We start from the raw sequence: 57,671 nt of genomic DNA, 5'->3' as shown, positions 1-57,671 counted from the left end.
GTTAGTTTTTGCAGATCAACGATTTCAGAATCTGTTAAAACGCGCTCGATATGGGCTTTAAATGATCCCGTTGTGCCTTTTAAAACGTCGAGTTCTTCCTGCTCATTGGGGTAATTCAGCTTAATATAGAGCAAAAAACGGTCAAGCTGCGCTTCCGGCAGCGGATATGTTCCTGCCTGTTCAATCGGGTTTTGGGTTGCAATGATCAGGAACGGGCTGGGCAATTCATAGTTTGTGCCGCCATAAGTCACCGATTTCTCCTGCATGGCTTCCAATAATGCTGCCTGCGTCTTGGGCGGCGTCCTGTTAATTTCATCAGCGAGCACAATGTTCGCAAAAATGGGCCCCTGATTGAATTTAAAAAACTTCTTACCCGTTTCGTGATCTTCTTCCAAAATCTCCGTCCCCACAATGTCGCCGGGCATCAGGTCAGGCGTAAACTGGATCCTTTTGAAGCTCATATGCAGCGCTTCCGACATGGTTTTCACCATTAAAGTTTTTGCCAGTCCCGGCACGCCTTCCAGCAGGCAATGTCCCGAAGCGAGCAGGGAGATCAGGATTTCATCAATCGCTTCTCGCTGCCCGACAATCACTTTGGCAATCTCTTTTTTCAGAAGCGGCAGCTTGGCAACGAGTGCTTTATAATGGGTTAGGTTGGTTTTTTCCAAAGCTTTTGGGACCGTCAGCACTCAGCCTCCGGCATTTTTTTAAAATTATAAATTTATAGACCGGCCGCTGAAGCGGACGGCGAAGTGGTGCTGGTGGCAGAATAACTGGCGTAAATATTCGGTCATTCAGCCCAGCGGCGCCGGCTCATTGATTCAATGCATAAACCACAATATTTACACCGAAACGTGTATCGTCCACGGCTAGAAATCGTTTGTTGCGGAAATCATAATCCCATTCGCAGCCGTAATCCTTATTACTATATAGCACACCAATCTTTCCATTGATCGTGATTGCTTTGAGATAATCGTGCACAAGATCGTCACCCCAGCCATTCAATTCGAAGGAAGTCGTTGGCGGGCCATCTTCGAACTTGAAAAAACTGCGATAAATCGGATGGTTATTGGGAATTTTCTGCAAGGCTTTCGGACCAAATGTCCGTTCCATTTCCTGCTCGAATGATTTGGCAAAAAGACCATCGATATCGTGGTTGCAGTCGTCGACAAAAACGAAGCCGCCATTTTGCACATATCGCCGGAAATGGTCCCGTTCCTGCGTAGAAAACTCGACGAGCTTGTGCCCGCTCAAATAGCAAAAAGGACTTTTGAAAATTTCATTACTATTCAATTGCACCACTTTTTCCTTCTCATCAATGGGAATGGTGGTGTATTCAACCAGCGAATGCAGCAAATTGGAGGGCATTCGCTGGTCGGTGTCCCAGTTTCCGGACGTGTATTGAATTCGTGTAAAGAAAAAAGGCTTCAAACCGCGTCGGAAAGTGAGGAAAATGTAAACTCTCTGATTTTCATAGGCGGAACCATATAATTCCTGTCCGATTCCGTGCTCACAACCCTTTCTGATTTACCTAATGTTTCCAGATTGTTCAGCATAATGACCGGACTTTCGTTAAAACGGAAGTTCTTAACCGGATGCTTGATGACGCCGTTTTCAATGTAAAAAGTGCCGTCGCGCGTGAGGCCGGTCAGCAGCAATGTTTGCGGATCTACTTCGCGGATATACCAAAGTTTGGTTACCAGAATGCCTTGTTTTGTAGATTTGATTAACTCCTCCATTGTCGCAGTCCCGCCTTCCATAATGACATTGCTAGGAAAAGGAACCGGTTTCACATTGTTTTTTTGCGCCCAATAACGGGAGTAAGCCATGTTTTTGACAACGCCTTTTTCAATCCAGCTCATTTTCTGCAATGGCTGCCCATCGCCTGCCCAGGGCGACGCCGGCAAGTCAGGGTGCGCCGGATCTGAGTAAATGTTAACACGTTCGTCAACGATTTTTTCACCCAGCTTCGTTTTTCCGCCCGGCTTGCTCAGGAATGAGCGACCTTCATCTGCGCTTCTTGCGTCAAAATTGAAATAAATATTTTCCAGCAAAACCGCTGCTGCCGTCGGTTCGAGAATCACTGTATATTTTCCTGGCTCCAATGCTTTGGCATTCATGGAACCCATTGCTTTCTGAATTGCAATGGTCGTTGCCGCGGCCGTATCCAGCTTATTTACATCACTATAACCTCTTGCAATGTAACCGGAACCTGTGCCATCCGGCGTGCGGACCGTTAGCGAAAAGTTGACGCTTGTGCTCGGATAATAGGCAAATAACCCTTTGGAATTCATCATTGCCGAATAGCCTTTTTGATTATCCAGGAAACCCGCCGCAGTTAAGTTTTTAGCTCTCGACAATTCCAGACTTTTCGCAACTGCATCGGCGCGTTTGTCTGCATTGATGCCAGCCGTAGATTCAAAGAAACCGGTTGATTTCATGTATGTCTGCGGGCCCAGAATGCTCACATACTCAGGATTTTCCGGTGCAAGCTGCGCAAGTTCTTCCGACCTGCGAACGACTTTCTCCAACGATTCATCGCTGAACTCATCAATGGTCGCAACGCCTACTTTTTTACCAAAAGACGATTGAACAGATAAATTTTGATTCACCAGCGAACCGCTCGTTGAAACTTCATTACGGGCATACCGCAGGTTCCCCGCTCCTCGCCCAGCAAATTGATTTCACATTCATCCGCCTTGGAATAAGCAAGCACCTTTTGCAACAATGCTTTTGCTTCTGATTCAGATAGTATGATTGACATTGGGTTAATGTTGAATGAGTGAATGATTGAATGACTGAATGTTAAATCGATTGAATGTAAAATGCCTATTCAATCATTCGATCATTCAGTCATTCGATCATTAAATTTTACGAGCTGTATTAATCACATTTACTCCATTAAAACGCGTGGTTGAGCTGCCGTGAGAGACGGCGCTGGATTGTGAAGGCTGGCCTTTTCCGTCGAAGAACGAACCGCCGAGGCGATAGTCTTTTTCGTCACAAACCTGCGTGCAGGAATTCCAGAACTCTTGCGTATTGGACTGATAAGCAACGTCTTTCAGCATTCCGGCGATCTTGCCATCTTTGATCTCATAAAATAACTGTCCGCCGAACTGGAAGTTATAACGCTGCTGATCAATTGAGAATGAGCCGTCACCAATGATATAAATGCCTTTTTTGACATCCTTGATCATGTCGTCAACAGACAATGGCGTTTTGCCAGCTGCTAACGAAACATTCGGCATCCTCTGGAACTGAACAGACGACCAGCTGTCGGCATAGCAGCACCCGTGTGATTCTTTTTCACCGATAATGTGTGCCTGATCGCGAATGGCCTGGTAATTAACCAAAACGCCGTCCTTCACCAAATCCCATTTTTTGGTATTAACACCTTCATCGTCCCAGCCAACCGCGCCCAGCGAGCCTTCCTGCAATTTGTCCGCAATCAGGTTGACTTGCTTGCTGCCATATTGGAAATTTTTAGATTGCCATTTGTCCAATGTTGCAAAGGAAGTTCCTGCAAAATTCGCCTCATAACCCAGCACACGGTCCAGTTCCAGCGGGTGCCCAACCGACTCGTGAATGGTCAGCCAAAGGTGTGACGGATCCAGAATAAGGTCATATTTTCCAGCTTCGACAGACTTTGCAGTCAGCTTTTCCTTGGCTTGCTTGGCGGCGGCCGTAGCGTCTTCCAGCATGTCGTAACCTTTGTTATAGCGCGTTGTTACGCCCGTGATTTTGTCGGAAGGATTGGCTTGCAGATAATCGTAGCCCATTCCCATCGGCGCGCTTAAAGAATTCCGGGTTTCAAATTTTCCGCTTTTCGGGTCAATGGCTGTTACATTGAATATCGGCCAGATCCTGTGCACATCCTGATCAATGTATGAACCGTCTGTTGACGCAAAATATTTTTGTTCGTTTACCAAAAAAAGCACTGAATTGACATAGTTAGCGCCGTTTTTCATGGCTGCATCATTCACCGAAAGCAGCAGATCCACTTTTTCCTTAATGGGCACTTCAAATGCATTTTTCTTGATCGGCGCCTTCCAGCTTACTTCGCCAAAACCCTTCTGCGGAGCCAGTTGAACAGGTTCCTTCATCAATTTTGCATTGGCTTTGGCGATCGCAACGGCAATCTTCTGCAGCTTTCGCCATTTGCGCCTCATTATTCACATCCACCACCGCAGCAAATCCCCAGCAACCATTTGCAATCACCCGAACGCCCACACCATATGACTCCGTGTTGACAATGTTCTGCACTTTATCTTCCCGCGTTACGACGAATTGATTGAGATAACGCCCGATCCGGACGTCGGCATAGGAAGCGCCTTTGGATTTTGCGGCATTCAATGCTGCATCAGCCAGTCGTTTTTTCACTGCGACATCGACGCTTTTTTCAAGAAATGCCTCGGGGGAAACATTCCGGCCCATTGCAAAGGCAGGCAACATGAACGCTCCGGTTCCGAGTCCAGCCAGTTGTATAAAGTCTCTGCGTTTCAAAGTATATATGTTTGCTAATAGTGACGAGTTGGGAAATTATACAGCGTCCGAAAGGCTGGTAAATGTAAAGTCGCGAATCTTTAACGGCGGCACCAGATTTCCTCCTGCACGCACCGGCTTACCGATCGCTTCCACATTATTGAGCATGATAACCGGACTTTCGTTGAAGCGGAAATTTTTCACCGGATATTTAATCTGACCGTTTTCAATGTAAAAAGTGCCGTCGCGGGTTAATCCCGTATAAAGCAATGTTTGCGGATCCACGGCGCGAATGTACCAAAGCCGCGTTACCAGGATTCCCTTTTCTGTTCCTTTGATCAGATCGGCAAGCGACTCATTTCCACCCTGAAATATGAATCCGGACGGTGGCGGGATGGCCTTAACGCCTTGTTTTTGAGCCCAAAATCGCGAGTAAGACATGTTTTTAACAACGCCATTTTCAACCCACATCACTTTTTCCTGCGGCCTTCCGTCCGCGCTGAATGGAGAACCCGGAATTTCCAGATTTTGGGGATCTGAATAAATGTTCACGCGCTCGTCAAAAAGCTTTTCACCAAGCCGTGTTCCGCCGCCTTTTTTACCTAAAAAACTTCTTCCTTCATCTGCACTTCGCGCGTCCATGCTGCGCATCATGTTTTGCAAAAGGTCCACGCCAGCCGTTGGTTCAAGGATTACCGTATATTTCCCAGGCTCCAATGCCTTTGCCGTCGACGAAGCCATTGCTTTTTGCATGGCAATTTCCGTCGCCGACGCCGTGCTCAATTTGGAAGAATCATTATAGTCGCGTGCTGCATAACCCGACCCTTTGCCGTCCGCCGTGCGAACCGTGATTGAGAAGTCGACAGACGTGGCCCTATTATATCCGAAAAGTCCCTTATTGTTTCCCATTGCTGAGAAACCAGCGGAATCTTCCATATAACCTGCGGCGGTCAGGTTTTTTTTAACGCATGGATCAATGCTGTCGAATGCTGCTTTGGCGCGGTAATCGGGGTTAATGGCTGCGGTGCTTTCTGCAAATGAATTGGTGTCCACATATTGCTGTGCGCCGAGCATAGGCACATATTCGGGGTTATCAGGGGCAAGTTTGGCGATTTCTTCTGCTCTTCGCACTGTTTTTTCCAGCGACGTGTCGTCAAATTCATTGATCGTGGATGTTCCTGATTTTTTACCGAAAACGGAGGTTACTGAAAGCGACAAATCGGTCGTTTCGCCGCTTGTAGAAACTGAATTTCGGGCATAACGAATATTTCCGGTCCTGTTACCGCTTAACCCGACGCTGATTTCGTCGGCTTTGGAAAATGCCAGGACCTTATCAATTATTTTTTTAGCTTCTTCTTTAGATAAAATGGCCATGTTGGTTCTGATTTTAAATCTTGCGTCCGGTATTGATGACATTCACGCCGTCAAAGCGGGACGTGGCGCTTCCGTGAGAAACTGCGCTAACCTGCGCTGGCTGCCCTTTTCCATCGAAAAACGAGCCGAATGTGCGGTAATCATCCTTGTCACAAAGCTGCGAGCATGAGTTCCAGAATTCCTGGGTGTTGGATTGATAAGCAACATCATCGAGCATGCCGGTGATCTCTCCGTTTTTAATCTCGTAAAAAACCTGACCGCCAAACTGGAAGTTATAACGCTGCTGATCAATGGAATACGATCCTCTTCCGATAATGTAAATGCCTTTATCGACACCTTTTATCATATCCATCACACTGCGTTTTTCCGTGCCGGGCTTCAAGGAAATATTCGGCATCCGCTGAAACTGTACTGAATTCCAGTTATCCGCATAGCAGCAGCCGTGCGACTCTTTTTCACCTATAATTTTCACCTGGTCGCGAATTGCCTGGTAATTGACCAAAACACCATCCTTAATAATGTCCCACTCTTTGCAGGGAACGCCTTCATCATCATAGCCGACGGCACCGAGCGTGTTTTCCTGTGTCTTATCGGCAACAATGTTTACAAGCTTGCTTCCATATTGGAAGTTTTTAGATTCCCATTTATCCAATGTTGCAAAGCTGGTTCCTGCATAATTGGCCTCATAACCCAGCACGCGGTCCAGCTCGGTCGGATGACCCACGGATTCGTGAATGGTCAATCCAAGGTGATTAGGGTCCAAAACAAGGTCATATTTGCCAGCGAGCACCGATTTGGCAGACATTTTTTCCTTTGCCTGCTTTGCTGCTGTAATCGCGTCTTCAACCATGTCATAGGAATTCCGGTAACCGACAAGGCCGTTGGGACCAGCGATTTTTTCGGAAGCCAGGCCATCCAGATATTCGTAGCCCATGCCCATTGGCGAGCTGATCGCGTCGCGGGTTTTAAATTTTCCGGCTGCTTTATCGGTGACGGTTACGGTGAATGTCGGCCAGATTCGATGCACATCCTGATCAATAAAAGAGCCGTCGGATGAGGCAAAATATTTTTGTTCGTTGACAAAAAACAAATTGGAAGTCACGAAGCCGGCGCCATTTTTCATCGCCTCGCCGTTGACATTCATTAATAGATCTATTTTCTCCTGAATGGGAATTTCGAATGCATTTTTCTTGATCGGCGTTTTCCAGGTTTTATCTCCAACTCCTTTTTGCTCAGCCAGAACCACAGGTTCTTTCTGGAATTTAGAATTGGCTTTTGCAATTTCGACCGCCGTTGCAGCACATTTCGCAATGCCTTCGGCCGTCACATCGCTAGTCGCTGAAAAGCCCCAGGTTCCGTTTGCTATTACGCGGATTCCGACACCATAGGATTCAGCATTAACAATGTTCTGAACCTGCTTTTCGCGCGTGAAAAGATATTGCTGCAAATAGCGCCCGATCCTGACGTCGGTGTAAGTTGCGCCTTTGCTCTTTGCTGCGTTCAGCGCAATTTCAGCGAATTTCTTTTTGGCAGCCACGTCGATCCATGGTTCGAGCAGGTGCGCAGCGCTCACAGGATTTCCAACGACAGGGACTGTGCCGAGCATCAAAGCTCCTGTGCCCAGCCCGGCCATTTGCATAAAATCTCTTCTTTTCATTAAAATTCAGGATGTAGATTGAAGACTTTTTTGGATGAAAAATGCCACCTGAGCAGTCAGAACATTATACAGGCGGCAGTTCGTCCGGATTACTAATTGAAAACACAATGTAAAAAATATTTCCAACAAATATTGCTGTGGCAATTTTTTTCCAAATTTTGTCAAAACAAAAAGCAGCCTGTCCATAACGGGCAGGCTGCTGTTCAAATAATGCTTTATCAGATCGAATGGGTGATGATCAGGCGTCTTAAATCCTGTTCATCCCAGGGTTTGCTCACATAACTGTGAAAGTAACCCTTGACTTCCGCGTGTTTAAATTCGGCGCTGTAAGCTTGTCCGGTCATCAAGACACGAATGCTTTCCGGAAACTGGCCGGACACCATTTTAAAAAATTCCAAACCCGTCATATCAGGCATCTGGTGATCGGCGAAAATGACATCAATCTGCTTTTCGTTTAGAATTCTCAGACCGGCATCCGTAGAATCCGCGACATAAACGGTCGCGTCGCGCCGGAAGGAGGCTTTAAACGAGTTAAGATTATTGATCTCATGATCAATGTAAAGTATGCTCATAATATTCTGATAGTGGGTTACGTTGCGGCTAAAATTACAACATTTTACTAATCACAAATAGTTTTACAAGCATTACTTTACAAAGCCCTATTATATAAGTTTAATAATGAGTTACTTACCAGCTGCTAACGACCATATTGTTGTCAGACTCGTAGTATTCCTGCCACACGTCTAATAGATTCGGATCACCTTCCCAAGCCGAGCCATCGAAGTTTGTGATCTGGCTTTTGTCTAATTCCTGGTTAAAAATCACGTGGTGAATGTTGCCGTCTTTGGTTCGCATAAATGCCTTAATAGCATATTTGCGCACATAAGTCGTCTGCCATTTACGCGGATTTGGCAAAGGCGCTGCAACCGCTGGCGCATCATAAAATCTTCTGTAAAATTCGGCAATGGCCTCGTCGTAATTCGATTCTAGCGATTGATTTGCTTGGAAAATATCGGACTTGAAGAAGTCCCGTAATTGGTCTGGAGTCGGTTTCATCGCTGGATCTTTATCAACATGCACTGGACAAATGGTTGTCCCTCATGTAATATACGCTAAATCCCGCCGCAAAAGCTATGTGCGCCTTAGAATAATTGAACCAAGGCCGTTTGGTAATCGGCAGGCTGTTTAGCCGTTTTGCGTTATTTTCAAGGATTTGGTTTCGCCTATTTGCAGCATCCATTTACAAAACCAGTAAAGCATTTATGACAAACCAAATTTTTACAAACCGCTTATCGGCCGCTTCTCTGCTGCTCATGTTTTCAATTTCGTTGAGCTTAATTTCCTGTGAAAGGGAAGACATTTCGCAGCAAAACAATCCCAATGAAGTGGTCAAAGAAAATGCTAAAATCGCCGCTGCCGAGCAATTCCTGAGTGAAACCACCCAGCCAGGCTATGCCATTACAGACATTCAATATAATGCTGATAATTCGCTCAAAAGTTACAAAACGGACGGTGTTTACACGACAAATCTGTCTTACGGATCAAATAAGGTCATTTATACAACATTTTTGGGTGGAAAAAAGAGCTCAGAAATTGTGTATGAAATGGTTAATAACATAGCCGTGCGAAAATCAGAGTCATTTTTCACCAGCGGAGGCAATGTCACCGATCAGATTGTGACTGATTATGCTTATAAATCCGGGAGATTGTTTAAAGAATTTTACCGTGAAAACAATCTGCCAGATGGTTATCTGGTCTATTACAATGATGGCGTGAATGTCACATTTCAGGAGCGATATGACGCGAACGGAAATCTGATGAATAAGGTGAGTTATGCTTATTATCTCAAACTAACAGACAAATCGAAGCATCTGAGCCAGTTTAATTTAAAGATGGATGCGAAGCTTTTTCCCGTGTTTTCAACAAATCTGATTGAAACCAAGACCTTAAAGAAGGCCGGCAACAACCCGGTTATTACACATTTCAATTATGTGTTGAACAACGAAGGTTATCCAATCAGCGGAGACGTAACAGGCCCATATCCTTACAACTGGACGAGCGTTTGGCAATAGGGTTGGTTATTGGTCTACGATGCAAACATACAGGCAGCGCTACGTCGAAAGCCGGGGTGAACCGTTTAGTGAATCTAAATGGCGAAGCTCCAATAAGTTGGCCCATTAGAAGTGCAGATGTGAATTATAAGCAATGCTTATAATTCACATTATGAGGCAGTTAATCATAATTTTTACCATAAAAACTCATTAGAATCAGCAGGGAATTTCATAGATTTACCTGTCGCAAATTTAAGTCATTTAACACGCTAACCATGAAAATTTCAGAAAGTAAGTCAGGGCATAACAATGTAAAGGATTGGGATTCACTTGTGTCAGCAGCCATCTCCACCTCCTTCGGGGGAGCATTCTTAGGAGGAAGCTTATTTAATATAACAGGTGCGTTGATTGGCGGAGCATTCGGGATATTTGTTGAGGTCTGGTCGTTCTATCAATCCCAGAATTCTCAACCTCAGAATGAATCTTGTCGTTAATTTTTCTCATTCGAGTGGATCCACGTTACCCGATTTTTGGCTCAATTATTTAAGGAGTTTGTATCACTGCAATGCATCTGTCGAACCTTTGAAGGCGCATTAAAAAGCTCGATATCCTCAAACCTTCCGCGTTGGATACGCTATCTCGCATTAAGTCATTCAGGAAGCAGACCGGCCCACAAGCATCACCTTCATCGAAGAATTCCCGAATGCAGGCGACTAAATCATCCTTTTGAGTTTCGAGCATCTGATGCCGTAAAACACTAATTGGCCGATTCGTCAATGCCGATTCAATGTTTGTTTTTGATTCTTGCGCCGTTGTCATACATTTACAGTGTTTAATTATTACTGATCCCCCGGAGCATCGCGGCCTCAGAAACTTAGAAGCTCCGGGTTTTTCTTTATCAATGATCAGTCGATTTTTCCGACAAAATTTGAGCAAAAAATTTAGTTTGGTGTGAATGTTATCTCAACCTTTACATCAACTTTACCAAAATCTGACAGAATTTCAGTCATTCGTTTTTCTGAAATTCCTTGCTGATAAGTATAATCTTTCCAGGCACTCGTATATCTTCCCTTTTTAACATCGGGAGGCAGAGTCGGATAAATAGTTTTCGCCCAATATTCAAATGCATCTTTCATCGTTGAGAATCTCTTCATGCTCAAATGTAATTAAAAAGTCGGAAATTCCGACAATTTTTTTTCAAATTTTACGTGCAAAAATTATGGAAGATTTGTCTTGGCCACGTTGTACTGAGTAAACATTCCCACTTTTAATCACCTCTAACACTTCCTTTGCCAACTGACGTTTGTATTCGTCTGAAATGTTTTCCATTCCATATTTTCCAATCTTTGGATGGACGAAAGCTAGATATAGACAATCGTCCTTGACAACAATGTAATAGTAAGCCCGAAACCCGCCGGAACCGTTAAGCCGCTTTTTCAAAAACGGGTCTTGCGCATGGCCGTTTAGCCTTATGCCGCCTAGCTTATTCTGTTTATCGCAAAAAAAGAAATCAATCAGATCCTGTGAAAGCGTTTTATAGTAACTATTCTTAACGAGCCTTTCAAATTGGCTCTTAAAATTTTCGGTACAAAAGATTTTCATTTACAATCTCGACAGCTCGTCAAAAATTTCATTGTAGCCGTCGAGTTTGGGGAGTGTTATAATTGCGGATTCAACATCCTAATGGTTTCTTTGAGATCATCCAGGACGAGTAAGAATTGTGTGAGATCTTTCAGTTGTCTGATCTGCATGCAGCGAAGCGCCATATTCCTGCTCTTCTTTGTAATAAAGCTTGGCGATTTGGATAAGTTCCATAATCGAATTCCGAGTTTGGTCATCAGGAATATCGAGCCATGTTATGTCTTCTAGAAATCCAATCAGTCGTTCAATAGACTTTACCTTCTCCCGCAATTGAACTTGCATTACTTTCGACGCCAAGTGCTCTGCATTCCGCACATTTTTAGGAGTTGATGCAAAATTTTTATCTGCCTTATGGGAATAAGGCCGGATGTTCCTGCTAAGCGTATGAAAGCTTGAATGTGATGGCGTCATATGTTAGTGCGTTAGTATGTGTATGCTACAAAGGAATCTAAGGTTTCCTTGTGCAATAATAAGCAAGATTGTCAAAAAGGACAAGCACAGAACAAAGCCACAAAAAAAAGCACTTAACAAATAAATGTTAAGTGCTTAATGTGATCCGGATGTGATTCGAATCGCACCGGCGACCTGGACTACTCGTCTCGGACATGACCCACTGCTTAAAAGCGGACGCCGCGCGGCTTAGGCAGCCCCGGCAGTTGCTCCATCCAACTGAGCACAAAAAAAGCACCTAACAAATAAATGTTAAGTGCTTAACGTGATCCGGATGTGATTCGAATCGCACCGGCGACCCGGACATGACCTACTGCTTAGAGAGCAGTTGCTCTATCCAGCTGAGCCACAAAAAAAGCACCTAACAATTAAATGTTAAGTGCTTAACGTGATCCGGATGTGATTCGAACACATGACCTACTGCTTAGAAGGCAGTTGCTCTATCCAGCTGAGCTACCGGACCAAAAACTTAAAACTCACTTTTCAAAGAAAAAGGCAGTAAACAGTATCTGCATACGGCTTACTGCCTTTTATATTTGTCGGGGAGACAGGATTCGAACCTGCGACCCTCTGGTCCCAAACCAGATGCGCTACCGGGCTGCGCCACTCCCCGAGTTATTTTCATTGCTAAGCTGACGATCGATTTCGTCTAATTGTCAGCTTCTCTTTTTACTCTTTTTTAGATCGGTGTAGAGGAAGCGGGATTCGAACCCGCGGTACCCTTGCGAGTACGGCAGTTTAGCAAACTACTGGTTTCAGCCACTCACCCATCCCTCCTTCTTTCCGTTCTGGGTTGCAAATATAGAAGGTTGCCTCTCAGAAAAACAAACATTTCCCTAAAAAAACTTTATCAGAAGCCACAATTGCCTATTTTTGAAAAATTTTAAATTACCCCAAAGCGTTCATTATGAACTGGAATTACCCCTTTGAGACCACTGAATTTTTTTTTATATTTTTTTTTATTTTAATCTACACAGCCTACATAATCCGCACAGTTCGCATTGCCCGACAGCTGCAAACCACCGCAAGAACACTTATCCTCAAACTCTTTTTACGCACCATTTCCTTCTCGCTTTTGATCATTAGTTTGCTCGGCCCGTCGTTCGGCGAGGCTGACCGGCAGATACAATCTAAGGGAAAAGACATTTTTATGATCGTCGATCTTTCCAAGTCGATGGACGCGGCGGATGTGACGCCTTCTCGGCTCGAAAAAGTAAAATTTGAGATGAACCGGTTTGTCCAGAATGAGCGTGCTAACCGGATCGGGATCATTATTTTTTCCAACGAGGCCTTCATACACGTGCCACTTACTTATGATGGCGCTGCGCTGGAGCTTTTTATTCAATCGTTACAAACAGACCTTTTGGGAACAAGCGGAACGGACATCTGCAGCGCCGCGGAACTGGCTTACAGCAAATTAATGACTGCCGCAGACCCGGCAGGGCGCTCCAAAATGATGATCCTTTTCACGGACGGAGAAAATAACACTTCGTGCAGCGGCGCGCTTTACAACAACCTGCGCAGGTTCGGAATCGGCGTTTATACGGTGGGCGTTGGGACGAAAGTCGGGATCAGTATTCAGGATAATGGGAAGCCGCTAATGGATAAAAATGACAAACTGGTGATCAGTAAACTGGATGAAAATTTCCTTAAAAGCATGTCTGCGGCTGCCAGAGGCTTTTATTACGAATTGAACAACACAAAAAACGATATTCCACAACTGATCAACGACGTTAACCAGGCCGAAGGCACATTAGTCGACTCGCGCACGATCACCGTTGTCAGTAACAAATACTACTATTTTCTTGGCGCGGCGCTGATTTTAATCTTGCTGGACGTTTTAATTACCATTGGAACCTTCCGACTGTAAGGATCAATTCTTATTTTTGCGTCTCAATTTGACCGCACATGACCTCGATCGTTCTATATGTTTTGCTGTGGCTTTGGGATAACCGGACTTTCGATTCCATAACCAAAGCAAATGAGCGGAAACTGGGAGCAGAACAGGCATATAACAACAAACAGTTTAAGAAATCTGCCGATCTCTATTATCAGATCACCTACGGATCGCTGTTTTCCGATCCCGCGGCCCGGCTTAACCTGGCGCATTCTTACTATCAGCTGCGCAATTACAAGCTGGCCCTGAAACATTACGAATTACTCAACCGCGTTGATAATCAAACCATTGCATCCATTGCCAACAGCCAGATCGCATTGATAAAAGTCGCGCAGAAAGACACGGCACAAGCTTTGGCAAATTTGAAAACTGCACTTAGACTGGAACCGGGAAATGCACTCGCACGAAGCAATTATATCATTTTGAAAAAGGCTTTTTCCGGTGAAGAAACGCCTTCTGACCTGAGCACAAAGAAGAAAAAGTCGGAGCAGCAGACCACAGATCAGCAAAATCAGCAGGCGCCGCCGGAACCCAAACCGGAAACCCGCGAAGTTGTCCAGGATGAGCAAAAAGAGGAATTACTCAGGAGTTTGCGGGCCATGAATATGTCCGAAGAGCAGGCCCGGGCGATATTGGATGCCATGAAATCTAACGAATCGCAATATATTTACCAGCTCAGAAGGAAGCAATACAAGCAAAAAACAGCAAAACAAGACGAAATAGAGTGGTAATTTTTACTATAAAATGATGAACAGCATTTCAGAAACTAACTTTCAATTTCCTGGCCAGACAGGGTTTTACAAAGGCAAAGTACGCGACGTGTATTCCTTTGAGAAAAAGCTGGTTATGGTTGCCAGCGACCGCATTTCCGCTTTCGATGTCATTCTGCCGCGGGCGATTCCTTACAAAGGCCAGGTTTTGAATCAGATTGCTGCTCATTTTTTGAATGCAACCGCCGGCATCGTGCCCAACTGGCTGGAAGAAGTGCCGGACCCGAATGTGAGCATAGGCTTGAAATGCCAGGCCTATCCGGTTGAAATGGTGGTAAGAGGATATTTGGCCGGACATGCGTGGCGGGAATATTCGCTTGGAAAGCGCTCGGTATGCGGCGTTTCTTTGCCGGATGGCTTGAAAGAAAATGACAAACTCCCCGAGCCGATCATAACGCCTACGACAAAAGCGCACGAAGGGCACGATGAGGATATTTCCCGTGAGGAAATCCTTGCGCAAGGGCTTGTGAGCGAAGATGACTACGAGCATTTGGAAAAATACACGCTCGCTTTGTTTGCCAAAGGAACTGAGATGGCGGCTGACCAAGGGCTTATATTAGTTGATACAAAATATGAATTCGGGCAATTGGATGGCGTCATTTATCTGATAGATGAAATTCACACGCCGGACTCTCTTCGCTATTTTTACGCCGACGTATATGCGGAAAATCAGCGGGCCGGACTTCCCCAAAAACAGCTTAGCAAGGAATTTGTAAGAGAATGGCTCATTCAGAATGGTTTCCAGGGAAAAGAAGGCCAGACTGTGCCGGTTATGGACGATGAACGCATTCAGCTGATTTCCGACCGTTACATTGAGTTATTTGAAAAAGTAACAGGCAATAAATTCCAGAAAAACAATCTGGACGATCCATTGAAAAGAATAGAAAACGCCATTTTGAGAGCGTTGTAATCACATTCTGTTGATATTTTATTAAAAATCTTGTTTGAACAAAACAAAAAATTGAAATGAACTATAAACTGGAAAAGAAAGAGCAATTTGTATATATCGAGCTGGAAGAGCCAGCATTTGCGGGTGAAGTCCCGGCAGCATTCGAAGAAACTGCAAAAGGAATTTTCCGCGAAGGTTATCACAATCTGATCGTGAATATGCAGCCTGTAAAGTCGGTGGATCCGCCTGGGGTCGCGATTTTGAAGAAAATCAACTGGCTTTGCTCTAATGATCTGGGCATGCTGGTGATCGTAACGCGTGACGATGATTTTATGGACTTGCTGGAAGATCTCAAAATCCCGGGCATGGAAGTCTTGCCGTCAAAAGAGGAAGCGATTGACGCCGTTTTTATGCATAGTCTCGAGAATGAATTTGGCGCAGGCGATGATGGTTATGATGATGAAGATTATGACAATGTAACCGAGTCGAAAGAGCCATAACGGCACGTTTTCTAGATAAAATATTGTTAATAATGACGTCTGGCCTTCATAAAGCCAGACGTTTTTTTTGGCCGTTTAAGTAACTTTTATTAATTTAACAAGACGCTATTTGTATTTCGTTAAGATGGTAAAACACGGCATTTTGATTATGAATTTGTTAACTAATCAGGGAAAGCACTGATCGGATTATCAATATTTCTATATTAATTGTGACAAAAAAATCAAAAAGCAATACAGATAGAAAATTTTGCCATTTGAGTATTCGGCCAAATATCTTTTATGGTTATCTTGCGTGGCTTTACCCAATTCATAACGGGATGGCGGTTTCTTAAAAATTTTTAATTGCTTATTTAAACAAATTCTATTTACGAATTTGTCAACTTTAGAATCTTCGATTAATGTCGCAAATGTCTGAACCAATGGTAGAAAATCAGGGACTGTACCGTCCGGAATTTGAGCATGATGCATGTGGTATAGGTTTCCGGGCTAACATTAAGGGCCGCAAGTCACACCAGATCGTGGCTGACGCCATTCACATGCTCGAACGCATGGAGCATAGGGGTGCTACCGGTTTCGATCCGAACACGGGTGATGGCGCAGGCATTTTGATTCAGATTCCACACGAGTTCTTTGTTGAAGAATGTTCAAAATTAGGCTTTCAGTTGCCGCCGGCGGGTGAGTATGGCGTGGGGATGATCTTTTTCCCTGGCAACGAAATCATGCGCGAGGAATGCCGTGACATTCTGAGCCGCAAAGCCAAAAAGCTTGGATTGCATATATTAGGTTACAGAAAAGTGCCAACATTGAACAACACATTGGGCGAAGGTTCATTGTCTGTTGAACCGCATGTTGAGCAATTGTTTATCAAACGTCCGGACGAAGTAACGGACGATCTTGGTTTTGAACGAAAACTTTACATCCTGCGCCAGGTTTCTGCGCGGATTATCAGAGATACTGTTAAGGGCGTGGAAAGAAGCTTTTACTATTCTTCCCTATCCTGCCGCACGATCTCATACAAAGGCCAGCTTACAACTGCCCAGCTTAAATATTACTTCCCGGATCTGGAAAACGAATCGGTGGTTTCGGCCCTTGCGGTTGTTCACTCGCGTTTTTCCACCAACACATTCCCGTCGTGGGAGCTTGCTCAGCCGTTCCGCTACATTGCGCACAATGGTGAGATCAACACGGTAAAAGGAAATGTGAACTGGATCCGTGCCGGGGAAAAATCATTCGCTTCGGAGTTTTTTACAAAAGAAGAGATGGACATGATCGTCCCGATTTGCGACAGAAACCAATCTGACTCTGCGAACCTGGACAATGCCATTGAATTGCTGCACCTTTCTGGCCGTTCATTGCCACATGTGATGATGATGCTGATTCCTGAGGCTTGGGACGGAAATGAGCAGATGGATCCGGAACGTAAAGCATTTTACGAATACAATGCTGCGATGATGGAGCCTTGGGATGGTCCGGCTTCGATCTCGTTCACGGACGGTAAAATGGTAGGCGCAACGCTTGACCGTAATGGTCTTCGTCCTTCGCGTTACTGGGTTTTGGACGATGACACGATCATTATGGCGTCTGAGGCTGGGGTTTTGGATGTGGATCAGTCAAGGGTTGTTACCAAAGGTCGTTTGCAGCCAGGCCGCATGTTCGTCGTGGACATGGAGCAAGGCCGCATTATCCCGGATGAAGAAATTAAAGCAGCAGTTTGCTCCGGTCAGCCTTATCAGAAATGGCTGGATGATAACAAGTTGCACGTGGATCAGCTGGATCACCCGATCCGGACTTACCGCGCTTATGACGACAACGCATTGTTGAAACGTCAGGTTGCATTTGGTTACACTTCGGAAGATTTGCGCATGATTCTGGCTCCTATGGGGCAAACAGGTCAGGAAGCGATTGGTTCGATGGGAACGGATGTGCCTTTGGCGGTGCTTTCGGAGCAGAGCCAGCATTTGTCTAATTATTTCAAACAGCTTTTTGCGCAAGTTACCAACCCACCGATTGACTCGATCCGCGAACGTTCGATCATGTCGCTGATCTCATTTGTGGGCGGAACTGAAAATATATTGACCGAGACGCCGAAACATTGTCGCCAGATCGCGCTGCCGCATCCGATTTTGTCGGTGCAGGAGTTTGACAAGCTGCGTTTTGTAGATAAAGACGGTTTCCAGGCGAAAACAATCAACACCTATTTCCGCGCTGACGAAGGCGGAAAGGCTTTGGAAAGAGCATTAGAGCGCATTTGCCGCTATGCAACGGACGCGATTGATGATGGATTTGAAATCCTGATCCTGTCCGACCGTGCGATTGACTCAGATCATGCGCCAATTCCTTCATTACTAGCCACTGCAACCATTCACCACCATTTGATCCGCGAAGGATTGAGAGGAAAAGTAGGGCTATTGGTTGAAGCCGGGGATGTTTGGGAAACACACCACGTCGCCGCATTGATCGGTTATGGTGCTGCGGGAATCTGCCCTTACATGGCATTCGAAACGCTTTCGTTCATGAACCGTCAGAAGATGGTTGATGGTGAGTTTACCGATGAAAAACTACATTACAACTACATTAAGGCCGTTAATAAGGAGCTTTTGAAGATTTTCTCTAAAATGGGAATTTCGACATTGCAATCGTATCAAGGTGCTCAGATCTTCGAATGCGTTGGTTTGAACAAAGATGTGGTTGACAAATATTTCACAGGGACCATTTCCCGCATCAGCGGAATGGGCATTTCTGAGATTGCGCGTGAAATTTTGGTGCGTCACAAAGTAGCTTACCACGAAACGCCGGACTCGAAACCGAAACTGGAAGTGGGTGGATTTTACCAATGGAAACAACGCGGAGAGGCGCACATCTTCAACCCGGCGTCTGTTCATTTGTTGCAGCAGTCTACCAAGACAAACAGCTACGAAACATTCAAGAAATACTCGAAATTGATTGACGATCAGAGCCATAAGGCGTTAACGCTTCGCGGTTTGCTTCGTTTCAAGAAAGGAACGAGCATTCCAATAGAAGAAGTGGAGCCGGTTGAGAGCATTTTCAAACGCTTTGCCACAGGAGCCATGTCATTTGGTTCTATTTCGTGGGAAGCGCATACCACATTGGCAATTGCCATGAACCGGATCAGTGGAAAATCCAACTCCGGTGAAGGTGGCGAGGACGAATTGCGTTACACGCCGTTGGCAAATGGCGACAGCATGAATTCGCAGATCAAACAGGTTGCTTCGGGACGTTTCGGGGTTACCAGCCATTATCTGAGCAATGCTGGCGAATTACAGATTAAAACAGCGCAAGGCGCAAAACCAGGTGAAGGTGGCCAGCTTCCAGGATTTAAAGTGGATGACTGGATCGGCCGCACGTGTCACTCGACGCCGGGTGTAGGCTTGATCTCTCCCCCGCCCCACCACGATATTTACTCGATTGAGGATTTGGCTCAGTTGATTTTTGACCTTAAAAATGCCAACCGTCAGGCGCGTATCAGTGTGAAACTGGTTTCGGAAGCGGGTGTTGGAACGGTTGCTTCGGGTGTTGCGAAAGCGCATGCGGACCACATTCTTATCTCAGGTTACGATGGCGGAACGGGTGCTTCACCATTGAGTTCGATCCGTCACGCTGGTTTGCCCTGGGAGCTTGGTCTTGCCGAAACGCACCAGACTTTGGTTAAAAACAAATTGCGCGGACGGGTTACCGTTCAGGCTGACGGTCAGCTTCGTACAGGTCGCGACCTTGCGATTGCGGCGATGCTGGGAGCAGAAGAATGGGGCGTGGCGACGGCTGCATTGGTTGCGGCAGGTTGCATTATGATGCGCAAATGCCATTTGAACACTTGCCCTGTTGGCGTGGCAACACAAAATAAAGAGTTACGCGCATTGTTCTCGGGTAAACCTGAGCACGTGGTGAACATGTTCCATTTTATGGCCGAAGAGTTGCGCGAAATTATGGCACAACTTGGTTTCCGGACTGTAAATGAGATGGTTGGCCAGGCTCAATATCTCGAACTGCGTAACGATATCAAACATTGGAAATATAAAAACCTGAATTTCGACGCCATCCTTTATAAAGAAGGCGATCTTTCAGTGGCTCAGTTCAAACAGGAAGAGCAGGATCACGGCATCGACAGCATTATCGACTGGGATCTGATCAAAGCGGCACAGCCTGCGTTGGATAGCCAGGAGGAGATTTATGCAGAGTTTGCATTGAACAACCTGAACCGTTCGGTGGGAACAATGCTTTCGAATGAAATTTCTAAAAAATACGGCGGTGCCGGTCTTGCTAAGGGCAACATTCATTTCAAATTCCGCGGAACGGCCGGACAAAGCTTTGGTGCATTCAACACAGCCGGACTTCGTCTAGAACTGGAAGGTGATGCCAATGACTATTTTGGAAAAGGACTTTGCGGCGCTGAGCTGATCGTTTACCCAGACCGCGACTCGAAATTCAAACCGGAAGAGAACATTATCATCGGTAACGTTGCTTTCTACGGCGCAACTTCGGGCGACGCTTATATCAGAGGAACAGCCGGAGAGCGTTTCTGCGTGCGTAACTCGGGAGCGAAAGTGGTTGTGGAAGGCGTAGGTGACCACGGTTTGGAATACATGACGGGCGGTTTGGCTGTGATTCTTGGTGAAACAGGAAGAAACTTTGCAGCCGGGATGTCGGGCGGTGTTGCTTATGTTTTGGATAAAAACGGCACATTCAAAGAGAAAGTGAACATGGAAATGGTTTCACTCGATCCGCTTAATGAAGAAGATCAGGGTATTTTGCGCGAATATCTGGACAAACATTTCCAGTACACAACCAGCAACATTGCATTCCAGCTGATCCAAAACTGGGAACAATCTGTGAAGCAGTTTGTGAAAGTGTTACCTGCCGATTTCAAGAAAGCTTTGGAAGGACGCAACATTACATTGGCGCAGCAGATTGCCGATAAGAATGTGGTTTACAAAGACATCGTTGTGGATGTAGTTCATCAATAAGCGGTTACCACGTTTTGTTGAAGTTGTTTTAATTAGAATAACGTTTTAATAAGAAATATAAGAATGGGAAAACCAACCGGATTTTTAGAGTTTGAAAGGGAGTTGCCAAAGAAAAGAAGTGTTGACGAACGTCTTTCGGATTACCGCGAGATTGAAACTGCCCCAACTGACTCTCATTCCAAACAGCAGGCAGCCCGTTGCATGGACTGCGGAATCCCTTTTTGCCACAATGGCTGCCCGCTAGGCAACATTATCCCCGAGTTCAACGACGCGGTGTATGATGAAAACTGGGCGCTGGCTTACGAAATTTTATCTTCGACCAATAATTTCCCTGAGTTTACGGGAAGGATTTGCCCTGCCCCATGCGAATCATCTTGCGTGCTCGGCATTAATAAGCCACCTGTGGCGATTGAATACATTGAAAAAGCGATCATCGAGAAAGCATTTGAACTGGGGCTGGTAAAACCTAGAATCCCGAAATTCCGCACGGGCAGAAAAGTCGCTGTTATCGGTTCAGGACCTGCGGGAATGGCTGCCGCTTACCAGCTTAACCAAGCTGGACATTCGGTGGTTTTGATGGAACGCGCTGATAAAATCGGCGGATTGGTTCGTTACGGAATTCCTGATTTCAAGCTGGATAAAAGCGTTATTGACCGTCGTTTGGCGGTTATGGAAGCCGAAGGCGTTGAATTCCGCACCAATGTAAATGTGGGTGTGACTGTGAAAGCAAACGAACTCCTTGACGAGTTCGATGCAGTTTTATTGACAATGGGATCAACCGTTCCAAGAGATGTGAAAATCGAAGGACGTCATTTGAAAGGCGTTCACTTTGCGATGGAATTCCTGAGCCAGCAAAACAAGCGCGTGGCGGGCATTAACCCGGAAGTGGATCACCGCGGAGCGCCTTATACAAACGGACAGATCATTGCCAAAGACAAACACGTTGTTGTAATCGGTGGCGGTGACACGGGTTCTGACTGTGTGGGAACATCCGGCCGTCATGGTGCAGCTTCCGTTACGCAAATTGAATTAATGCCGATTCCTCCAAAAGATCGCGATGCGAGCACGCCTTGGCCAAACTGGCCGATGATGTTGCGGACTTCAACTTCGCACGAGGAAGGCTGCGACAGACATTGGTCTATCAATACAAAAGAATTTGTTGGTGACGAAAACGGCAATTTGAAAGAGTTGAAAATCGTTGACCTCGATTGGCAAAAAGATCCTGAAACGGGCCGTATGCAAATGAAAGAAGTCGCAGGAAGCGAAAGAAACATTCCTTGCGACCTTGCATTTTTAGCAGCCGGATTCTTGCATCCACAACAAGAAGGCCTTTTGAACGACCTGGAAGTGGAATTTGACGAGCGTGGCAACATTAAAACAAACGGTTATCAATCAACTTCGAACGAAAAAGTGTTTGCAGCCGGCGACTGTCGCCGCGGCCAATCTTTGGTTGTGTGGGCGATCAGCGAAGGACGCGAAGCTGCGAGATCAGTGGACGAATATTTGATGGGACAGTCGTTTTTGGAAGCAAAAGCAGTTTCCATGTTCAACCCTGCGTTTGCGCACGCATGATAAGCAAAGATTTATAAAGCAAACCGTCAATGTTATTGGTAAGAAAGCTGCTCTAAATGGGCAGCTTCTTATTTTTTAACCCTCTATATTTGACAAACATTCGCATCCGACAATATATAATAATGTTCCTGCATCACTCTCCTTTTTGGCTGAAAGCATTTTTCCCGGGATTTATCTGGCGAATGCCCACACGCGAAAAGAAAATTTATCTCACTTTTGATGACGGTCCAATTCCAGACATTACCGAGTTTGTCATCGATACATTGAACCAATTTAAGGCTAAGGCAACCTTCTTTTGCATTGGAAACAATGTGGAGAAACACCCTGATATTTTCAAACAATTGATTGATAACCAACACTCTATTGGTAATCACACATTCAATCACATGAATGGCTGGAAAACTGAGGATGCGGTGTATCTGGAAAATATCAAACAGTGTGAAACACAATTGAATGTCCAGACAGACCTTTTCCGACCGCCATATGGACGGATCAAAAAAAGTCAGTCGCGTGTTGTCAAAAAGGAACGGGAAATTATTATGTGGGACGTTTTGAGCGGGGATTTTTCGAAGGAAATTACGCAAGAAAGTTGCCTGAAAAAGTCGATACAATATGCCCGGCCTGGCTCAATTGTTTTATTCCACGACAGCGTCAAAGCCGCGCCTAATATGCAATACGCGCTTCCGAGGTTTTTAGCGCATTTTAGTAATGAAGGATACACATTCGAAGCAATGGCGATGAAGTGAGGCGAGACATTATCGACAATATATGATAGCAAAATTCACACCCTTACATGCTTCCAACAGGCAATCGCATTAAAGTAAGCGTGCTCGTCGCGGCACGTAACGAAGAGAACAATATTGAAAGATGTCTGAAATCGCTCAATGAACTCAACTTCCCGAAAGAAAACATTGAAATAATCATCGGGGACGACGATTCCGATGACCTGACAGAAGAGCTTATTGCGAGATTTATTTGGGACAAACCTCAATTTAAATGCATTAAGATCACCAGACAAGTGGCTGGGTTAAAGGGAAAAGCGAATGTACTCGCCCAATTGGCGCATGAAGCAAAGGGTGATTATTTTCTCTACTGCGATGCCGATATTGCCGTTATGCCCACATGGATCACTGGAATGCTACGTCATTTTAAGAAAAAAACCGGCGTGGTTGTTGGGGTTACCCGCATGAAAAAAAGCCATTTGCGTGCGGATCTTTTATCCACAGAATGGCTCTTCGCGCTCAGCGTTGCCCGTTTTTTCTCTTTGTTCAATATCCCGATGACCGGCATGGGCAACAACATGGCTGTGACCAGGGAAGCTTATTTTGCCGTTGGCGGATATGAAAAACTTGGCTTTTCCATTGTTGAGGATTACACCTTATTTATGGGCATCGTAAAGGGCGGTTATGATTTCAAAATGGCTTATCACGCAGATATTTTAAACATTTCCGAACCTGTTAGCAGCTTTTCTGAGTTGTTAAAACAGCGACGGAGATGGATGCAAGGCGTCATGCAGTCGTTTTGGGTTACTAAATGGAGCCTGATCCTGTCATCTCTGATTGTTCCAGTGCTTCTGTTTATCTCGATCTGGTTCCCGATTGAACCATTGGTTGGAATCGGGCGGTATTATGTGCTGATCACTCTTATATCGCTGTTTTCCATCATTTTGTTAAAACAATTTGACCTTTGGAAAGCCGCACTGCTATTTTGGTTTCACATGACGCTCATTGGATGGATCATGTTGGCCAATTATCTTTTACCTGGAAAAACCGTCTGGAAGGGACGTGAATATTAGAACAAATGATTGAAACTCACGCCCATATATATAGTGACGATTACGCGGAAGACCGCATTGCTATGCTCGACCGCGCCTGGAATGCAGGCATAGAGCAAATCTGGATGCCAAATTGCGACCATGCTACGATCCCCGGCATGATGGAACTAGCTGAAAAATATCCGGACAAATGTCTGCCCATGATCGGCCTGCATCCGACTTATGTAAAGGAGGATTTTGAAAAAGAGCTGAGCATTATGGAAGATTGGCTCAGCAAATATCCGTTTATCGCAGTCGGTGAAATTGGAATGGATCTTTTTTGGGATAAAACATTTCAGGAGCAGCAGGAAAAGGCATTTTTGTATCAATGTAAACTCGCACGAAAGCACGATTTGTGGATCGACATTCACAGCAGAAATGCGTTTTGGGAAACTGTAAAATTGATTGAAGAATTTGGCGATTCGCAACTGAAAGGCATTTTCCACTGCTTCACCGGAACATTGGAAGAAGCCAATAAGGCCATTGAACTCGGTTTCAAACTCGGAATCGGCGGTGTGGCGACATTCAAAAATGGCGGGTTGGACCAGGTCATTCCTTATGTCGACATGGCACATTTGGTTTTGGAAACAGACGCTCCGTATCTTGCGCCCGTCCCTTATCGTGGCAAGAGAAACGAGGTTGCTTACATTGATCTCGTTGCCCAGCGTGTAGCCGATTTAAAGCAAATCACCAAGCAGGAAGTCATTTCTGCAACAACCGAAAATGCCAGAAGTATGCTCGTAAAAGCATCCTAGCATTTCAAAAGCAAATTTGAATGTCATACAGCAAAATACAAATTAACCCCATTTCCCCCGAACCAACCGTCGGCTCCGTCCTCGTCATTTACACCGGCGGAACATTGGGAATGGTTTACGAAACCAAAGACAAGCAACTCGTCCCTTTCAATTTCGACCAGATCATTGAAAAGGTCCCTGAAATAAGCAGACTCAACTTCGACATTACATTTCTATCTCTTTCCGAACCCATCGATTCGTCGAACATGAACCCGGAAATATGGATCGAGTTGGCGACCATCATCGAGCAGGAATATGCAGAATACGACAGCTTTGTGATCCTCCACGGCACGGATACAATGGCCTACACAGCCTCAGCGCTAAGTTTTTTATTAGAAAATCTAAATAAACCCGTCATTCTCACCGGCGCCCAGTTGCCCATCGGCGTCGCGCGTTCGGACGCACGCGAGAATGTCATTACAGCATTAGAACTCGCAGCGGCAAAGAATGAAGACGGCCAGCCGATGATCTCTGAGGTTTGCATTTATTTTAACTCAATGCTCCTGCGGGGCAACCGCAGCAAAAAGCGCGAAAGCTCCGATTTCAATGCATTCCACTCTGAAAACTATCCCGCGCTAGCCAATGCCGGCGTGAGGATTGAATACAATTTACCTTACATTAAGCCGTACGAATCGGCGCAGCAACTGACAGTCCACAAGCAGATGGATAACCACGTCGCATTCCTTAAAATGTTCCCGGGAATCAGTCAATTAGTAGTTGATTCAATACTGAATATCAATGGATTAAAAGGCATCGTGCTGGAAACTTATGGAGCTGGCAACGCCACCACAGCGCAATGGTTCCTCGACGCCATCAGCAACGCAATCGCAAGGAACATCATCATTTTCAACGTCTCCCAATGCGACGGGGGCCGCGTCGCACAAGGCCACTATGAAACCAGCCGCTTCCTCAAACAAGTCGGCGTAGTAAGTGGCTCCGACATCACCGCCGAAGCCGCGATCACCAAAATGATGTATGTGTTTGGCAAAGAACAAGATGTAAGCAAATGCAAAGAGATGCTGGCCAATCCGCTGAGAGGCGAACTCAGTTTTTAAAAATCTATTTGCATTTCAGGTCATAAAACCTATCTTTGCACCCCTTACCACAACACAGAGAGGTGTCCGAGTGGTTGAAGGAGCTACCCTGGAAAGGTAGTATATGGGTAACTGTATCGAGAGTTCGAATCTCTTCCTCTCTGCATCGCGCCGGTTTTCATTACGAAAATCGGCGTTTTTTTATGTCCGAGCAGGTGAAGGAACTACCCTGGAAAGGTGGTATGTGGGTAACTGCATCGTGAGCGGCCGCCGCGCGGTTCGAATCTCATCCTCTCTGCAAGTAAGAACTGAAAGCCTGTAAATCATTCATTTACAGGCTTTCAGTTCTTTAGACTAAGACGATCTCCATTACAACCTGTTCCAAAATAGAGAAACCCTGCCTATTTTTGCTTCCAGCCGATTAAATCATCAACTCCCACCAATGCACCAGGAACTCAGAGCGCATATCGAAAAAATCGTTGAACTCACGGATAGTGAGTTTTCATTTGTTTGTGAGCATTTTGTTGCGAAGAAGTTTAAGAAGCATCAGTTTCTGATTCAGGAAGGAGAACAAGTGAAGTATCATTATTTCATCATTTCGGGGCTTTTGAAACTTGTTTATACGGATGAGAATGGCAAGCAATACATTGTTTCATTTGCCATGGAAGACTGGTGGGAAAGTGATTTTTATGCATTTTATACGCGGACAACGGCAACGATGTCGCTTGAATGCCTTGAAGATACAGAAGTGCTGTGCCTTTCGCTGGACGGCTACAAAGACCTTTGTAATGGACTGCAAAAAATGGAGCGGTTCTTCTTGGAAAAGGCAAATTTCGGCTTCCTAGGCGCGCAAAGGCGCATCATATCCTGGCTAACGTCCAATGCAAAGGAACGTTACGAACAACTCGTCAAACAACATCCGGCGCTCGTTCAGCGCGTGCCTAAAAGTCAACTTGCGGCTTACCTCGGCGTCTCGCGCGAAACCCTGAGCCGCTTATCTCCCTAATGTGATATCGCTCACATTGAATTAGTGACAATAGTCAACAACTCCACGCAGGCTTTCTTCCAAACTTTGCAGTGTTAATTTAATCTGTGCCAGCTGGCATAAAATCAATATCACGCAATGGAAAAACGCATAATTAATCCCTGGAAATGGCAGGATGCACGCAGCTATGTGCAAGCTGTCGAAGTTAAAAATGTAGAAAGTACGCTGTACATTTCAGGACAGACCGCCATCGACGCGGAGGGAATTTCGAGTAACGCAGACATGCAAACGCAAGTAAAGCTGGCGTTACAAAATTTGGAACAAGTCATCAGTGAAGCTGGTTTCGAATGCAACGGAATTGTTAGGCTAAACATTTACACCACCGCTACCGCCGAGCTCTGGCCGCATTTCAACATTTTTCAGGACTGGGTTGCCCTGCACAATGTAAAACCTACGGTCACTATGCTGGAAGTGGTGAGCCTTTTCGAAACATTAAAGGTTGAACTTGAAGCAACTGTGGTAAAATAATTCTGAAGGCCTGCGGGAGCTGCAAGCTCATTAAGATCAAGTAATGTTCGAACATTTGCATCGGAGACTCGGCTTTGTAATTAGATCATGTCACTTGTGGAATTTTAAAGCAAGAATAATGTTGCATGTTAATAGGCATAATCAAAATGCCTGCAAGGCAAGATTTAGCATTTACGACACAAAGATCTTATGCACCCTGAGCAGTTTGACATTATTATTTCCGGCAGTGGGCTTGCAGGCCTTAGTTTGGCTTACAGAGCAATAAAAGAAGGTGTATGGCAAAATGAAAAAATACTGGTCATAGATAAAGAGCAGAAAGGGAAAAACGACCGGACGTGGTGTTTTTGGCAAGCCGAAAAAGCTGCTTCGCCATTTCAGGATGTTATTTACCATTCCTGGCAACAGCTTTCTTTTTTTGCAAATGATGGCAAAAAAATCCACCTGGAAAATGCCGATTACGCTTATAACATGATCCGCAGCGTTGATTTTTATCAGCATGTACTTTCCTTTTTGAGCCGGTGCCCGCAGGTAACTTTCGTTTATGATGATATCGTATCCATTCAAAACATTGAGGGCGGAGGCAAGGTGGATACGCAGCATGCTTCCTATCAAGGCCGTTTTATCTTCAATTCTGTTTATAAAAAACCTGAGCTTGGCCCCGCAAGCCAGTATTTTCTTCAACATTTTAAAGGCGTTACCATTCGAACAAACCAGTTCAAAGGCAGCCCTTTGGAAATGAATCTGATGGATTACAGGACATCGCAGGAAAATGGGACTACATTCTTTTATGTTTTGCCAATTACTAAAAGAGGAAATTTTTGTGGAATACACGATTTTCTCAAAAAATCTGCTGCAACAAACTGCGTACGATGTTAAAATCGCTGAGTATTTAACAACTGTCCTGGAAATCACTGATTACGAAATCCTAGAAAGTGAATTCGGCGTTATCCCCATGACCGACTTTGCGTTTCAGAGAAAGTCAGGAAATATCATGCACGTCGGAACCATCGGTGGTGACACCCGGCCTTCGTCGGGGTATACATTCACCAACACACAGAAAACGATTTCAAAGATCCTTACATCCTATCGCAAACACGGTCATCCCTTTGCAATCACTGAAAATATTAATCAAAAACATCACTTACTGGACGCGACGATCCTGAATGTTTTGGACGGCGACGAATATCAAGGTCACCAGATCTTCACGGATTTATTCACCCATGTCAAAGCTAAAACAGTTTTCAAGTTCCTCGATTCGGAAAGCTCCATTCCGGACGATTTGAAGATCATGAGCAGCTTAAAGGCAAAACATTTTATAAAGCCTTTTATAAGAACCTTTTTTCAGAAGGTAACATGACATTCGTTTTTAGCACACAGGTCGGCAAAAATTAAACCTTTTTACACTAAGCCGCCTTCCGAACCGGCTGCCCGTACGGATCCAGCACCTGCGGCAAGTTGGTGTCTATCTGATTACTATAAACTCCGTCAATAACCCTGTAAGCCGAAAGTTTGTCTTCCGGATACTGAAAATGAGTCAGATCCATGATTTCATTTTCATTCAAGCCGGGAATCATCCACGACATTGCCGCGTCCCCTTTCAACATGAGCGGCTGGCGCTTTCCATCATTATGTATCGCACCGATCATCGCACTCGCCTCTTGTGTGACGATTGCAAAAGTATTTATTCCCTTCCAGCTCGAATAAATCGCACCCATGGCGAAAAACTTTTTTTCCAATGGCTTAATATACCAGGATTCGTAGCTTTTCTTATTGTTTAAATCCGGGTAATGCGGCTCGAAAAATCCGGTGCAAAGCACCAGGCAGCGATTATGCTTTGCATATTTCCACCACATTTTATCCCGGTTAAACAAATCATAATTGGTCGCATTCAGCGTGTTAAATCTGAAAGTTTTTTCATCAGTAATATTCGGCGGCACTAATCTCCATCTGTATAAATCAAGCGATCGCGGCGAAGTCATTACAGGCAAAAACGGCTTTTCAAAGCCATTGAAGTCGTATTTCTTTTTGAACTGTTCGAGCTTATCAACAGGAAGTTTAAATTCTGCTTTCAAAGTTTCAACATCACTTTCATTCGACACATGATAGCACATAACCTCGATATTTAAATCAGAAACGTTGGTTGAGTCACTTTATAGCGTAAAGATTTACAAATATAGCGAAAATGGAATAAATCCACAACAATGGAATATTTCCATTTAACAGCTTGTTTTCTTGCTTAGCCTGTGCCACCTTTGCAAAAAGCGAAAGGTGATGGGGGAGATTTCCGGTGTTCATTCATTAAGCATTTATCGACAGATTTCCAGCAAAAACTGGCTTGCCGCATTGATCCCCGCAATCAGTGCAGGCTTTCCGTCCCCAGCCGCCGACTTTATTGACCTGGAAATTGATCTGCAAAAAGAGATTGTAAAAAATCCTGCGAGCACATTTTACGGGAGGGTTAAGGGCACGAGTATGAGTGATGTCCACATTGACGACGGCGATATTCTGGTAATCGACAAAAGTCTTCCATGCAAAGACAATTGCATTGCGGTTTGTTTTTTGAATGGTGAGTTTCTGGTAAAACGGATTTGTTATGATGAGGGCGGATGCTGGCTAACAGCCGAAAACGATCAATATGCACCGATCTGGGTCGCTGCGGACACTGAATTTTTGGTTTGGGGAATTGTTGTAAGTGTTATCAAATTCTTCTAAAATGTTCGCCCTGGTCGATTGTAACAACTTTTATGCAAGCTGTGAACGCATGTTCCGGCCCGAACTGAATGGTAAACCAGTGGTTGTGCTCAGTAACAACGACGGATGTGTCATCGCCAGGTCGAATGAAGCAAAGGCATTGGGCATCACGATGGGAGCTCCTGCTTTTTTATTCGAAAAGAAATTTAAGGAACAGGACATTCATGTTTTTAGCAGCAACTATGCGCTTTATGGCGATATGAGCAACCGGGTAATGACAATTTTGGGCCGCTACTCACCTGCTATGGAGGTTTACAGCATTGATGAAGCTTTTCTGCGTTTCGACGGTCATAAGCATCTGGATCTTCGAAAAATTGGTGAAGACATGCGGAAAACGGTGACAAAAAGCACGGGCATACCCATCAGCGTAGGCATGGCACCGACAAAGGCGCTTGCCAAGCTGGCCAACAAAATCGCCAAGAAATTTGCCGACAAAACGGGCGGAGTCCATATCATTGATACACAGGATAAACTGCTTAAAGCAATTGCGTTTTTCCGGATTGGCGATGTCTGGGGAATAGGCCGCCAGCACGAAAAACGGCTGAAAGCTGCTGGTGTCGAGACAGTACTCGATTTTACTTTACTACCCGAGGATTGGGTGAAGAAAAACATGAGCATTGTAGGCCTGCGGCTGCAACAAGAACTTGCCGGCATCAAGACGCTGGATCTGGAATTGCCACAATTGAAAAAGAACATTGCAGTAACCCGCTCTTTCAATCAGAACTTTACAGATTTTGAAAGTGTAAAAGAACGGGTTGTCACGTTCGCTTCCGTTTGCAGTGAGCGTCTGCGCGAGCAGGATAGCTGCTGTAACGTCCTGCAACTTTTTGTGCATACAAACACTTTCCGGCCCGACCAGCCGCAGTACAATAAATCAATAACCATCGACCTTCCTTTTCCGACGAATTCCGCCCTCGAACTTGCTCATTTCGCATTAGACGCATTAAAAAAAATATTCAAGGAAGGTTATGGCTACAAAAAGGCAGGCGTAATTGTGATGGATCTGACTCCGGCCAATGCGCGGCGACAGCAGATTTTCGAAAACACCGATCCGCGTCACGGGCACCTTATGGCGGTCATGGATAAGCTGAATAAATCCATGGGCCAAAACAAAGTGCTGCTGGCAAGTCAGGACTTGAACACACGGTGGAAAATGAAGCAGGACAAATTGTCCCCGCGTTACAGCACACGAATGCAAGAAGTGCTCACGATTCACGCCAAATAAAGCTGACAAAGTGCCCGGCAGCTCCGGTCAGTGCGTAATCTTATTTTGGCAAAGGATAACAACAAGAAAATCAGCACTTCAATGCATCAGCTTTTCAATGTCTTTCAGCTCGCCAAATAACACCAAGACTTCGTTTTCGTGCATCACCGTGTTGGGCGTAGCGATGCCTGATGCCCTTTTAAATGTTTTGGCCAAACCGTTTTCAGACTCTTTCGAGAGGGTGAGCACGGTGAGCACGATCACATTATAACGGTTGGTCAGATCGGCCTCGGCGAGCGACATGCCGATGTAACGCTCGGGAACCTTCGTTTCGATAATGCTATACTTTTCTGAAACTTTGAATGAGTCCACAATGCCCGAGTTATCCAGTCGCATTGCGAGCCGCTCGGCCGATTCTTCTTCGGGGAGAATGTATTCTTCGATTTGCATGGCTTCCAAAACGGTTTTTTGCAAATCTGAAACGACGCGGCCAATGATCTTTTTCACGCCCAGCTGTTTGAGCAATGCCGTAGCAAGCAGCGAAGCACCTTCGTCTTCTCCAATGGCCACAATCACCGAGTCGGCATCTTTAAGCGGCAGCGAGCTGACGGCATTTTTATCCGTACAATCCATGCAGACCGTATGTGTGATGCGGTCTTTGAGCTGCTCTACTTTTGCATGTTGTTGTCCACGCCGATGGTTTCGTGGCCAAGTTCTGTGAGGCGGATTGCCAGGGATTTGCCAAAGCTTCCCAATCCGAATATGATGTATTTCATTTTTTTAGTTTTAAAAAATCATCTGCTCTGCCGGCAGCTGGTAATCCGTTGGTTTTGACTTTTTGATAAACGCTACGAGCAATGTCAGCGAGCCTACGCGGCCAACAAACATAGTCAAAATGATGACCAACCGGCCTGCATTGCTCAACTCCGGCGTCACACCCAGGCTCAGCCCCGTGGTGCTGTAAGCTGAAAATGTTTCGAAAGCGAGCGACAGCAGGTTTTGATCAGGATCCGTAATGGACAGCATAAATATAGCCGCGCCCAGAAAAATAAGTGACAATGAAATGATGCCCATTGCCCTGGAAACCGAGTCGCCTGAGACTTTTCTGCCAAAAACTTCGATACTGTCTTTCCCTTTGGCCAGCGTGAAAATATTAAGTGTGGCCAGCGCAAACGTGGTCACTTTAATGCCGCCTCCAGTTCGAGCCCGGAGCTGCGCCAATCCACATCAGCAAAAAGATCAGCATAACCGTCGGAAAAGCCAATCCGCTCATCATTACCGTATTAAATCCTGCCGAGCGTGGACTTGTCCCAATAAACAGCGCGGTGACCATTTTACCATAAATGCTTTCGTGCGCCCGCAGCGTGTGGTTGTGTTCAAGCATGAGCACCATCACAAACCCGAAAAGCACGAGAAAAAAGCTGGTATAGGCGATAACTTTTGAATTAAATGCGATGACCCGCGCCCGGTGCAGAAAATGACGTCCATAACGGATCTTTTGGTAAAAATTAATCGTCCACCGCCGGATGAATTCGTAAGAGTTGAAGATGATCCCAAAACCAAGCCCGCCCATGACATATAGGACAATGATGGAGAGATGAAGTTCATAGTTAAACCGCACCGCAGGGTTGTTCAAACCTTCTGGCAAGGTGGAAAAGCCTGCATTACAAAAAGATGTAATGGCATGAAAAACAGTGAAATACAGGCGCTCGGCTTGGCTCTCAAACTGATCCGCATCAAGGCTCAGGTAAATAAAAATGCCTCCCAGTATTTCAAAAAAGATGGTGACAAAAATGATTTTGTACAGCGTAGAAATCACCGAGCTTACCTTGTTCTCCCCGATGAGTTCGGTGAACATCAGCTGGTTTTTGTACGAAAAACCACCGGAGAAAAAGTAGCCGAAAAAGCCCGTGAAGGTCATGATCCCAAGCCCGCCAATCTGTACGAGAACGAGCAGGATCGTTTGTCCGAAACGCGTAAATTCAGAAGCGATATCCACAACGGACAGCCCGGTAATGCACACTGCGCTGGTCGACAGAAACAGTGCGTCCACAAAGCTAAGCTGCTGGTGATGTGTTGTTTTAGGTAAAAGCAATAACGCAGTGCCGATCAGGATAAGTGCTAAAAAGCTCAGCACGAAAAGCAGCGTTGGATTGAAATAGAATTTGTCAAAAAACAAGGTCTGCTTCGAAACCTCGATCATTAATATCGCAAAAATGCCAATGTACATCCATTCCGGCTTAACCAGCTCGGTGCCGTCCATCGCGGAAAAGTGATAGCTGTCGGCAATGATCACGGCGATAAAATAAAAGAGCAGCAGCGCCTCGCCAACCCTTGAAACAACGGAAGATTTGCTCTTGAATGCGGTGAAAGTTTTGGCGGCCAGCGCGAGCGCAAAAAACAGAAAGCACCATTCAAGAATCCTGTTGATAATGCGCTCAATGTCGGGATCCGTGTTATAGCCGAGATGAAACACAACCACAACCGAGCAAACCACGCTCATCGCGATCAATATGTAATCCAGCAGTTTCCGCAGGTGTCTTATTTTTTCATCCATTTTGCAATATTAACCTTTATATCAAATCAGGCACATTATGGTGATTTTAACTGGCTTTTTGGTATGTTCTAAGTCATAGTGATTAGTTTTACCACATGGCAAAATTGATAAACCTTCGTGCTTTCAAGGAATTCTTCCAGTCCAGCTCAACGGGCGGGATCATCCTCATCATATGTGTGGTCATTTCGCTGATCATTGCAAATTCGGGCTTAGGGCCTGGTTTTGAGCAATTATTGGCAACCGAAATCGGCGGCGATATTTCGGGAATTCACCTGCGATATCCCGTGCTGCTTTGGATTAATGACGGCTTAATGGCCATTTTCTTCCTATTGGTTGGTCTGGAAATAAAACGTGAAATGGTCGAAGGCGAGCTTTCGTCCGTTAAAAAAGCTTCCTTGCCCATTCTGGCCGCAGTAGGCGGTGTGATGGCTCCGGCGTCGATTTATTTTGCATTAAATGCAGGCACAGAAACGGCAGGCGGATGGGGCATTCCGATGGCCACAGACATTGCTTTTGCGATTGCCATTATTTCCATGCTGGGAAAACGCGCGCCATCTTCACTAAAAATTTTCCTTTCCGCATTGGCCATCGTCGACGATTTAATGGCGATCCTGGTTATTGCCATATTTTATTCGACAGACATTCATTACACTTACCTGCTATATGCATTCGGAATTTTCATTTTCCTGCTGATTTTAAACAAATTAAAGGTCAAAAATCTGGCCGCCTATCTAATTCCCGGCCTGTTTATCTGGTATTTTATTCATCATTCCGGTGTGCATGCAACGATCGCCGGCGTTCTGACCGCATTTGCAATCCCAACGACACCGGATGCAACGGAATCTCCACTTGAAAAGCTTGAACATATTCTGGTGAATCCGGTCAATTTCGTCATCATGCCCATTTTTGCATTGGCCAACACCAACATTGCCTTCGAACCAGGCATGCTGCAAGGACTGACGACCGTGCTTGGACTCGGGATTATTGCAGGATTGGTGCTCGGCAAGCCATTTGGCATCACCCTTTTTTCATGGGCTGCGGTGAAGCTGGGCATTGGAAAAATGCCTAAGCATGCCACCTGGATGCACATCATTGGCGTGGGAATGCTGGGCGGAATCGGTTTTACAATGTCCATATTCATTGCCCTGCTTTCCTTTTCCGGTCAAGAGCTGATCCTTTCGGAAGCCAAATTCTCGATTTTGACCGCCTCGGTTATTTCCGGGATTCTGGGCTATTTGTGGCTAAGCCAGCTTGAAAAAAGAACGAATAAGCGCTAAACGCTTTGTAATAAATAAGCGATCAACAGGATGCTAATCAGGAAAATGACGCCGGTCAAAAGCGTGGTTAGCAATGTCGTAGGCTTGTAAGTCCCGGTTTTGAGCTGATTTTCGGTCTTGCGATATTGCAAAAAAGCAAATAGGATGGAAAGCATCCCGAGCGCGACCAAAACGATCCCGATTAGTGATGAATAGCCATGCGAAGGCGTCGGCACATTGGTTTTCAGCACGAAACCGATCTGTTTGACAAACAGCGAAAACTTAACAACCACAAATCCAAAGGCCATAATGCCAATCCCCGTCCTCACCCAAGCCAGATAAGTCCGTTCATTAGCAAGGTGATCATTCGGCTTAAAAGGTGATGGATTAATATCTTTTTCTGAGTTCATGCGGGGGATGTTTTGGTGAAAGCTGCAACAGCCTATTCCGGGTGCCTTAGCCAATCAGCTAGAAGATTTCTTTTATATTAGTAATTTCAAAATGAATGTCTGATCCAGCATGAGATTAAAAGCAATATTCCTTACACTCTCTGTTTTTTGTTTAACGAATTTATGCGAGAAAGTTGCGGCCCAGCAGCGATGCAATTGTCTTGCAAATCTGGATACAACAATAAAAAAAAACGGAGTCTCAAGTACGTTCGGATATCCAGACATGATTGCCAGGAAAATTGCTGCCTCAATATACAAAACTAGTCAAACAACTCAGAAAAGAAGAAGCGCACAAACCAATCCGATCCAATAAGAGTGTTTCCCCATCCTGAATGCATATGTTTCCTTTTTTAATGACAAGCATTTTGATATCGAATACAGCATTACGGACTCGTCCAGATTTCAATATAATCCGCTGATTGAGCAGGATTTTAAAAATGGTTTTACTTCCCAAAAGCGGGATTCACTTGAAGGGATTTGGATAAATCCGGATTCAACATTGAAGCTGGCAGTGCAAAGGGCTGGCCCTGTAACTTATCATGCGATTGTCCTGGAAAGCAAGGATCCGAAGATCAAACGCGGGCTGGTTTATTACACCTTCACGAAAGATAAAGACGGATTTATCTTTGACCGATATGATTGGATGACGCCCAACTTTCCGGTCCGGCAGCGGGGCGGACTTTTGTTTGTGTGGAATTTTGAGGTGTGGGCGAAAGTCTATCCATCAACGATAACTGAGTCTGAAAGAGCTGAATTCCTGACATGGCGCAATTACAATTATGGGCTTGATTTTAAACAATTGGATGACGATAATGTCTTGTTGTCAATTGGCTCATTCAATAGGGACGACAAGATCAAAGAGATCATTCAGAAAAATGACGCGCTGATCAGGTCGGCGAAAAACCTCATTGTGGATTTGAGAAGTAATGGTGGCGGAAATTCAGGCTGGACCTATTTGCTCCCTTACTTTTACACTCAGCCAATTGCGCAGGGCAACACTGATTCAAGGTTGTCTGCCGACAATATAAAAGCAAATCTCCCTGGCATTAAATCGACTTTCGAAAAACCCACTAAGGATCCACGATGGGCGCGCTCGTATACGCCGGAAGTTCTTGACCAGTATAAAAAAGCATATGAACAGATTCCCTTGTCAAAAGAGCAATTCTATTCGTTGCCTTCCCTTACGCTGTATTCCGATTCTGATTCTTAAAACTCCTGAAAAAGTAGCTTTGGTTTTTGATGATCTGGGAGGAAGCTCAACTGAATACTTTTTTTATATCTCCAAACAAAGCAAAAAAATAACAAGATATGGCGAGCACACATTGGGCATGATGGATTACATGGGTGTATCCGAACAAACCAAATTGCCGTTCGAAGATTATTATCTTATGATCCCCGACCGCAAGGCCGCCTGGACCGATACCAAGCCAACCAATGGAAAAGGTTTTATTCCTGAGCACGACCTTACAAACATTCCGCGGCATAAATGGATTGATTACATTAAAACGGATCTGGAACAAACCCCAATCCTGCACACTTCGTCCGACAGTCTGATCATGTATTTGGATGGTCAGAAAGATGAATTTAATGGGGTTACCAAGCTTGGAAGGCAATTCGATTACAGTTTTGTGGTGGAAAAGGATTCATCTGTATTTGCCCTCGTTTCAAAAACAGACTCCATATCAATGGTGCTCAGACCGAAAAAAAATTCGGTGTTTAAAATTGTGAGGGAATCCAATGGCGACACCGTGACTTGCGCTTTCAGCATCCAAAAATTGGTCAAACCAGCATCTTTTAGTAATCAATACAAAGCGGAGATTGAAGGCAAAACCATTATTGAAATTCCGGAAGTTTACGAGCTTATCAATGTCATTTTCGCGCTGACCGAATACGGAAAAACGGGTGCTATCGAGAAAAGCACCAATTATTATCAGACCATAATGGATCATTTCTCGCCATATCAAAAGGATGCAGCAGTGAAGGCCGTTGATTCACTTTTAAAATTGTCGCCGGAATTCTTTTACCTGCATCTCAAAATGGACAGTTACGCATATGTTTTTTCCGGAAACAAAATTGTAAATGGAGGTGTGTACGATCGCATTGCGCCCGGAGAAAAAAACGAGCTGGATTATTATCTTCCCTTACTGGAAAAGTTTGCAGACAAATCAGGATTCAGAGCATTTTATCAAAAAAATGCCGACTATTATTCAAGCCTGAAAAGTGATTTCAAGGATCATGTAAATACAGCCGGGATGAAGAGCTGGCTCGAAAAACAATTCCCTAAAACCAAATATTCGGCTATCAAAGTGATTTTTTCACCTTTGGTCGGATGGAATCAATCCGCCAGCCGATTTGAAGATAACGGCTTTACGGAAGCGCAAGCGCACGTCAATTTTCCATTTACAAATAATGATGATAAAAAATTACCTGCCAATGTTTTGAAGGGAAGACTCATGATGATTGCATTTACGGAAATAAACCACGCATATTTGAATCCGGAAGCTGAGAAACATCAAAAAATTGTCGATGATGCTTTCAAAGAACTATCAAAATGGATTACGCCCGGCAAGCCATCTTCCGGCTATAACAATGCACTTATTTGTTTCGAAGAATACATGAATTACGGATTAATCACGCTCTACTATTCAGATATTTTTGATAAAAAAGCGTTTACTTCTCTTAACACAACAATCGAAAAGAACATGGTGGAATTCCGTGGCTTTCAACAATTCAGGGAATTCAATCAGGAATTGTTGCAATTGTATAAGAATAGAAAGGCTGGGCAAACTGTCGCTGACTTGTATCCGGCAATCATTAAATGGGCATCCGCCCGCGCCGACCGGTAATGATAATCAAACCATTCCCTATGAATATCAAATAGAATAGCCGAAGTCGGGCTTTGTTTGACTTGCCATGACGAATTAACCGTCATATTTGCAAGGCATATATTAATACAAAAATGGAATTACGTCAGTTGAAATATTTTGTGGGGGTTGCCGACGAATTACATTATGGCAATGCTGCCCGCAAACTTTTTATTTCGCAGCCCGCATTGAGTCAGCAAGTGAAATTACTGGAAGCAGAGCTGGGCGTTGAATTATTTGTCAAGATAAAGCGGACACAATCGCATAAAGTGGAGCTGACGCAGGCGGGAGAAGCTTTTTTGTCGGATGCCAAACGCATTCTTTCGTTGACAGATAAAGCAATCCGTGACGTCCGCCAGGTTGGAGCCAGGCAGCAAGTCATCACATTAGGCGTTTTCAAATTGATCCTGCCCGAAAGGATCATGGGAATATTAGAACTGTTTTCTGCTCATTTCCCTTCGGTGGAGATCAAACTTGTGGAACTCCCGAACCCGGTTCAGGTGCAAATAAGTGTAGCAAATGATGAAATTGATCTGGGCCTTTGCGTGCTCCCGCTTATCAAAGACGGGCTGACCGCAAACCAATACACAGAAGCAGATTACACCATTCTGATGAACCGGAATAATCCGCTTGCGAACCGCAATGCTGTTACATTGGCAGAGCTGAAAGATGAAAAGTGGATCGATCACGGACCCGAAGCGGGACTCTTTTACAGTCAGTTAGAAGAGGTTTGCCGAAAAGCGGGTTTTCACAGAGAAAGTAACATTGCCCATTATGTGCCGTCGTTTGACTTGCTAAAAAGCATGGTGCGCTCAGAAAAAGGCATCGCGTTTATTCCCGCTTCCCTGGATTTACAACACGATCCGAACCTGATCTCCATGCCAATTGCCAATCCGGACGGAACGCCATTCAAGGAAATTGTCATTCAGCATGTGCTTATTCATAAAACAGAGCCCTGCACGCCATTGGTGCAGGCCCTGAGCGGACTGGTGAAATCGCAGGGGCGACAAACCACATTAGTTTGAGGCAATTCGATAAAGGCGCCCTTGATCGGTGATGGCATACAATGCACCATCCCGTCCTTGCGTAATGTCCCGAAAACGTTGCTGCTCGCTGACCAAAAGTCTCTCCTCGCCAACGATCCGGTTGTTTTCGATGACCAATCTCGCAATGTGCATGCCGCTAAGTGACCCTATAAAAAGATTATTTTCCCATTCTGGAATGGAAGTTCCAGTATAAAATGTCATTCCACTTGGAGAAATAACGGGATCCCAATAATATGCCGGCTGCATAAGTCCATCCCGCTGCTGAATGCCTGCACCAACCGGCTGTCCGCCGTATTCTAACCCGTATGTGATGGTAGGCCAGCCATAATTTCCTCCCGCCTGCACCCGATTGATCTCGTCGCCTCCTCGCGGGCCATGTTCGCTTTGCCACAGATCGCCAGTGACGGGGTGCATGGCAAGTCCCTGCGGGTTGCGGTGCCCAAGTGACCAAATTTCCGGACGCGCATTGCTCTGTCCGGCAAACGGGTTATCTGCCGCAGGACGTCCATCGGTCGTAATCCGGACGATCTTACCCAGGCCAGAACTTAGTAACTGTGATTCTGGCCTCGTGACCATATCCGAGCGCTCACCTGTGCTTACGAGCAAATGTCCGGTGCGATCAAAAAGGATGCGCCCGCCATAATGAGCACTTCCCGTATGCGCAGGTGTGGCCCTGTAAATCACCGCTGCATTTTCAATCCTGCTCGCGTCCGGAGCCAGTCTTCCACGCGCAACTGAGGTCAGGCTCCCGCCTGCAACAGGTTCTGAAAACACCCAGTAAACCAATCTGTTAGATGCAAACTGAGGATCGATGCACAATCCCAGCAAACCGCCCTGTCCCGAAGCATTGACCGCCGGTAATCCCGTAATAACGCCTCCGAGCACGCCATCCGCATTCACGATCCGCATTTGACCGCCTTTTTGGGTGATCAGCAATCCGCCATCCGGCAAACTCGTAATGCCCCAAGGACTGCTCAGCTGATCCGTCACAATCCTGCTTACAAATTTCGTTTCAGTCCGCACGCCCCGGATGCGGGTTTGACCTGCAAAAGCGGGTGCATATCTTGCATTTGGCGCATTAACTTCCACGGAAGTTGAGTCACCGTTCTGCCCCGATCCCGGTTCCAGACTCGCATTGGGTTCGCTTTCCTGTTTGCACGCACCTGCGAACAAGAGTAAAATGCTGAATTTTATAAGGCCTTGTTTGTTGATTGTCATGAAGTTTTGAATTAATTAAACAGTCTGCAAGCTAAACGGCAATCTTCTGATTCTCTTGCCTGTCAGGTCAAAAATCGCATTGGTCAATGCGGGTGCAAATGCAGGCAATCCGGGCTCTCCTACTCCGCCTGCGTCCTCATCATTTTCCATAATGTGAATGTCAATGGGCGGAATGTCTGTGATGCGGGGCATTTGATACGTGCTGAAATTGCTGTCTACGGCCATCCCATCCTTGAATTTCACCTCATGAATCGTTGCAGCGCCCAGCGCCATCACGACCGAGCCTTCAATCTGCGCACGGACTGTATCAGGATTTACATACCAGCCGCAATCCATCACAACCCAAACCTGATCTATTTTCACGCCACCATTCGGCGCTTTTGAGACCTTCACAATGTGACCGGCTGTGCTGTCGAAACATTCTGTAATGGCCGTTCCAAAACCCTCGCCCGGCTTCCGGTTTTGCCAGCCAGAAACTTCAATCATCTTGTCGATCAACTTGTGCAAACGCTCGTCTTTGAGATATGCTTTTCTGAATTCCAAAGGATCCTTACCAGCTTCCCGGGACAATTCATCCAGAAAACTTTCATAGGCAAAACCATTTGTCGAAGCATACACATATCTCCACCAAAGGATCGGAATCGGCGTTTCGAACGGCACATCCATGATTGCCAGATTTTTGATTGACTCCGTATATGGTTTCAAAAATCCTTCCGAGGAGCTGCCATTAGGTTCGCCTTTCTTGCCGCCAAACCAATGCCCAATGTTTTGCCCCGCCAACCTCACTTTAAACGCATCGATCTCACCATTATTTACCACTCCTTCACAACGATAGGTGATTCCAGGTCGGTAAGGTCCCTGGGTCGCGTCATCTTCCCTCGTCCATACGACTTGCACGGGTGCTTTGATGGCTTTTGAAATAACAGCTGCCTCGTGCGGGTAATCCATAAATGCCTTACGTCCAAAACCTCCGCCCAAAAACGTCATGTTTACAATGATCTTTTCGCGGGGAATGGACATTTCTTTGCTGATAAAATCCTGCACGAGCTCCGGCCCCTGGATCGGCCCCCAGATTTCAAGCTTGTCATCCTGATAATGCGCAATGCAATTCAGCGGCTCCATGCAGGCGTGATATTGATAAGGCGTTTCGTATATCACGTCGATTTTCTTGCTGGCCTTTGCGATGATTTCGGAAGGGTCACCTTGTTTTTTGTAAACCAAACCTTCCTGCGTTTGCACGGCTTCCAGCTGGCGTTTGTAAATTTCCTCTGAACTCAAATGTTCAAAACCCGTGTCATCCCATTCCACCTTCAGCGCCTTTTTGCCCTGAATTGCAGCCCAGGTAGAATCTGCAACAACTGCAACGCCTTCGCGATAAGTGCTAAAAACGCCCATTTTCACCTTTACAATTTGCTTGACGCCAGGCACTTTGCGGGCAGCAGTCTCATCAAAACTTTTAACCTTTCCACGTAATCTTGGATTCCTTACAACAGCGGCATAAAGCATGCCGGGAATCTGCTTATCCAGTCCAAAAACTGCTGCACCATTGGTTTTAAGCGGCGTATCGAGCCGAAGGAGCGGCTTGCCAATGAGCTTATATTCAGACCTTTTTTTCAAAACAACATCCTTCGGCGCTTCAAGTTTTGACGCTGCTTCCACCAGTTCTCCGTAATGTAATCGCTTCGGCGTTCCGATCTTGCCCGAAGATTTGTGAATAACATGCCCGCCTTCGGCATAACATTCAGTTTTAGGCACATTCCATTTTGTTGCAGCGGCCTGGATCAGCATTTCACGTGCGGTTGCACTTAGTTTCAAAAGGTTCTTATATGAACCCCGCACCGTCGAGCTGCCGCCTGTGATCTGGCTTCCGTATTTCTTATTATCGCCCTGCGCGAACTCAACATTGATTTCACTGAGATTAACTTCGAGTTCCTCGGCCACAATCTGCGGAACGGCCTGGTAAGAGCCCTGGCCCATTTCGGCACGGTGGTCAAAAATGGTGACTTTGCCGGTTTTATCGATGTGAACCCAGGAGTTCATTTCTATGCCAAAGTTTTTAGCTTCGGCGGAGTTGATGATCTTCGCAGATTTCGCATTTGTAGGCCAGTAAAATCCCAGCGAAAATACCGCGCCGGTTACCGCCGATGTTTTAAGAAAATTCCTTCTGGATAATGTTTGCTCGTCCACGGTGATTTATTTTGAGGTTTTTGTCGGGGCATAAGCACCCTTTTTGATCCAGGTAATCCAGGCTTTTTTAAACTCTGCATGCGTTACGGGTGGCAGCGTGCGGCCTTCGCCCGGGTTCCAGCCAGCGAGCACCAGCCCGTCATCGGCATGCTCGATCAGCTTCTGCATATCTTTATCGCCGTTTTGTTTTTTATCAATCAATTGTCTGGCCAGTTCGTGCGCGCTTTTGCCCTGAAAAACCATTTTCATCGCTGCCGGCGGCAAATGCCAATCCGGATTTCCCGGAGGCGTGTGCAGCCCGGGCGTATTGGTTTCCTGGTGACAGTTGGAACATTTCATGGCATACACGCCTTTTCCGTCAACACTACGTTTAGGCCCCATCGCGTGCAAATGGCTGTCGTCACCTTGCAGCGGCACATCTCCTGCGGGGTGACAATTCATGCATCGCGGACTCATAAGCACTTTATAGACCGTCTCAAAAGCCTTGACAGATTCAACGCTGTCGCGGTTGATCATGCTAAAACGGATCGGCTTCACGGGCGCATCGCTTTTGAATGCCGAGGTTGCTACTGCAATGATGAATATGAGTATAGACAGCATTACGGCCGCCGGTGGCGCTGCCTTCTGTATTGAGACGAGAAACCCCGCTCGTTTTTTTGAATCCTGTTTCATGTAAGAAATTGAAAATGAATGGAGTTAACCTTGCGTTGCCGCTTTTTGCTGCATTTTAGCGGCGGCGTGAATTGCCTTACGGATCCGCAAATACGTTCCGCAGCGACATATATTTCCAGCCATTCCATCATCAATATCCTCATCGGTCGGGTTCGGCTTTTCACGCAATAAAACGACAGCAGACATGATTTGCCCGGAATGACAGTAGCCGCATTGCGGAACGTCGATCTCCTGCCAGGCGCGTTGCACGGGATGATCATTTGCTTCGGACAAACCTTCAATCGTCATCACTTGCTTGCCGATCGCCCGACTCACTTTTGTCACACAAGAACGCACGGCTTCTCCGTCCAGATGCACCACGCAAGCACCGCACTGCGCCACCCCGCAACCATACTTGGTGCCTTTTAATCCCGCGAGATCACGAATTGCCCAGAGAAGCGGCATCTGCGGATCGGCTTCCATCGGAAACTCTTTTTTGTTAATGCTTAATGTAATTTTCGCCATGGTGATTTTTTATTTAAATGCGCTGTATTCCTTCTCGGTGACCGGTTGCAGCCATTCAACAATGCCCTTTTCAGTATTCGGAATGATATACATTTGGTGCAGACTACTGTCGGGAGTCGCCCCATGCCAGTGCTCCACATTAGGCGGACATTTCACAACATCGCCTTTCCGCATTTTCTCGATCGGTTTCCCTTTAATCTGATGATAACCCTCTCCGGCCGTAATAATCAGGATCTGACCAGCAGGATGTCTATGCCAATTCGAGCGGGCACCCGGTTCAAAAAGCACATTTCCCACAACCGTGTTATAGGTCGAATCATTTGCTAGCAGCCCATAGTTAAAAGCCTTTCCTGTAAAATTCGAAGCCGGTCCTTGTTCGCCATTTGGGAAAATGGCTTGTTGCGTATTAGCATCGGTTTTCGACTGCGCAAATACATGAAAAGTGATGAGCAACACGGCAGCGAAAGCCAGTAAGAATTTGTCTAATAAGTTATTTAGGGTCGTTTTCATTTGTTGCTTATTAAGTGAAGAAATTTCAGAACACCATCCTACTCCAATTCAAATCGCACGGAAACCGAGCCATTTCCAACAGCAGCGGCTAGTCCGGATGGATTATCTATTTTCCCAAGCCTGGTGTAACTGTATGATGTCGGAAAGGACTCGTAAAAGAGCACCACCGTCGTTGATCCGTAAAGCATTAGGTCGCCGTTTGCGATGTTTCGCGGGTTGGAAGCGTTGGTTGGCAATGCATTGCTGAAATTGTAAAGCTTCTCATTGCCATTCAATTCGGTCATATTCACTGTCATCGGCAGCCGGGATTTGAATGCAGTAACCGTTGGGTTTGAAGCCAAAGTTGCATTGAATGTTCTGTTACCAATGCTGATTTTCAATCGGTTGCTGGAAGAATCGACAACGCTGCTATCGCCACCGGGACTCTGCTGTCCTAGGTTGTTTTCACTATTTGGTTCCATGCTGCTGTCTGAATTACATGCCATGATCGCCAGAATAAATACCAGCAAAGGATACAGGATTACTCTTGATTGTTTCATGTGCTTTGTTCTTTATATTTTGATTCAAAAATTACGCCATTGATTTTGTTGCTGTTAATCAATTTTTAGGATCGGAAAATTTAGACTCAAAATTAGTCTGGCGTAGGTGGCGGGCCGCAATGGATATCAAGCGATATGTTATGAATATCAAACAATGCTTGCAAAGGTCTTCATTAGAAGCGCTTGGCTTTAATTAAAATGGAATGGCCGGAAACCAGCAATTTTGGAGATCTTCCTTTTAAGAACTTCGTGCAAGATCAAGTCCATGTAGTTGCAGAAAAGCTCGTGGACGAACGGGTAGGCCTGATTCACATCCCTGTCATAATGATAATCAAACCGAATGTTATGGAAATCACGCAGTTTGCAGTCGCACCGAGGATGGCACGGTGCCGGTGAGTCTTTTGAAATAGTTGTTAAAGTAGGCTGGATATTCAAATCCCAGGGCGTAACCGATTTCGGCAATGGTCCAATCGGTGTGGATCAGCAGCGCTTTTGCCTCCATAATGATCCTTTCCGCAATGTGGGCGCTGGTGGGCTTGCCGGTGATCTCTTTCACGGAGCGGTTCAAATGATTAACATGGACCGATAGCCGGTTTGCGAACTCCTGAGCAGTTTTGAATGGCATCGGCTGATCAATGCTTTCGATTGGGAACTGTCTTTCCAAAAGGTCGAAAAATAGCGTAGCGGTGCGTTCAGCAGCATTTTTATGCTTAAAGAAATTTTCTGCGGGCTGCATTTTCAGCGCTTCATGAATGAGCAGATTAATGTAGTTGCGCATCAGATCGTGCTTAAACAAATAACCTGTGGCATCTTCGGCGATCATTTTCTGAAATATTGTAGCAATGAAGTTGCGCTGCTCCTCGGATAATGTAAAAATGGGCGTCCCTCCTATTTTAAACAAAGGGCTTTCTCTGAAGACTTTCCGAACGTTCATTAACCTTAAAAAAACTTTCTGAAAACAAACAAGTGTAACCCGTGTATTCCTCCGAAATAATCTCCCAAGAATATGGGATATGCGGATTGCCGAAGAACAATGTTTTCGCATCGATTTCAATGCCCCGGTCCGCATACTGCACCAGACTTTTGCCCGTCACAAGGCAGATTTTATAGAAATCTTTCCGGTTATAAGTTCTCACAACACATTCATCAGCCTTAATTTCAAAAACCTTGAATCCCTGGGTTCTGAGCTCAGCACCAAATTCGGAAACGGGTGGAATGTTACGGTCTTTCATATTTTCAACGAATTCTTGCCTGGCTTCAAGGTAACTGATTTGCCCTTCCAAACAAAGCTCCCGGAAGTCTTTTCAGGCAGATTAATCTCCGCCTGGATCTCGCCTTGCTGTACTTTGTAGCTCACTGAAATGGTGCCGTTCGGATGCGGCATTTCGCCGCTAATGTCTGTGATGGAACCTAAATGTGGTGTAATTTTTACTTTTAGCAAAACCGGCTGCATCGCTGTCAATGCCCAAAATTGTCCTGAAAAATTCGATGTTAGGACTCGCCCCCCATGCATGGCAATCTGAGCGGGACGTGCTTACATCCGACGTCTCGGCCCAGGTGGTAAGGCCGAGCTCCATATTCTCGCGCCATTTACCCAGCCAACTCATGTAGTCATCGCCAAGCCCGGCTTTGGTAAGCGCCTGGTGCAGGTAGAATTTGAAGTAAATCGATGCAGGCGCCAGACTGGTGTCAGCCAGCATTTTGCTCGCCAAAGGCTTTGCCTGCGTGGGCGCAACCACGCCCGACAGAATTGCCAGCGAATTGGCGTGCTGGGAGTAGTTGTCTTTCTCACGCGTGTTGGCAAAAAGCCCTTTACCAGCGTCCCAATATTTACTTTGAATCGTCTTTTTCAGCTGTGCAGCCCGGCTGCGGTACCGGGCTGCGAGCTCTTTCAGTCCCAGATTTTCTTCCAGATCTGCCGCCAGCTGATACGTCCAAAGCAGCTGCATATCCAGCACGGCCGATTCACCATTTTTGCCGGTAGGCGCCATTCCAAAATCCCATCCCTTTCCCTGCGACCAATCGGTGAAAACCCAATAAGGGACGTTTTTCAACGAACCGTCGGCCTGCTGGTAACGTTCGAAAAAAGAGAGCACCTGCCTTGCGCCGGGCAGTTTGTCTTTGATAAAAAGGCTATCGGGCCGGTACATATAATAATCGTGCAGCATAGCCACCCACCAAAGCGAGAATGTCGGGATTTGCTGGTGCAGATCCGTCGGGTAGCGGCTCAATGTAATGCCCTCGGCAATGCGGGAATGATCCATCAATGTCAGCGCATTGCGCACCATGCGGTCATCGCCGGCATTGTACATCGATACCAATGCTTGAATCCGGGCATCGCCAATGTATTGCAACTGCTCATAGTAAGGACAATCCATGTAGGTTTCAAACGCGCAAAGCCGGGCCGTCCGCCAGCCGATTTCCATCATCTTGCCCATTTCAGGATTCTGGCTTACAAGCTTTGCCTTTTGCTCGAAAGGATAACCCGTGAATGTGCCGTAAATGTCATCGATCACCAACGGATCTGCCTTAGTTTCGATCACCAGCTGAATGTAGCGGTAAGTCCGCCAGCTCAGCGGTGTATATTGCTGGTTAGCGCCGCCGCTCGACCGAATGCTGTCTGTTCTGCCGACAAATATCTTTTCGTCAATTTCATTGCGGTTGCCTTTGGGAAGCATGGGCAGCCGGGGGCTTTTCAAAACCTCTTTTTTACCAATGTACAGACCTTCCGAATAGCCCATCGAAATGCCGGCCTCCTTGCCGCCGCTGAATTCCAGCGTCGGGTAAGCATTCGTCAGAAATCCCTGATCGAGCAGAATCGTCGCCTTCGTGTTCGCGGGTATCGTAACGCTTTTTTTAGTGGCAGGAAATCCGTCCGGGACCTGCATTCCTTCGGATTTTCGGGTGGCCGAAAGGCGCTGACCACTCATTTCCATCTGCGGGATCTGCGATTGCACCAGCATCCAGCCGGAAGAATTCACGGCTGCATCCTTGGTTACGCCCGGGCCGATCTGCCTTGCTTTTACCCATTTGCTATCATCGTATCCTGCTTTCTCCCAGCCGCTTACATGCACATTCATATCCACCAGCTCGGCCGGACCGGCCACGTAATAGCCCGGCACCTTCACAGAAAGTGGCTGGTAACTTTCGTCCTTGATCGTTTTCCAGCTTTCATTGGTGTTCAGGATTTCTTCGGAAGCCGTATTTCCCTGCAGGATAAATCCGGTCAGGTAAGAGATCTGCGACTCAGGTTTTGACCGGCCTTCATTCCAGACAACAGCTGAAACAATGTTGCTCCCGGCATTCAAAAAAGGCGCAATGTCAACCGTTTCGAAATTCCAGAAATACAGATCGCCCCTCGCTGGCCCTTGCGAAACATGTTTGCCATTGACAAAAAGCTTATAACGGTTATCCCCCGAAACGTGCACCACGAATGAGGCAGGCTTGGAGGCGAGTTCGATCGTTTTTCTGAATTTATATATCCCGTAATCTTTCAGGCTCAAATCCGAAGACGCCGTAAACCGGTTTATCGGCCTGCCCGGGCCGGTGATCCACTGCGCTTTCCAGGGCTTTTGTAAAAGATCGTCGGTTAATTTCGCGGTCGGCTGGGTCGCGATCGGCCGGGCCGCTGTCGGCTGCGCCTGCAAATGCGCAGTGCAAAAACAGAAAGCTAGCAGGGAAACGTATATTTTAAATCTCATTTGAAATTCCATTTTTTTACAAAAAGCGGACAACTGCTATACTTTACCGAGTGAGCGCCAAGTAGCCAATTCCTGAGCGAAGCGGTCATTGATGACCTCGCATTTTGTATCAATGCGCATCGTGGGCCTGTCTTTCAGGTTGTAAGCAGGCCATTCGGGCACATCTTTGGTGGCTGGTTTGCCGGTTTTTGCAAATGTGGTCCAGAGCTCAGCAAAATGATGAGAAGCCACAAAACGGTCGGGATTATTTCCACCAAAGAAGCTTTCCTTCGGCGCAGAGCCGTCGCGCGGTGGGGCCTCATTATTGAATTTGAACGAAATGTCCATCGCGTGCGGCGTGCCCATGGCATAGTCCGTGCCTGGAATCTTTTTCTCCGATTTATAGCCGAAGTTATAAAGGTAAACCGGCGCGCCGCCTTGTTTTACTTTTCTTTCCGCAATGGTCACTGAGCCGAGGCCCATCATCGCAATGGATGAGATTGCGACGAAAATATCCGGTGCTGATGCTTTGGGATTTGCATTCCGATACGTTTCGATCAACTTATCTGTGTTCTCACCGTAGCGGGGTTCAAGTTTCTTTTTAAGTCCCTCAAAGTCAATTTTGAACGATTCAGTATCTTTTCGTTCCCAGGCAAAAAACGTATGTTCGTCTTCATTCCAGCCGACAAGCAATGGTTTGTTTTTAGAGATTTCCGGCGCGACGGGATCAAATGGATGCTGCGGCAGCACAACGCCGTCGACAACCGGACCGAAACCACCTGCGTTACGCTGCATGGCCTCTCTATTGTTGTTTTTTTCAATAAATGGCGGAACAAATGGCAACTTGGCCTGCATTGCGAGCAAGTCCGCCGCCGGAATATCGAGCAGCTTCTTCCAATCTTTGGGAGCAATGTTAAGCTCTTTCAAAAGCATGGCTGTGGTTTCCGCTGCCGTTTCTTTTGTAGTCATCCGCACGCCCGGACCGCTTTCGATAGACGCTTTATTGAAATAAGGCGCAGCGGCTGGCATCGTGTACAAACAAGACGTTTTGGCTCCCCCACCCGATTCGCCGAAGATCATGACATTATTCGGATCGCCGCCGAACTGGGCAATGTTCTGATTCACCCATTTTAGTCCGTCGGCAATATCGAGCATGCCCATGTTGCCCGAACCAGCATAGTCCGGGTCAGCGATTTCGTCCAGATAAAGGAAGCCCAGCAAGCCCAGACGGTGATTGGTCTGCACGACGACCACATCAAAATTCCGCGCAAGATTAGACCCGTCCTGACTTTGCGACGCACCCGATCCGCCTACAAAACCACCTCCGTGGCTGTAAAACATGACAGGTCGTTTTTTGTCATCATTCGCTGGCGTCCAGACATTGAGAAACAAGCAATCTTCCGCCGGAGCCGGCTCATTTCTTCTTGGCGGCTGGATTGCCGGCGCGCCAAACTGCGTTGCATCCCTTACGCCCGTCCACGGCTGCAAAGGTGCCGGGCGGCGAAACCGTCGATCCCCCGATATTTTCCCACCATACGGAACGCCTTTAAATACATTGACACCATCGTTGCGGACACCCTTAATTTTCCCTGTATTGATCTCAGCTTCAATAAATTCGTCAGGCCAGCGCGCTGTCGTAAAACCAAATCCGGCCGTGGCGGCCACTGCGCCTGCGAGCGAGAGTTGGGATAAAAAAAGTCTCCTGTCAATGGTGTTCATAGTACTCGAAAGGCTAGTTGGTTCGGAAAACTGCAAAATGCACGGACAGCAAGAATACAAGATAATACAGAAAAAGTCTAATAGCGATTACTTACCTGTTGATAAGAAATAGTTATCAGCGTCTATACATTACGGTTTCGGATTTGTGGAAAGCACGTTCCTTCCAATTGCTTTCCTAGGAAATAACTGTCTCAATTCACCCAAAACTTGTCTCCTATACCATGAGACTTTAAAAACTGATAATAATTTTATTTTTTTGTCAATTTATCATATCTTGTCTTAGTAACTGGCGGTTAAAAAGTGTGTTGAAAAATCCCAAACCTTCAAAAGACAAGCTGTGATGAAATCGACTTTTTACCTTTTTTGGATAGTGATTGGTGTTTTGCTCTCCACCTCAGAAGCATTTAGCCAAAGTAAGTTTACGGTTTCAGCAAACCTGGCCCCATTCTACGGCTATTCCAAATACACTGTGGAGGCGATGCTGCCGGAACCAGGTGGCAGCGGTGCCATTACACCGCAATTGCTGCGATCTGAGTTTTACCCAAAAGGGTTTTGGGCTGGTGTAAATGGCAGATATTCGTTTTCCGAAAAATGGTCGGCGTCAACTGGCTTGTGGTTTATTTATGCGAGAGTCAGCAAAGCCGGCACCAAAACCCGCTCCCGTAACTTATCTATTCCGCTTGTTGCGAATCTTCAGGTGTCTGAGAAAAAGCTTTCCCCATACTTTTCGGCAGGTGCATTATGGAATTTTGGCACAACAAGCCGAATGACAATCCCCGACTTCGGAACCGTTACCTTCAAAGCGAATCGCAATGTTTCAAGAATATCGCCACTCATCGGAGCTGGTGTAATTTACCATACTGCAGAGCGTTTGTCGCTAGTCGCGCAGCCGACGCTCACTTACGCAATCCAGCCGTCCGATATCAATGTCCACGCCTTTCAACTGGGCCTTAACTTACAATTAATGGTTAGACTGTGAGCCGGTTAAGCTATTTCCCGTTCTTCCACAACTCGGCATAAAAAAACTGACGACCACAACCGTGACCGCCAGCTTCAAATGCTATTCCAGCTAATTATTTACTTTTATCAAGACTTTTTACGTGCTCAGCGTGCGCTTTTAGCACCGGCAAAGTTTTATCGATAAAAGCTTTAAGCTCTGTATCTTTCACTTCTTTTTGCGCATTTTCAAAAAGCTTCACAGTTTCGTCGTGGTCTTTTTTCATCTGCGTAATGTAAGCTTTGTCAAAATCGCTTCCGCTCATTCCACCCAGGTCAGCAGCGGCTTTTTGCTTTTCCTCATTTGGTGCGGAAGGCAATGTGATGTTTTTGCTTTTAGCCAGCGTTTTCAGTTCCTCATTTGCTTTTGAGTGATCCGTGATCATCTGTTTTGCAAATGCTTTGACTTTCGGATCAGTCGCTTTGTCACCTGCAATTTTGCTCAATGCAACTTCTGCCATTCCGCCGTTCGCGGCTGCTACTGCAAATTCAGCGTCGTCGCCCATGGCCGCTGAGGCTGAGTCGGTGGCTACGCTGTCTGTGCTTGCCTCGTTTGTGCTGTCGGCAAACTCGGTTGTGTCGGTTGTTTCAGTCGATTTGGACCCGCAGCCCCATAACATGGATATGGTTGCGACCGCCATAAAAGTTGATGCGATTTTCATTTTTTATGATTGTTTAAGTGGTGATAAAAATTTATTACGCCTGAAAAAACAGGCATAAGTCGCACTTGAACATCAAAAAGCATGCCTGCGACGATCATCGCCCCGCGACTTCTATTCGCTCCAAGGCGAATGCAGGATGCATTCACAGAAATTTTTCCGCTCGAAATTGGGGATCATGTAAGCGCACACATCCGCCTTAATGTTGCCAAAAGTCGTATCCGTTTTGTGTGCGAAACCTGAGAAAAAGGTGGGGATAATGCGGTTTTTGAAGTCGTTGCGCGGGAAAGCAGTGACGATTTCTTCCCGCTGCTGCTGGCTTAGCAGGTCATAACCTTCGCCCATCACATCCAGTCCGACGCCGGAATAGAGCAGTGCAACTTCTGCCTCTTTATATTCTGCAACGCCAATGGTTGTGTGCAATGCGATCGCGTCCCAAACGAGCTGCAACGAATCTTTTGGCACACCATTGCTTTTGAGAAAATCACGGGCAGCATTGGCACCGTCGACCTCAAAACGCTTGTCGGGACTGCTGTAATGTTGGGTAAGGCCCAGGTCGTGAAATACGGCGCTGATGTAAAGCAATTCAGGATCAAAAGTCCTTTTTTCACGGTTGCCGTTGAGCGATGCAAAAAGGAAAACGCGGAGGGAATGGTTGTAAATAAACTCGGTTCCATGTTCGAGGAGCAGTTCTGTGGCCTGCGTAGCGAGATTGCTATCGGGAATGCGGATGCCGGCAATGGTTTTCAAAGTGTGAACAGACATAATGCTATCGATTTTTGTTTCGACAAAATTACGTCCGGGCATGCTGGGCGGGAATGTCAAATTCTGCGAATCACCTGCCAAAATTCACAAAACGCATCCGGTAATCCTGGGGAGACATTAATGTATTCTTTTTGAAAAAATGACTGAACTGCTCGGCAGTGCTGAAACGCAGCTGGTAAGCGATCTCCTTCACAGGTTTTGTAGAAAATTGCAGCGAACGCTTTGCTTCTGCGGTAAGCTGACCGTTAATGATTTCTTTCGCACTCTTTTCCGCCGCAGCGTTTGCAAATATCAGTAAGCTGACGGGCTGATACACTGAGTGCGAGTGCATAAGCGCTCACCTCGTGCTCCGTTTCATATTTCTCACTGACGAGCTCGACAAACCGACGGTAAAGCTGCTTTTCAAAACCATCAAAACCAGCGCCCGACTCCGCATTGACATTGGCGATCTTAATCATGATGATTTTCAGATACGCAGCCAGGGCATCCAGTTTATTGGCATAATCCTCGGCAGAAAACTCGCTGAGGAGCGTTTCAAACAAAGAATTTAATGCTTTTAAATTGCCTTCCGACAAAAGCAAACATTGATTTTCAGCAGCATTATTAAATAAAACAGCCTTACAATTACTCGCACTTCCGGGCGCTTTTTCCCAAAAACAATCCCCAAAACTAAGCTGATAACCTTCGGCATCCGAGACATTGACATAACGGCAAACCTGCCCTTTCCCAAGCAAAAAAAGCTTCGGACCATCAAATGGAAATGCCACCCCATCCACCTCAACAACGCCGGTAGCATTTTCCACCAAAACAATGCGATGGTAACCCAGCCTTTCGCTCGCGTCAGCGGACAAAGGCAAATCCCTAAGCCTCCAAATGGAAAAAGAATCCCTTATATCATTTTCAAAATGAACATTCATACAAAGCAGCGTAATGTTTGGGAAATGAGATTGGCGTGGTTAAAGTTCAATCAACTCCCCCACTCACTTCCCCTCAATCAACCACTCACGCATCGCTGATAAAAATATTTCCTGTTGATCGATGAATAAGGTGTGTGAGCTGTTGTTGAGATATTTGACGTGGTTGGCTCCGATTGTTTGGCTTAGTTCGGCGATTTGTTCGGGGGAATAGAGGCCGTCTTGTTTTCCGTATAATGCGTAGAGCGGGAGCCGTTGCTTGCGCAGATTTTTCAGTTTTGGCGTGATATTAATGTTGTGCCTCGTTTCATGCTTCCAAAATGTGGATACGGCTTGCTCGTTTTTTACATATCCGGTGATCAGCGGGTCGGTTTTGTAAGTTGCGTAAAGGGCTTTTGCTTGGTCATTTGGCGTGGCCAGGGTGAAGAAACCGTTTGTTGATGCGTGTTTGAAAACCAATGTCCGGTAGGACAGCGAATTTGTGTCCAGCCGGGATATCGATGCCAGCTCGTTCAAGTTTACAGAGTCTTTTTTGTTTTCATAAATAGACTTTGCATTATGCAGAATGGTGTCGTAAGATCTCTGCTGGGATACTAACGCGCTGCACAGAACCAGAGATTCAACCATTTCCGGATGCTGTTCAGCAAATTGCGTGGCGACCAAACCGCCAAAACTGAATGCAAGCAAAGAGGCTTTTGTCAATTTGTATTGCGAGTAAATGCGTTGCAAATCGACGAAAGCTTCATTGAAGTCCATTCTGGCATTTTTGTCTGCGGATCGTCCTTCCCCTCTGCGATCATAAATTATCACATAAAAACCCTTCTCTGACAGCAGCTTAGCAGTTGTTGCTTCAAAAAATACACTGCTGCTCCCCGGGCCGCCGTGTAAGAATATAACCGGCCGGTCCGTTTTTTTCCCAAATGCGCGACTGTAAAGATCCTGTGACAAGCTTATTGAGGGAATTGTAAAAATGAACAGGAGCAGCGCAAATATCTTCATGTCAATGTAGTGAAAGGTTTTGCGAAGATAATTCATCCTAAAACAAGACCCCCTCATCCTCCGAAACAGTTTGCGGGATATATGTGCCGGTTGTGTCTGTGGGCACTTCTTCACAGGCGAGGGTGAAGTTTTCAGGTTTTTTGAATGCTGTTTTTTTGTATTGTTCTAAGGTTCGGTCGGCGTAGACATTCTTCATATATAGGCCCCACGCGGGCAATGCTGCGTGCCCGCCCTGGCCGAGCGCCATCGTTCTGAAATGGATTTGCATGTCTTCGCCGCCAACCCATATTCCCGAAACGAGGTTTTGGGTCATGCCCATAAACCACGCGTCCGAATGGTTTTGTGTCGTTCCTGTTTTTGCCGCAATTTCGTTTCCGTCCGTGACGCCGTAGGATCTCAGCCGTGCCGCTGTTCCGCCTGCATCTTCCACTGCCCCGCGCATAAGATAAAGCATGTTGTAAGCCATTCCTTCACTCAACTCCTGATTTTGTTTTTGGTGAAATTCCTGCAAAACATTGCCGTCACGGTCTTCAATCCTTAAAATGGAAAGCGGCTCGGTGCGGTAACCACCATTGGCAAATGCGCAATACGCATTGACCATTTCATACACCGAAACAGAACTTATGCCCAGACAAAGCGACGGAACTTCATCCAGCTTGCTCGTTATGCCCAGTTTGTGCGCATAATCGGCAACTGTGGACGGTTTCACCATTTGAATAATATTAGCACTGATCGAATTTACCGATTGCCCCAATGCCTGCCTCAGCGATAGCGACTGATAAGTATATTGGCTTGAAGGCGGGTTCCAGTTTCCTTCCACAGGCTGGTCGGTAATGTGGTCGCAGGGCGTCAGAAAGTTCTTTTGCAATGCCGAAACATAAACAAACGGCTTGAATGTAGAACCCGGCTGACGGCGCCCCTGCTTGACATGGTCATACTTGAAATATTTAAAGTTAACCCCGCCGACCCAAGCCTTCACATGCCCGTTGCGCGGATCCATCGACATCATTCCCGCGTGCAGAAACCGTTTATAATAACGGATCGAGTCAATCGGGCTCAGCACCATTTCCTTTTCTCCATCATAAGAAAACACCTTCATTTTATAAGGCCGGCGCATGGCTTTCCACGCCCCGGCTTCTCCGACTTCTTTCTTCAAAGCAATAAACTGCGGCAGCGATTTTACAGCTTTTTCAATAAACCCCGGCACTTCACTGCCATTAGGGTAAGCCCACGGATTGCGGCCTTTCCAATGTCCGTCGAAAAGTCTTTGCTGCTCCCGCATATGCTCGTTCAGCGCCACTTCCATATGCTTTTGCAAACGGGAATCAATGGTTGTATAAATGCGTAAACCGCTGGTTTTCAAATCAAGATCTGTGTCGTTTTCTTCATTATACAATTTAAGCCAGGCTTCCAGATAGCCGCGCATGGATTCCTGGAAATAAGGAGCCAGTCCGGCATTGGGGCCATCGAGCTTGAATCTGAGGTTCAACGGTTTTTCTTTCAGCGCAATGAATTCCGCTGCGTCCAGATAATTGTATTTGACCATTTGAGACATGACAACATTCCTGCGCAGTGTTGCTTTTTCGGGCCGCCTTAACGGATTATGCAGCGATGGATTTTGCAGCATGCCGACGAGCAGCGCCGCTTCGGTCACCGTAAGTTCGCGTGGTTCCTTGCCGAAGTAACTTTTCGAAGCCACTCTGATGCCATACGTGTTGTTCCCGAACGAGACTGTGTTCAGATACATCATCATAATTTCCTTTTTGTTGTATTTGCGTTCCAGGATCACGGCCAAAATCCACTCCTTCGTTTTCATGATAACCGTGTTCACAACGGGCACTTTTTGCAAAATGCCCCGGTATTTGCGGGACCGCGTTTCGAAAAGATTCTTCGCCACTTGCTGCGTAATGGTGCTTCCTCCGCCAGAACTCGCATTTCCCGTAAATATGCCCTTAACCACTCGCAGCATACTGCGCCCATCAATCCCGGAGTGCTCAGTGAAGCGCGCGTCTTCGGTTGCGACCAATGCATTGACCAAAACCGGTGCAAGCTGGTCATACTCAACGCGCGTCCTGTTTTCCAGAAAATATTTACCAATGGATTCACCGTCCTCAGATATGAGCTCGGAAGCCAGTTCACTTTTCGGATTGTCCAGCATAACCAGGTCGGGCATGCCGCCGAAAAGCCAGAACAGATTGACTCTCACTGCAATGATAAAAAACACAAAAAGCGCAACGGATATTCCTGTGAACTTCCAGAGCCGGATTATGGTGCGTCTGTATTTTCCAGGTTGTAATTCGATCATATCAATAATTAGTTATAACGGCCCCTTCTAAACGTTTGCAGGGCTCAATCTGTTGTCTGCGAATTGTTAGCGCCGTCTTTTTGTTGGACTGATATTTATATTGTATAAATGCGTTGCTTAACCGGGAGTTGAATGAAAACATTAATGGCATTGATACTAACAACATTTCTTGCAGCTGATCAGCCGCGTAAGGTTTTTCTTTTCTATACAGAAAGCGGTCTGGAAATGTGGAAAGCGCAGGTAAAATCGCTTGATCCGCATCAGAAAGACGTCCGGGAACGTGACATTGAAGTAAAGTCATTCCCTTACTCCAAGCGCAATGCCGCCGAATGGAACAAATGGGAAATCGACACCACCAAAGCATTCACATTTCTGCTGATTGGCCGTGATAGCGGCGAAAAGCTGCGATCAAACGAAGTTGTAAGCCCGGAAAAACTGTTCGGCTTAATTGACGCAAT

General features: G+C 46.0%; 55 protein-coding genes, 4 tRNA genes and 2 pseudogenes (2 of these 61 only partly in view). 25 read left to right on the top strand and 36 right to left on the bottom strand.

The window, feature by feature from the left end:
* The 8 genes and pseudogenes from AC0IYG_RS08725 to AC0IYG_RS08690 all read right to left on the bottom strand — a co-directional run.
* Window positions 1-668, bottom strand: partial view of an AAA family ATPase gene (locus AC0IYG_RS08725; RefSeq protein ID WP_471710707.1) — the 5' portion only. It extends 319 nt beyond the left edge of the window; 668 of the gene's 987 nt are visible here — the first part of the coding sequence; it begins with the start codon at window positions 666-668; its stop codon lies off the left edge, out of view.
* 145 nt (window positions 669-813) lie between these two features.
* The gene (locus AC0IYG_RS08720) at window positions 814-1,431 is read right to left on the bottom strand and encodes a DUF4159 domain-containing protein (protein WP_471710706.1); all 618 of its coding nucleotides are present in this window, start codon (window positions 1,429-1,431) and stop codon (window positions 814-816) included.
* Window positions 1,428-2,764, bottom strand: a pseudogene (locus AC0IYG_RS08715) (TldD/PmbA family protein). Before AC0IYG_RS08715 ends, AC0IYG_RS08720 begins: the two are co-directional and overlap by 4 nt.
* Before the next feature lie 100 nt (window positions 2,765-2,864).
* Window positions 2,865-4,503: pseudogene (locus AC0IYG_RS08710) on the bottom strand (TldD/PmbA family protein).
* Window positions 4,504-4,539: 36 nt separating this feature from the next.
* Window positions 4,540-5,856: a TldD/PmbA family protein gene (locus tag AC0IYG_RS08705; RefSeq protein WP_471710705.1), complete on the bottom strand. Its 1,317-nt coding sequence runs from the start codon at window positions 5,854-5,856 to the stop codon at window positions 4,540-4,542.
* Between the two features lie 13 nt (window positions 5,857-5,869).
* Window positions 5,870-7,513 (bottom strand): TldD/PmbA family protein, encoded by a 1,644-nt coding sequence (locus AC0IYG_RS08700; RefSeq protein ID WP_471710704.1) that lies wholly within the window; start codon window positions 7,511-7,513, stop codon window positions 5,870-5,872.
* Window positions 7,514-7,731: 218 nt separating this feature from the next.
* Window positions 7,732-8,085: a response regulator gene (locus AC0IYG_RS08695; RefSeq protein ID WP_471710703.1), complete on the bottom strand. Its 354-nt coding sequence runs from the start codon at window positions 8,083-8,085 to the stop codon at window positions 7,732-7,734.
* A gap of 115 nt (window positions 8,086-8,200) precedes the next feature.
* The gene (locus AC0IYG_RS08690; protein WP_471710702.1) at window positions 8,201-8,569 is read right to left on the bottom strand and encodes a hypothetical protein; all 369 of its coding nucleotides are present in this window, start codon (window positions 8,567-8,569) and stop codon (window positions 8,201-8,203) included.
* Window positions 8,570-8,775: 206 nt separating this feature from the next.
* Here AC0IYG_RS08690 and AC0IYG_RS08685 point away from each other — a divergent pair, with 206 nt between their 5' ends.
* Window positions 8,776-9,585, top strand: a complete 810-nt coding sequence (locus tag AC0IYG_RS08685; RefSeq protein ID WP_471710701.1) for a hypothetical protein — start codon at window positions 8,776-8,778, stop codon at window positions 9,583-9,585.
* 254 nt (window positions 9,586-9,839) lie between these two features.
* Complete coding sequence (locus AC0IYG_RS08680) at window positions 9,840-10,058, top strand: hypothetical protein (RefSeq protein ID WP_471710700.1); 219 nt, start codon at window positions 9,840-9,842, stop codon at window positions 10,056-10,058.
* A 447-nt stretch (window positions 10,059-10,505) separates the two neighbouring features.
* Here AC0IYG_RS08680 and AC0IYG_RS08675 read toward each other — a convergent pair whose 3' ends face one another.
* From AC0IYG_RS08675 to AC0IYG_RS08650, 6 genes are all read right to left on the bottom strand, one after another.
* Window positions 10,506-10,718, bottom strand: a complete 213-nt coding sequence (locus AC0IYG_RS08675; RefSeq protein WP_471710699.1) for a hypothetical protein — start codon at window positions 10,716-10,718, stop codon at window positions 10,506-10,508.
* A 43-nt stretch (window positions 10,719-10,761) separates the two neighbouring features.
* A complete protein-coding gene (locus AC0IYG_RS08670; protein WP_471710698.1) occupies window positions 10,762-11,166 on the bottom strand; it encodes a hypothetical protein in 405 nt (134 codons plus the stop codon).
* Window positions 11,167-11,262: 96 nt separating this feature from the next.
* A complete protein-coding gene (locus AC0IYG_RS08665) occupies window positions 11,263-11,616 on the bottom strand; it encodes a hypothetical protein (protein ID WP_471710696.1) in 354 nt (117 codons plus the stop codon).
* A gap of 428 nt (window positions 11,617-12,044) precedes the next feature.
* A tRNA-Arg gene (locus AC0IYG_RS08660) sits at window positions 12,045-12,118 on the bottom strand.
* 76 nt (window positions 12,119-12,194) lie between these two features.
* Window positions 12,195-12,268 (bottom strand) — tRNA-Pro (locus AC0IYG_RS08655).
* A 77-nt stretch (window positions 12,269-12,345) separates the two neighbouring features.
* Window positions 12,346-12,432: transfer RNA gene (locus AC0IYG_RS08650), tRNA-Ser, on the bottom strand.
* A 298-nt stretch (window positions 12,433-12,730) separates the two neighbouring features.
* Here AC0IYG_RS08650 and AC0IYG_RS08645 point away from each other — a divergent pair.
* The 15 genes from AC0IYG_RS08645 (at window position 12,731) to AC0IYG_RS08575 (ending at window position 28,776) form a co-directional block, all read left to right on the top strand.
* Window positions 12,731-13,525: a vWA domain-containing protein gene (locus AC0IYG_RS08645; RefSeq protein ID WP_471710695.1), complete on the top strand. Its 795-nt coding sequence runs from the start codon at window positions 12,731-12,733 to the stop codon at window positions 13,523-13,525.
* 38 nt (window positions 13,526-13,563) lie between these two features.
* The gene (locus AC0IYG_RS08640) at window positions 13,564-14,283 is read left to right on the top strand and encodes a hypothetical protein (protein ID WP_471710694.1); all 720 of its coding nucleotides are present in this window, start codon (window positions 13,564-13,566) and stop codon (window positions 14,281-14,283) included.
* A 16-nt stretch (window positions 14,284-14,299) separates the two neighbouring features.
* Window positions 14,300-15,232 (top strand): phosphoribosylaminoimidazolesuccinocarboxamide synthase, encoded by a 933-nt coding sequence (locus AC0IYG_RS08635; RefSeq protein WP_471710885.1) that lies wholly within the window; start codon window positions 14,300-14,302, stop codon window positions 15,230-15,232.
* Between the two features lie 56 nt (window positions 15,233-15,288).
* The gene (locus AC0IYG_RS08630) at window positions 15,289-15,711 is read left to right on the top strand and encodes an STAS domain-containing protein (RefSeq protein ID WP_471710693.1); all 423 of its coding nucleotides are present in this window, start codon (window positions 15,289-15,291) and stop codon (window positions 15,709-15,711) included.
* Between the two features lie 398 nt (window positions 15,712-16,109).
* A complete protein-coding gene (gene gltB / locus AC0IYG_RS08625; RefSeq protein ID WP_471710692.1) occupies window positions 16,110-20,693 on the top strand; it encodes a glutamate synthase large subunit in 4,584 nt (1,527 codons plus the stop codon).
* 63 nt (window positions 20,694-20,756) lie between these two features.
* Window positions 20,757-22,265 carry a glutamate synthase subunit beta gene (locus tag AC0IYG_RS08620; RefSeq protein ID WP_471710691.1) on the top strand — a complete coding sequence of 503 codons (1,509 nt, stop codon included), beginning with the start codon at window positions 20,757-20,759 and terminating at the stop codon, window positions 22,263-22,265.
* Window positions 22,266-22,387: 122 nt separating this feature from the next.
* On the top strand, window positions 22,388-23,011 hold the full coding sequence (locus tag AC0IYG_RS08615; RefSeq protein WP_471710690.1) for a polysaccharide deacetylase family protein: 624 nt from the start codon (window positions 22,388-22,390) through the stop codon (window positions 23,009-23,011).
* Window positions 23,012-23,058: 47 nt separating this feature from the next.
* The gene (locus tag AC0IYG_RS08610; protein WP_471710689.1) at window positions 23,059-24,060 is read left to right on the top strand and encodes a glycosyltransferase; all 1,002 of its coding nucleotides are present in this window, start codon (window positions 23,059-23,061) and stop codon (window positions 24,058-24,060) included.
* A 5-nt stretch (window positions 24,061-24,065) separates the two neighbouring features.
* A complete protein-coding gene (locus AC0IYG_RS08605; protein ID WP_471710688.1) occupies window positions 24,066-24,833 on the top strand; it encodes a TatD family hydrolase in 768 nt (255 codons plus the stop codon).
* 20 nt (window positions 24,834-24,853) lie between these two features.
* Entirely contained in the window at window positions 24,854-25,927 is a 1,074-nt protein-coding gene (locus AC0IYG_RS08600; RefSeq protein WP_471710686.1) for an asparaginase, read from the top strand.
* 56 nt (window positions 25,928-25,983) lie between these two features.
* Window positions 25,984-26,070, top strand: a tRNA-Ser gene (locus AC0IYG_RS08595).
* Window positions 26,071-26,348: 278 nt separating this feature from the next.
* Window positions 26,349-26,912 (top strand): Crp/Fnr family transcriptional regulator, encoded by a 564-nt coding sequence (locus tag AC0IYG_RS08590; protein ID WP_471710685.1) that lies wholly within the window; start codon window positions 26,349-26,351, stop codon window positions 26,910-26,912.
* A 117-nt stretch (window positions 26,913-27,029) separates the two neighbouring features.
* Complete coding sequence (locus tag AC0IYG_RS08585; protein ID WP_471710684.1) at window positions 27,030-27,419, top strand: RidA family protein; 390 nt, start codon at window positions 27,030-27,032, stop codon at window positions 27,417-27,419.
* A 189-nt stretch (window positions 27,420-27,608) separates the two neighbouring features.
* On the top strand, window positions 27,609-28,295 hold the full coding sequence (locus AC0IYG_RS08580) for a lycopene cyclase family protein (protein ID WP_471710683.1): 687 nt from the start codon (window positions 27,609-27,611) through the stop codon (window positions 28,293-28,295).
* A complete protein-coding gene (locus AC0IYG_RS08575; RefSeq protein WP_471710682.1) occupies window positions 28,240-28,776 on the top strand; it encodes a lycopene cyclase family protein in 537 nt (178 codons plus the stop codon). Before AC0IYG_RS08580 ends, AC0IYG_RS08575 begins: the two co-directional genes overlap by 56 nt.
* 46 nt (window positions 28,777-28,822) lie before the next feature.
* Here AC0IYG_RS08575 and AC0IYG_RS08570 read toward each other — a convergent pair whose 3' ends face one another.
* Window positions 28,823-29,530: an SOS response-associated peptidase gene (locus AC0IYG_RS08570; protein WP_471710681.1), complete on the bottom strand. Its 708-nt coding sequence runs from the start codon at window positions 29,528-29,530 to the stop codon at window positions 28,823-28,825.
* A gap of 160 nt (window positions 29,531-29,690) precedes the next feature.
* Here AC0IYG_RS08570 and AC0IYG_RS08565 point away from each other — a divergent pair, with 160 nt between their 5' ends.
* Together AC0IYG_RS08565 and AC0IYG_RS08560 are read left to right on the top strand one after the other, a co-directional pair.
* On the top strand, window positions 29,691-30,131 hold the full coding sequence (locus AC0IYG_RS08565; protein WP_471710680.1) for a LexA family protein: 441 nt from the start codon (window positions 29,691-29,693) through the stop codon (window positions 30,129-30,131).
* Window position 30,132: 1 nt separating this feature from the next.
* Window positions 30,133-31,395: a Y-family DNA polymerase gene (locus AC0IYG_RS08560; protein WP_471710679.1), complete on the top strand. Its 1,263-nt coding sequence runs from the start codon at window positions 30,133-30,135 to the stop codon at window positions 31,393-31,395.
* A 78-nt stretch (window positions 31,396-31,473) separates the two neighbouring features.
* Here AC0IYG_RS08560 and AC0IYG_RS08555 read toward each other — a convergent pair whose 3' ends face one another.
* From AC0IYG_RS08555 to AC0IYG_RS08545, 3 genes are all read right to left on the bottom strand, one after another.
* Entirely contained in the window at window positions 31,474-32,007 is a 534-nt protein-coding gene (locus AC0IYG_RS08555) for a potassium channel family protein (RefSeq protein ID WP_471710678.1), read from the bottom strand.
* A gap of 153 nt (window positions 32,008-32,160) precedes the next feature.
* Window positions 32,161-32,556 carry a potassium transporter TrkG gene (locus AC0IYG_RS08550; protein WP_471710677.1) on the bottom strand — a complete coding sequence of 132 codons (396 nt, stop codon included), beginning with the start codon at window positions 32,554-32,556 and terminating at the stop codon, window positions 32,161-32,163.
* A gap of 1 nt (window position 32,557) precedes the next feature.
* Window positions 32,558-33,931 (bottom strand): potassium transporter TrkG, encoded by a 1,374-nt coding sequence (locus tag AC0IYG_RS08545; protein WP_471710676.1) that lies wholly within the window; start codon window positions 33,929-33,931, stop codon window positions 32,558-32,560.
* 95 nt (window positions 33,932-34,026) lie between these two features.
* Between AC0IYG_RS08545 and nhaA the strand changes: the two genes are divergently transcribed.
* A complete protein-coding gene (gene nhaA, locus AC0IYG_RS08540; RefSeq protein ID WP_471710675.1) occupies window positions 34,027-35,208 on the top strand; it encodes a Na+/H+ antiporter NhaA in 1,182 nt (393 codons plus the stop codon).
* On the opposite strand, the gene AC0IYG_RS08535 is transcribed toward nhaA, so the two are convergent.
* Complete coding sequence (locus AC0IYG_RS08535; RefSeq protein WP_471710674.1) at window positions 35,205-35,597, bottom strand: YidH family protein; 393 nt, start codon at window positions 35,595-35,597, stop codon at window positions 35,205-35,207. The genes nhaA and AC0IYG_RS08535 overlap by 4 nt on opposite strands.
* Before the next feature lie 538 nt (window positions 35,598-36,135).
* Between AC0IYG_RS08535 and AC0IYG_RS08530 the strand changes: the two genes are divergently transcribed.
* The 3 genes from AC0IYG_RS08530 (at window position 36,136) to AC0IYG_RS08520 (ending at window position 39,525) form a co-directional block, all read left to right on the top strand.
* Window positions 36,136-36,846, top strand: coding sequence for a S41 family peptidase (locus AC0IYG_RS08530; protein ID WP_471710673.1), 711 nt, complete (start codon window positions 36,136-36,138; stop codon window positions 36,844-36,846).
* 19 nt (window positions 36,847-36,865) lie between these two features.
* Entirely contained in the window at window positions 36,866-38,482 is a 1,617-nt protein-coding gene (locus AC0IYG_RS08525; protein WP_471710672.1) for a DUF4932 domain-containing protein, read from the top strand.
* Between the two features lie 113 nt (window positions 38,483-38,595).
* On the top strand, window positions 38,596-39,525 hold the full coding sequence (locus AC0IYG_RS08520) for a LysR family transcriptional regulator (protein WP_471710671.1): 930 nt from the start codon (window positions 38,596-38,598) through the stop codon (window positions 39,523-39,525).
* Here the strand turns inward: AC0IYG_RS08520 and AC0IYG_RS08515 are convergent.
* The 11 genes from AC0IYG_RS08515 to AC0IYG_RS08465 all read right to left on the bottom strand — a co-directional run bounded on the left by AC0IYG_RS08515 (window position 39,517) and on the right by AC0IYG_RS08465 (window position 50,575).
* Window positions 39,517-40,764 carry a PQQ-dependent sugar dehydrogenase gene (locus tag AC0IYG_RS08515; RefSeq protein ID WP_471710670.1) on the bottom strand — a complete coding sequence of 416 codons (1,248 nt, stop codon included), beginning with the start codon at window positions 40,762-40,764 and terminating at the stop codon, window positions 39,517-39,519. The two genes, AC0IYG_RS08520 and AC0IYG_RS08515, sit on opposite strands and share 9 nt — an antisense overlap.
* A 15-nt stretch (window positions 40,765-40,779) precedes the next feature.
* Window positions 40,780-42,951: a molybdopterin cofactor-binding domain-containing protein gene (locus tag AC0IYG_RS08510; RefSeq protein ID WP_471710669.1), complete on the bottom strand. Its 2,172-nt coding sequence runs from the start codon at window positions 42,949-42,951 to the stop codon at window positions 40,780-40,782.
* Window positions 42,952-42,957: 6 nt separating this feature from the next.
* Window positions 42,958-43,623: a hypothetical protein gene (locus AC0IYG_RS08505; protein ID WP_471710668.1), complete on the bottom strand. Its 666-nt coding sequence runs from the start codon at window positions 43,621-43,623 to the stop codon at window positions 42,958-42,960.
* A 24-nt stretch (window positions 43,624-43,647) separates the two neighbouring features.
* A complete protein-coding gene (locus tag AC0IYG_RS08500; protein ID WP_471710667.1) occupies window positions 43,648-44,127 on the bottom strand; it encodes a (2Fe-2S)-binding protein in 480 nt (159 codons plus the stop codon).
* A gap of 9 nt (window positions 44,128-44,136) precedes the next feature.
* On the bottom strand, window positions 44,137-44,637 hold the full coding sequence (locus AC0IYG_RS08495) for a cupin domain-containing protein (RefSeq protein ID WP_471710666.1): 501 nt from the start codon (window positions 44,635-44,637) through the stop codon (window positions 44,137-44,139).
* A gap of 38 nt (window positions 44,638-44,675) precedes the next feature.
* Complete coding sequence (locus AC0IYG_RS08490; RefSeq protein WP_471710665.1) at window positions 44,676-45,176, bottom strand: cyclophilin-like fold protein; 501 nt, start codon at window positions 45,174-45,176, stop codon at window positions 44,676-44,678.
* A gap of 352 nt (window positions 45,177-45,528) precedes the next feature.
* The gene (locus tag AC0IYG_RS08485) at window positions 45,529-46,077 is read right to left on the bottom strand and encodes a helix-turn-helix domain-containing protein (RefSeq protein WP_471710664.1); all 549 of its coding nucleotides are present in this window, start codon (window positions 46,075-46,077) and stop codon (window positions 45,529-45,531) included.
* Complete coding sequence (locus AC0IYG_RS08480; protein WP_471710663.1) at window positions 46,070-46,408, bottom strand: hypothetical protein; 339 nt, start codon at window positions 46,406-46,408, stop codon at window positions 46,070-46,072. Before AC0IYG_RS08480 ends, AC0IYG_RS08485 begins: the two co-directional genes overlap by 8 nt.
* Window positions 46,405-46,533 carry a hypothetical protein gene (locus tag AC0IYG_RS08475; protein WP_471710662.1) on the bottom strand — a complete coding sequence of 43 codons (129 nt, stop codon included), beginning with the start codon at window positions 46,531-46,533 and terminating at the stop codon, window positions 46,405-46,407. Before AC0IYG_RS08475 ends, AC0IYG_RS08480 begins: the two co-directional genes overlap by 4 nt.
* A gap of 34 nt (window positions 46,534-46,567) precedes the next feature.
* Complete coding sequence (locus AC0IYG_RS08470; RefSeq protein WP_471710661.1) at window positions 46,568-48,877, bottom strand: alpha-L-rhamnosidase-related protein; 2,310 nt, start codon at window positions 48,875-48,877, stop codon at window positions 46,568-46,570.
* 36 nt (window positions 48,878-48,913) lie between these two features.
* Window positions 48,914-50,575, bottom strand: a complete 1,662-nt coding sequence (locus AC0IYG_RS08465; protein ID WP_471710659.1) for a carboxylesterase/lipase family protein — start codon at window positions 50,573-50,575, stop codon at window positions 48,914-48,916.
* 340 nt (window positions 50,576-50,915) lie between these two features.
* Between AC0IYG_RS08465 and AC0IYG_RS08460 the strand changes: the two genes are divergently transcribed.
* Window positions 50,916-51,554 (top strand): outer membrane beta-barrel protein, encoded by a 639-nt coding sequence (locus tag AC0IYG_RS08460; RefSeq protein ID WP_471710884.1) that lies wholly within the window; start codon window positions 50,916-50,918, stop codon window positions 51,552-51,554.
* A gap of 94 nt (window positions 51,555-51,648) precedes the next feature.
* On the opposite strand, the gene AC0IYG_RS08455 is transcribed toward AC0IYG_RS08460, so the two are convergent.
* From AC0IYG_RS08455 to AC0IYG_RS08430, 6 genes are all read right to left on the bottom strand, one after another.
* Entirely contained in the window at window positions 51,649-52,233 is a 585-nt protein-coding gene (locus tag AC0IYG_RS08455) for a DUF4142 domain-containing protein (RefSeq protein WP_471710658.1), read from the bottom strand.
* Between the two features lie 111 nt (window positions 52,234-52,344).
* The gene (locus AC0IYG_RS08450; protein WP_471710657.1) at window positions 52,345-52,995 is read right to left on the bottom strand and encodes an HD domain-containing protein; all 651 of its coding nucleotides are present in this window, start codon (window positions 52,993-52,995) and stop codon (window positions 52,345-52,347) included.
* Window positions 52,996-53,065: 70 nt separating this feature from the next.
* Entirely contained in the window at window positions 53,066-53,326 is a 261-nt protein-coding gene (locus AC0IYG_RS08445; protein WP_471710656.1) for a helix-turn-helix domain-containing protein, read from the bottom strand.
* Window positions 53,241-53,912 carry a hypothetical protein gene (locus tag AC0IYG_RS08440; protein WP_471710655.1) on the bottom strand — a complete coding sequence of 224 codons (672 nt, stop codon included), beginning with the start codon at window positions 53,910-53,912 and terminating at the stop codon, window positions 53,241-53,243. The genes AC0IYG_RS08445 and AC0IYG_RS08440 overlap by 86 nt, the downstream gene beginning before the upstream one ends.
* A gap of 63 nt (window positions 53,913-53,975) precedes the next feature.
* Entirely contained in the window at window positions 53,976-54,908 is a 933-nt protein-coding gene (locus AC0IYG_RS08435; protein ID WP_471710654.1) for an alpha/beta fold hydrolase, read from the bottom strand.
* A gap of 37 nt (window positions 54,909-54,945) precedes the next feature.
* The gene (locus tag AC0IYG_RS08430; RefSeq protein WP_471710653.1) at window positions 54,946-57,213 is read right to left on the bottom strand and encodes a penicillin-binding protein 1A; all 2,268 of its coding nucleotides are present in this window, start codon (window positions 57,211-57,213) and stop codon (window positions 54,946-54,948) included.
* A 132-nt stretch (window positions 57,214-57,345) separates the two neighbouring features.
* Here AC0IYG_RS08430 and AC0IYG_RS08425 point away from each other — a divergent pair, with 132 nt between their 5' ends.
* Window positions 57,346-57,671: the 5' portion of a DUF4174 domain-containing protein gene (locus AC0IYG_RS08425; RefSeq protein ID WP_471710652.1), read on the top strand. The gene runs 43 nt beyond the window's last position; only the first 326 of its 369 coding nucleotides appear in the window; its start codon is at window positions 57,346-57,348; its stop codon lies beyond the right edge, outside the window.

Source organism: Dyadobacter sp. AC419, from assembly GCF_979253085.1.
The sequence above is the reverse complement of the archived record's forward strand: the minus strand, read 5'-3'. Positions and strand labels throughout refer to the sequence as shown.

Excerpts from the sequence above, each read along its gene's own strand:
- AC0IYG_RS08705 (WP_471710705.1), bottom strand. The coding sequence starts at position 5,856 with ATGGCCATTTTATCTAAAGAAGAAGCTAAAAAAATAATTGATAAGGTC.
- AC0IYG_RS08700 (WP_471710704.1), bottom strand. The coding sequence starts at position 7,513 with ATGAAAAGAAGAGATTTTATGCAAATGGCCGGGCTGGGCACAGGAGCT.
- AC0IYG_RS08695 (WP_471710703.1), bottom strand. The coding sequence starts at position 8,085 with ATGAGCATACTTTACATTGATCATGAGATCAATAATCTTAACTCGTTT.
- AC0IYG_RS08690 (WP_471710702.1), bottom strand. The coding sequence starts at position 8,569 with ATGAAACCGACTCCAGACCAATTACGGGACTTCTTCAAGTCCGATATT.
- AC0IYG_RS08685 (WP_471710701.1), top strand. The coding sequence starts at position 8,776 with ATGACAAACCAAATTTTTACAAACCGCTTATCGGCCGCTTCTCTGCTG.
- AC0IYG_RS08680 (WP_471710700.1), top strand. The coding sequence starts at position 9,840 with ATGAAAATTTCAGAAAGTAAGTCAGGGCATAACAATGTAAAGGATTGG.
- AC0IYG_RS08675 (WP_471710699.1), bottom strand. The coding sequence starts at position 10,718 with ATGAAGAGATTCTCAACGATGAAAGATGCATTTGAATATTGGGCGAAA.
- AC0IYG_RS08670 (WP_471710698.1), bottom strand. The coding sequence starts at position 11,166 with ATGAAAATCTTTTGTACCGAAAATTTTAAGAGCCAATTTGAAAGGCTC.
- AC0IYG_RS08665 (WP_471710696.1), bottom strand. The coding sequence starts at position 11,616 with ATGACGCCATCACATTCAAGCTTTCATACGCTTAGCAGGAACATCCGG.
- AC0IYG_RS08640 (WP_471710694.1), top strand. The coding sequence starts at position 13,564 with ATGACCTCGATCGTTCTATATGTTTTGCTGTGGCTTTGGGATAACCGG.
- AC0IYG_RS08635 (WP_471710885.1), top strand. The coding sequence starts at position 14,300 with ATGAACAGCATTTCAGAAACTAACTTTCAATTTCCTGGCCAGACAGGG.
- AC0IYG_RS08630 (WP_471710693.1), top strand. The coding sequence starts at position 15,289 with ATGAACTATAAACTGGAAAAGAAAGAGCAATTTGTATATATCGAGCTG.
- gltB (WP_471710692.1), top strand. The coding sequence starts at position 16,110 with ATGTCGCAAATGTCTGAACCAATGGTAGAAAATCAGGGACTGTACCGT.
- AC0IYG_RS08620 (WP_471710691.1), top strand. The coding sequence starts at position 20,757 with ATGGGAAAACCAACCGGATTTTTAGAGTTTGAAAGGGAGTTGCCAAAG.
- AC0IYG_RS08615 (WP_471710690.1), top strand. The coding sequence starts at position 22,388 with ATGTTCCTGCATCACTCTCCTTTTTGGCTGAAAGCATTTTTCCCGGGA.
- AC0IYG_RS08610 (WP_471710689.1), top strand. The coding sequence starts at position 23,059 with ATGCTTCCAACAGGCAATCGCATTAAAGTAAGCGTGCTCGTCGCGGCA.
- AC0IYG_RS08605 (WP_471710688.1), top strand. The coding sequence starts at position 24,066 with ATGATTGAAACTCACGCCCATATATATAGTGACGATTACGCGGAAGAC.
- AC0IYG_RS08600 (WP_471710686.1), top strand. The coding sequence starts at position 24,854 with ATGTCATACAGCAAAATACAAATTAACCCCATTTCCCCCGAACCAACC.
- AC0IYG_RS08590 (WP_471710685.1), top strand. The coding sequence starts at position 26,349 with ATGCACCAGGAACTCAGAGCGCATATCGAAAAAATCGTTGAACTCACG.
- AC0IYG_RS08585 (WP_471710684.1), top strand. The coding sequence starts at position 27,030 with ATGGAAAAACGCATAATTAATCCCTGGAAATGGCAGGATGCACGCAGC.
- AC0IYG_RS08580 (WP_471710683.1), top strand. The coding sequence starts at position 27,609 with ATGCACCCTGAGCAGTTTGACATTATTATTTCCGGCAGTGGGCTTGCA.
- AC0IYG_RS08570 (WP_471710681.1), bottom strand. The coding sequence starts at position 29,530 with ATGTGCTATCATGTGTCGAATGAAAGTGATGTTGAAACTTTGAAAGCA.
- AC0IYG_RS08565 (WP_471710680.1), top strand. The coding sequence starts at position 29,691 with ATGGGGGAGATTTCCGGTGTTCATTCATTAAGCATTTATCGACAGATT.
- AC0IYG_RS08560 (WP_471710679.1), top strand. The coding sequence starts at position 30,133 with ATGTTCGCCCTGGTCGATTGTAACAACTTTTATGCAAGCTGTGAACGC.
- AC0IYG_RS08555 (WP_471710678.1), bottom strand. The coding sequence starts at position 32,007 with ATGGATTGTACGGATAAAAATGCCGTCAGCTCGCTGCCGCTTAAAGAT.
- AC0IYG_RS08545 (WP_471710676.1), bottom strand. The coding sequence starts at position 33,931 with ATGGATGAAAAAATAAGACACCTGCGGAAACTGCTGGATTACATATTG.
- nhaA (WP_471710675.1), top strand. The coding sequence starts at position 34,027 with ATGGCAAAATTGATAAACCTTCGTGCTTTCAAGGAATTCTTCCAGTCC.
- AC0IYG_RS08535 (WP_471710674.1), bottom strand. The coding sequence starts at position 35,597 with ATGAACTCAGAAAAAGATATTAATCCATCACCTTTTAAGCCGAATGAT.
- AC0IYG_RS08520 (WP_471710671.1), top strand. The coding sequence starts at position 38,596 with ATGGAATTACGTCAGTTGAAATATTTTGTGGGGGTTGCCGACGAATTA.
- AC0IYG_RS08515 (WP_471710670.1), bottom strand. The coding sequence starts at position 40,764 with ATGACAATCAACAAACAAGGCCTTATAAAATTCAGCATTTTACTCTTG.
- AC0IYG_RS08505 (WP_471710668.1), bottom strand. The coding sequence starts at position 43,623 with ATGAAACAGGATTCAAAAAAACGAGCGGGGTTTCTCGTCTCAATACAG.
- AC0IYG_RS08500 (WP_471710667.1), bottom strand. The coding sequence starts at position 44,127 with ATGGCGAAAATTACATTAAGCATTAACAAAAAAGAGTTTCCGATGGAA.
- AC0IYG_RS08495 (WP_471710666.1), bottom strand. The coding sequence starts at position 44,637 with ATGAAAACGACCCTAAATAACTTATTAGACAAATTCTTACTGGCTTTC.
- AC0IYG_RS08490 (WP_471710665.1), bottom strand. The coding sequence starts at position 45,176 with ATGAAACAATCAAGAGTAATCCTGTATCCTTTGCTGGTATTTATTCTG.
- AC0IYG_RS08480 (WP_471710663.1), bottom strand. The coding sequence starts at position 46,408 with ATGAAAGACCGTAACATTCCACCCGTTTCCGAATTTGGTGCTGAGCTC.
- AC0IYG_RS08470 (WP_471710661.1), bottom strand. The coding sequence starts at position 48,877 with ATGAGATTTAAAATATACGTTTCCCTGCTAGCTTTCTGTTTTTGCACT.
- AC0IYG_RS08465 (WP_471710659.1), bottom strand. The coding sequence starts at position 50,575 with ATGAACACCATTGACAGGAGACTTTTTTTATCCCAACTCTCGCTCGCA.
- AC0IYG_RS08460 (WP_471710884.1), top strand. The coding sequence starts at position 50,916 with ATGAAATCGACTTTTTACCTTTTTTGGATAGTGATTGGTGTTTTGCTC.
- AC0IYG_RS08455 (WP_471710658.1), bottom strand. The coding sequence starts at position 52,233 with ATGAAAATCGCATCAACTTTTATGGCGGTCGCAACCATATCCATGTTA.
- AC0IYG_RS08450 (WP_471710657.1), bottom strand. The coding sequence starts at position 52,995 with ATGTCTGTTCACACTTTGAAAACCATTGCCGGCATCCGCATTCCCGAT.
- AC0IYG_RS08445 (WP_471710656.1), bottom strand. The coding sequence starts at position 53,326 with ATGCACTCGCACTCAGTGTATCAGCCCGTCAGCTTACTGATATTTGCA.
- AC0IYG_RS08440 (WP_471710655.1), bottom strand. The coding sequence starts at position 53,912 with ATGAATGTTCATTTTGAAAATGATATAAGGGATTCTTTTTCCATTTGG.
- AC0IYG_RS08435 (WP_471710654.1), bottom strand. The coding sequence starts at position 54,908 with ATGAAGATATTTGCGCTGCTCCTGTTCATTTTTACAATTCCCTCAATA.
- AC0IYG_RS08430 (WP_471710653.1), bottom strand. The coding sequence starts at position 57,213 with ATGATCGAATTACAACCTGGAAAATACAGACGCACCATAATCCGGCTC.